Origin of the sequence: Streptomyces sp. NPDC102270, assembly GCF_044766405.1 — a bacterium.
GTDB lineage: Bacteria > Actinomycetota > Actinomycetes > Streptomycetales > Streptomycetaceae > Streptomyces.
In genome coordinates this window covers 114,724-169,662 of record NZ_JBIWLX010000005.1, presented here as the reverse complement: position 1 = coordinate 169,662, position 54,939 = coordinate 114,724, and the positions used below count along the sequence as shown (strand labels likewise).

At 71.0% G+C, this 54,939-nt stretch carries 58 protein-coding genes and 1 riboswitch (1 of these 59 only partly in view); of the genes, 31 read left to right on the top strand and 27 right to left on the bottom strand.

Features of this window, described 5'->3' with window-relative positions; all coding sequences use genetic code 11:
- Positions 1-932, top strand: the 3' portion of a protein-coding gene (locus ACIRP7_RS11070) for an intradiol ring-cleavage dioxygenase (RefSeq protein ID WP_403657120.1). Its footprint begins 13 nt before the window's first position; only the last 932 of its 945 coding nucleotides appear in the window; the start codon falls outside the window, past its left edge; the stop codon is at positions 930-932.
- Positions 933-1,025: 93 nt separating this feature from the next.
- On the opposite strand, the gene ACIRP7_RS11065 is transcribed toward ACIRP7_RS11070, so the two are convergent.
- Both ACIRP7_RS11065 and ACIRP7_RS11060 read right to left on the bottom strand, forming a co-directional pair.
- Positions 1,026-1,223 (bottom strand): FG-GAP repeat domain-containing protein, encoded by a 198-nt coding sequence (locus ACIRP7_RS11065; protein ID WP_403656399.1) that lies wholly within the window; start codon positions 1,221-1,223, stop codon positions 1,026-1,028.
- The gene (locus ACIRP7_RS11060; protein WP_403656396.1) at positions 1,220-1,420 is read right to left on the bottom strand and encodes a hypothetical protein; all 201 of its coding nucleotides are present in this window, start codon (positions 1,418-1,420) and stop codon (positions 1,220-1,222) included. The genes ACIRP7_RS11065 and ACIRP7_RS11060 overlap by 4 nt, the downstream gene beginning before the upstream one ends.
- 172 nt (positions 1,421-1,592) lie before the next feature.
- Here ACIRP7_RS11060 and ACIRP7_RS11055 point away from each other — a divergent pair, with 172 nt between their 5' ends.
- A complete protein-coding gene (locus ACIRP7_RS11055) occupies positions 1,593-2,945 on the top strand; it encodes a polysaccharide lyase family 1 protein (protein WP_403656393.1) in 1,353 nt (450 codons plus the stop codon).
- 120 nt (positions 2,946-3,065) lie between these two features.
- Here ACIRP7_RS11055 and ACIRP7_RS11050 read toward each other — a convergent pair whose 3' ends face one another.
- The 5 genes from ACIRP7_RS11050 to ACIRP7_RS11030 form a co-directional block, all read right to left on the bottom strand.
- Positions 3,066-3,542, bottom strand: a complete 477-nt coding sequence (locus ACIRP7_RS11050) for a hypothetical protein (RefSeq protein ID WP_403656390.1) — start codon at positions 3,540-3,542, stop codon at positions 3,066-3,068.
- Positions 3,543-3,612: 70 nt separating this feature from the next.
- Positions 3,613-5,322: a methionine--tRNA ligase gene (gene metG / locus ACIRP7_RS11045; protein WP_403656387.1), complete on the bottom strand. Its 1,710-nt coding sequence runs from the start codon at positions 5,320-5,322 to the stop codon at positions 3,613-3,615.
- Between the two features lie 143 nt (positions 5,323-5,465).
- Positions 5,466-7,319 carry a VWA domain-containing protein gene (locus ACIRP7_RS11040; RefSeq protein WP_403656384.1) on the bottom strand — a complete coding sequence of 618 codons (1,854 nt, stop codon included), beginning with the start codon at positions 7,317-7,319 and terminating at the stop codon, positions 5,466-5,468.
- 176 nt (positions 7,320-7,495) lie between these two features.
- Positions 7,496-8,467 (bottom strand): endonuclease/exonuclease/phosphatase family protein, encoded by a 972-nt coding sequence (locus ACIRP7_RS11035; protein WP_403656381.1) that lies wholly within the window; start codon positions 8,465-8,467, stop codon positions 7,496-7,498.
- Between the two features lie 10 nt (positions 8,468-8,477).
- The gene (locus tag ACIRP7_RS11030; protein ID WP_403656378.1) at positions 8,478-9,224 is read right to left on the bottom strand and encodes an alpha/beta fold hydrolase; all 747 of its coding nucleotides are present in this window, start codon (positions 9,222-9,224) and stop codon (positions 8,478-8,480) included.
- Positions 9,225-9,297: 73 nt separating this feature from the next.
- Here ACIRP7_RS11030 and ACIRP7_RS11025 point away from each other — a divergent pair, with 73 nt between their 5' ends.
- Positions 9,298-10,626: a PLP-dependent aminotransferase family protein gene (locus ACIRP7_RS11025; RefSeq protein ID WP_403656376.1), complete on the top strand. Its 1,329-nt coding sequence runs from the start codon at positions 9,298-9,300 to the stop codon at positions 10,624-10,626.
- On the opposite strand, the gene ACIRP7_RS11020 is transcribed toward ACIRP7_RS11025, so the two are convergent.
- Both ACIRP7_RS11020 and ACIRP7_RS11015 read right to left on the bottom strand, forming a co-directional pair.
- Positions 10,535-11,365: a hypothetical protein gene (locus ACIRP7_RS11020; protein ID WP_403656373.1), complete on the bottom strand. Its 831-nt coding sequence runs from the start codon at positions 11,363-11,365 to the stop codon at positions 10,535-10,537. The two genes, ACIRP7_RS11025 and ACIRP7_RS11020, sit on opposite strands and share 92 nt — an antisense overlap.
- A 97-nt stretch (positions 11,366-11,462) precedes the next feature.
- The gene (locus ACIRP7_RS11015; RefSeq protein ID WP_352387368.1) at positions 11,463-11,891 is read right to left on the bottom strand and encodes a hypothetical protein; all 429 of its coding nucleotides are present in this window, start codon (positions 11,889-11,891) and stop codon (positions 11,463-11,465) included.
- Between the two features lie 113 nt (positions 11,892-12,004).
- On the opposite strand from ACIRP7_RS11015, the gene ACIRP7_RS11010 reads away from it, so the two are divergent.
- From ACIRP7_RS11010 to ACIRP7_RS11000, 3 genes are all read left to right on the top strand, one after another.
- A complete protein-coding gene (locus ACIRP7_RS11010; protein WP_403656370.1) occupies positions 12,005-13,150 on the top strand; it encodes a PP2C family protein-serine/threonine phosphatase in 1,146 nt (381 codons plus the stop codon).
- 70 nt (positions 13,151-13,220) lie between these two features.
- On the top strand, positions 13,221-14,438 hold the full coding sequence (locus ACIRP7_RS11005) for a hypothetical protein (RefSeq protein WP_403656367.1): 1,218 nt from the start codon (positions 13,221-13,223) through the stop codon (positions 14,436-14,438).
- Between the two features lie 400 nt (positions 14,439-14,838).
- Positions 14,839-15,402, top strand: a complete 564-nt coding sequence (locus ACIRP7_RS11000) for a tellurite resistance TerB family protein (RefSeq protein ID WP_403656365.1) — start codon at positions 14,839-14,841, stop codon at positions 15,400-15,402.
- Positions 15,403-15,415: 13 nt separating this feature from the next.
- Here ACIRP7_RS11000 and ACIRP7_RS10995 read toward each other — a convergent pair whose 3' ends face one another.
- Entirely contained in the window at positions 15,416-15,589 is a 174-nt protein-coding gene (locus tag ACIRP7_RS10995; RefSeq protein ID WP_403656362.1) for a hypothetical protein, read from the bottom strand.
- Between the two features lie 123 nt (positions 15,590-15,712).
- Here ACIRP7_RS10995 and ACIRP7_RS10990 point away from each other — a divergent pair, with 123 nt between their 5' ends.
- Positions 15,713-17,059 carry a helix-turn-helix domain-containing protein gene (locus ACIRP7_RS10990; protein WP_403656359.1) on the top strand — a complete coding sequence of 449 codons (1,347 nt, stop codon included), beginning with the start codon at positions 15,713-15,715 and terminating at the stop codon, positions 17,057-17,059.
- Positions 17,060-17,768: 709 nt separating this feature from the next.
- Positions 17,769-18,602, top strand: a complete 834-nt coding sequence (locus ACIRP7_RS10985) for a GAF and ANTAR domain-containing protein (RefSeq protein WP_403656356.1) — start codon at positions 17,769-17,771, stop codon at positions 18,600-18,602.
- 10 nt (positions 18,603-18,612) lie between these two features.
- On the opposite strand, the gene ACIRP7_RS10980 is transcribed toward ACIRP7_RS10985, so the two are convergent.
- Positions 18,613-19,398: a hypothetical protein gene (locus tag ACIRP7_RS10980; protein WP_403656353.1), complete on the bottom strand. Its 786-nt coding sequence runs from the start codon at positions 19,396-19,398 to the stop codon at positions 18,613-18,615.
- Positions 19,399-19,475: 77 nt separating this feature from the next.
- Entirely contained in the window at positions 19,476-20,012 is a 537-nt protein-coding gene (locus ACIRP7_RS10975) for a TetR/AcrR family transcriptional regulator (protein WP_403657117.1), read from the bottom strand.
- A 117-nt stretch (positions 20,013-20,129) separates the two neighbouring features.
- Here ACIRP7_RS10975 and ACIRP7_RS10970 point away from each other — a divergent pair, with 117 nt between their 5' ends.
- Positions 20,130-21,050 carry a DMT family transporter gene (locus ACIRP7_RS10970; RefSeq protein WP_403656350.1) on the top strand — a complete coding sequence of 307 codons (921 nt, stop codon included), beginning with the start codon at positions 20,130-20,132 and terminating at the stop codon, positions 21,048-21,050.
- On the opposite strand, the gene ACIRP7_RS10965 is transcribed toward ACIRP7_RS10970, so the two are convergent.
- From ACIRP7_RS10965 to ACIRP7_RS10940, 6 genes are all read right to left on the bottom strand, one after another.
- A complete protein-coding gene (locus ACIRP7_RS10965) occupies positions 21,044-21,619 on the bottom strand; it encodes a dihydrofolate reductase family protein (RefSeq protein ID WP_403656347.1) in 576 nt (191 codons plus the stop codon). The genes ACIRP7_RS10970 and ACIRP7_RS10965 overlap by 7 nt on opposite strands.
- Positions 21,620-22,141: 522 nt before the next feature.
- Positions 22,142-23,011, bottom strand: a complete 870-nt coding sequence (locus ACIRP7_RS10960; protein ID WP_403656344.1) for a helix-turn-helix domain-containing protein — start codon at positions 23,009-23,011, stop codon at positions 22,142-22,144.
- A gap of 462 nt (positions 23,012-23,473) precedes the next feature.
- Positions 23,474-24,658, bottom strand: coding sequence for an HTTM domain-containing protein (locus ACIRP7_RS10955; protein ID WP_403656341.1), 1,185 nt, complete (start codon positions 24,656-24,658; stop codon positions 23,474-23,476).
- Complete coding sequence (locus tag ACIRP7_RS10950; protein WP_403656338.1) at positions 24,648-25,211, bottom strand: DUF5819 family protein; 564 nt, start codon at positions 25,209-25,211, stop codon at positions 24,648-24,650. The genes ACIRP7_RS10955 and ACIRP7_RS10950 overlap by 11 nt, the downstream gene beginning before the upstream one ends.
- Before the next feature lie 285 nt (positions 25,212-25,496).
- Entirely contained in the window at positions 25,497-26,915 is a 1,419-nt protein-coding gene (locus tag ACIRP7_RS10945) for an ice-binding family protein (RefSeq protein WP_403656335.1), read from the bottom strand.
- Between the two features lie 615 nt (positions 26,916-27,530).
- Positions 27,531-27,965 (bottom strand): ATP-binding protein, encoded by a 435-nt coding sequence (locus tag ACIRP7_RS10940; RefSeq protein WP_403656332.1) that lies wholly within the window; start codon positions 27,963-27,965, stop codon positions 27,531-27,533.
- 224 nt (positions 27,966-28,189) lie between these two features.
- Between ACIRP7_RS10940 and ACIRP7_RS10935 the strand changes: the two genes are divergently transcribed.
- The 4 genes from ACIRP7_RS10935 (at position 28,190) to ACIRP7_RS10920 (ending at position 31,734) form a co-directional block, all read left to right on the top strand.
- Positions 28,190-29,071: a helix-turn-helix domain-containing protein gene (locus ACIRP7_RS10935; protein WP_403656329.1), complete on the top strand. Its 882-nt coding sequence runs from the start codon at positions 28,190-28,192 to the stop codon at positions 29,069-29,071.
- 2 nt (positions 29,072-29,073) lie between these two features.
- The gene (locus ACIRP7_RS10930) at positions 29,074-29,259 is read left to right on the top strand and encodes a DUF397 domain-containing protein (protein WP_403656326.1); all 186 of its coding nucleotides are present in this window, start codon (positions 29,074-29,076) and stop codon (positions 29,257-29,259) included.
- Positions 29,260-29,501: 242 nt separating this feature from the next.
- Complete coding sequence (gene thrS, locus ACIRP7_RS10925) at positions 29,502-30,734, top strand: threonine--tRNA ligase (RefSeq protein ID WP_403657114.1); 1,233 nt, start codon at positions 29,502-29,504, stop codon at positions 30,732-30,734.
- Positions 30,735-30,771: 37 nt separating this feature from the next.
- Positions 30,772-31,734 (top strand): nucleoside hydrolase, encoded by a 963-nt coding sequence (locus ACIRP7_RS10920; protein ID WP_403656323.1) that lies wholly within the window; start codon positions 30,772-30,774, stop codon positions 31,732-31,734.
- Positions 31,735-31,764: 30 nt separating this feature from the next.
- On the opposite strand, the gene ACIRP7_RS10915 is transcribed toward ACIRP7_RS10920, so the two are convergent.
- Positions 31,765-32,880 carry a HoxN/HupN/NixA family nickel/cobalt transporter gene (locus ACIRP7_RS10915; RefSeq protein ID WP_403656320.1) on the bottom strand — a complete coding sequence of 372 codons (1,116 nt, stop codon included), beginning with the start codon at positions 32,878-32,880 and terminating at the stop codon, positions 31,765-31,767.
- A 28-nt stretch (positions 32,881-32,908) separates the two neighbouring features.
- Positions 32,909-33,115, bottom strand: a riboswitch (cobalamin riboswitch).
- A gap of 81 nt (positions 33,116-33,196) precedes the next feature.
- On the opposite strand from ACIRP7_RS10915, the gene ACIRP7_RS10910 reads away from it, so the two are divergent.
- The 6 genes from ACIRP7_RS10910 to ACIRP7_RS10885 all read left to right on the top strand — a co-directional run bounded on the left by ACIRP7_RS10910 (position 33,197) and on the right by ACIRP7_RS10885 (position 36,852).
- Positions 33,197-33,544: an ArsR/SmtB family transcription factor gene (locus ACIRP7_RS10910; protein ID WP_390003127.1), complete on the top strand. Its 348-nt coding sequence runs from the start codon at positions 33,197-33,199 to the stop codon at positions 33,542-33,544.
- Between the two features lie 188 nt (positions 33,545-33,732).
- A complete protein-coding gene (locus tag ACIRP7_RS10905; RefSeq protein WP_403656316.1) occupies positions 33,733-34,101 on the top strand; it encodes a hypothetical protein in 369 nt (122 codons plus the stop codon).
- Positions 34,102-34,198: 97 nt separating this feature from the next.
- On the top strand, positions 34,199-34,489 hold the full coding sequence (locus ACIRP7_RS10900) for a hypothetical protein (RefSeq protein ID WP_403656314.1): 291 nt from the start codon (positions 34,199-34,201) through the stop codon (positions 34,487-34,489).
- Between the two features lie 59 nt (positions 34,490-34,548).
- Positions 34,549-34,851, top strand: coding sequence for a hypothetical protein (locus ACIRP7_RS10895; protein WP_403656311.1), 303 nt, complete (start codon positions 34,549-34,551; stop codon positions 34,849-34,851).
- 360 nt (positions 34,852-35,211) lie between these two features.
- Complete coding sequence (locus tag ACIRP7_RS10890; RefSeq protein ID WP_403656308.1) at positions 35,212-36,048, top strand: DUF2182 domain-containing protein; 837 nt, start codon at positions 35,212-35,214, stop codon at positions 36,046-36,048.
- A 147-nt stretch (positions 36,049-36,195) separates the two neighbouring features.
- A complete protein-coding gene (locus tag ACIRP7_RS10885; protein ID WP_403656305.1) occupies positions 36,196-36,852 on the top strand; it encodes a DUF1326 domain-containing protein in 657 nt (218 codons plus the stop codon).
- A gap of 83 nt (positions 36,853-36,935) precedes the next feature.
- Here ACIRP7_RS10885 and ACIRP7_RS10880 read toward each other — a convergent pair whose 3' ends face one another.
- The 3 genes from ACIRP7_RS10880 to ACIRP7_RS10870 form a co-directional block, all read right to left on the bottom strand.
- On the bottom strand, positions 36,936-37,154 hold the full coding sequence (locus ACIRP7_RS10880) for a hypothetical protein (RefSeq protein WP_352387409.1): 219 nt from the start codon (positions 37,152-37,154) through the stop codon (positions 36,936-36,938).
- 44 nt (positions 37,155-37,198) lie between these two features.
- Positions 37,199-37,435: a hypothetical protein gene (locus ACIRP7_RS10875; RefSeq protein ID WP_403656302.1), complete on the bottom strand. Its 237-nt coding sequence runs from the start codon at positions 37,433-37,435 to the stop codon at positions 37,199-37,201.
- Positions 37,436-37,574: 139 nt separating this feature from the next.
- Positions 37,575-38,519 (bottom strand): LAETG motif-containing sortase-dependent surface protein, encoded by a 945-nt coding sequence (locus tag ACIRP7_RS10870; RefSeq protein ID WP_403656299.1) that lies wholly within the window; start codon positions 38,517-38,519, stop codon positions 37,575-37,577.
- Between the two features lie 273 nt (positions 38,520-38,792).
- On the opposite strand from ACIRP7_RS10870, the gene ACIRP7_RS10865 reads away from it, so the two are divergent.
- Complete coding sequence (locus tag ACIRP7_RS10865; protein ID WP_403656296.1) at positions 38,793-40,454, top strand: glycoside hydrolase family 13 protein; 1,662 nt, start codon at positions 38,793-38,795, stop codon at positions 40,452-40,454.
- A 20-nt stretch (positions 40,455-40,474) separates the two neighbouring features.
- On the opposite strand, the gene ACIRP7_RS10860 is transcribed toward ACIRP7_RS10865, so the two are convergent.
- Positions 40,475-41,242 (bottom strand): DUF4142 domain-containing protein, encoded by a 768-nt coding sequence (locus ACIRP7_RS10860; RefSeq protein WP_403657111.1) that lies wholly within the window; start codon positions 41,240-41,242, stop codon positions 40,475-40,477.
- 251 nt (positions 41,243-41,493) lie between these two features.
- Between ACIRP7_RS10860 and ACIRP7_RS10855 the strand changes: the two genes are divergently transcribed.
- Positions 41,494-42,183 carry a DUF6445 family protein gene (locus tag ACIRP7_RS10855; protein WP_403656293.1) on the top strand — a complete coding sequence of 230 codons (690 nt, stop codon included), beginning with the start codon at positions 41,494-41,496 and terminating at the stop codon, positions 42,181-42,183.
- A 9-nt stretch (positions 42,184-42,192) separates the two neighbouring features.
- Here ACIRP7_RS10855 and ACIRP7_RS10850 read toward each other — a convergent pair whose 3' ends face one another.
- Positions 42,193-42,687: a hypothetical protein gene (locus tag ACIRP7_RS10850; protein ID WP_403656290.1), complete on the bottom strand. Its 495-nt coding sequence runs from the start codon at positions 42,685-42,687 to the stop codon at positions 42,193-42,195.
- A gap of 151 nt (positions 42,688-42,838) precedes the next feature.
- Here ACIRP7_RS10850 and ACIRP7_RS10845 point away from each other — a divergent pair, with 151 nt between their 5' ends.
- The gene (locus tag ACIRP7_RS10845) at positions 42,839-43,324 is read left to right on the top strand and encodes a hypothetical protein (protein ID WP_403656287.1); all 486 of its coding nucleotides are present in this window, start codon (positions 42,839-42,841) and stop codon (positions 43,322-43,324) included.
- A 25-nt stretch (positions 43,325-43,349) separates the two neighbouring features.
- Here ACIRP7_RS10845 and ACIRP7_RS10840 read toward each other — a convergent pair whose 3' ends face one another.
- A complete protein-coding gene (locus tag ACIRP7_RS10840; protein WP_403656284.1) occupies positions 43,350-43,721 on the bottom strand; it encodes a DUF6479 family protein in 372 nt (123 codons plus the stop codon).
- Positions 43,722-44,836: 1,115 nt separating this feature from the next.
- Here ACIRP7_RS10840 and ACIRP7_RS10835 point away from each other — a divergent pair.
- From ACIRP7_RS10835 to ACIRP7_RS10815, 5 genes are all read left to right on the top strand, one after another.
- On the top strand, positions 44,837-45,547 hold the full coding sequence (locus ACIRP7_RS10835; RefSeq protein WP_403656281.1) for a DUF4328 domain-containing protein: 711 nt from the start codon (positions 44,837-44,839) through the stop codon (positions 45,545-45,547).
- Between the two features lie 50 nt (positions 45,548-45,597).
- Positions 45,598-46,692, top strand: a complete 1,095-nt coding sequence (locus tag ACIRP7_RS10830) for a sugar ABC transporter substrate-binding protein (RefSeq protein WP_403656278.1) — start codon at positions 45,598-45,600, stop codon at positions 46,690-46,692.
- A 128-nt stretch (positions 46,693-46,820) separates the two neighbouring features.
- Entirely contained in the window at positions 46,821-48,026 is a 1,206-nt protein-coding gene (locus tag ACIRP7_RS10825; RefSeq protein WP_403656275.1) for a sensor histidine kinase, read from the top strand.
- A gap of 85 nt (positions 48,027-48,111) precedes the next feature.
- Positions 48,112-48,771, top strand: coding sequence for a response regulator transcription factor (locus tag ACIRP7_RS10820; protein ID WP_403656272.1), 660 nt, complete (start codon positions 48,112-48,114; stop codon positions 48,769-48,771).
- Between the two features lie 104 nt (positions 48,772-48,875).
- Entirely contained in the window at positions 48,876-49,778 is a 903-nt protein-coding gene (locus ACIRP7_RS10815) for a CPBP family intramembrane glutamic endopeptidase (RefSeq protein ID WP_403656269.1), read from the top strand.
- Between the two features lie 22 nt (positions 49,779-49,800).
- Here ACIRP7_RS10815 and ACIRP7_RS10810 read toward each other — a convergent pair whose 3' ends face one another.
- Positions 49,801-50,148, bottom strand: coding sequence for a hypothetical protein (locus tag ACIRP7_RS10810; protein ID WP_352387432.1), 348 nt, complete (start codon positions 50,146-50,148; stop codon positions 49,801-49,803).
- A gap of 71 nt (positions 50,149-50,219) precedes the next feature.
- Here ACIRP7_RS10810 and ACIRP7_RS10805 point away from each other — a divergent pair, with 71 nt between their 5' ends.
- From ACIRP7_RS10805 to ACIRP7_RS10795, 3 genes are read left to right on the top strand one after another with little or no spacing between them, the layout of a single operon-like run.
- The gene (locus ACIRP7_RS10805) at positions 50,220-50,849 is read left to right on the top strand and encodes an RNA polymerase sigma factor (protein WP_403656266.1); all 630 of its coding nucleotides are present in this window, start codon (positions 50,220-50,222) and stop codon (positions 50,847-50,849) included.
- A complete protein-coding gene (locus ACIRP7_RS10800; RefSeq protein WP_403656263.1) occupies positions 50,846-51,889 on the top strand; it encodes a CU044_5270 family protein in 1,044 nt (347 codons plus the stop codon). The genes ACIRP7_RS10805 and ACIRP7_RS10800 overlap by 4 nt, the downstream gene beginning before the upstream one ends.
- Before the next feature lie 47 nt (positions 51,890-51,936).
- Positions 51,937-52,272 (top strand): antibiotic biosynthesis monooxygenase family protein, encoded by a 336-nt coding sequence (locus tag ACIRP7_RS10795; RefSeq protein ID WP_403656260.1) that lies wholly within the window; start codon positions 51,937-51,939, stop codon positions 52,270-52,272.
- 58 nt (positions 52,273-52,330) lie between these two features.
- Here ACIRP7_RS10795 and ACIRP7_RS10790 read toward each other — a convergent pair whose 3' ends face one another.
- Entirely contained in the window at positions 52,331-53,911 is a 1,581-nt protein-coding gene (locus tag ACIRP7_RS10790) for a carbohydrate-binding protein (protein WP_403656257.1), read from the bottom strand.
- Positions 53,912-54,037: 126 nt separating this feature from the next.
- On the opposite strand from ACIRP7_RS10790, the gene ACIRP7_RS10785 reads away from it, so the two are divergent.
- Positions 54,038-54,655 carry a phosphoribosylanthranilate isomerase gene (locus tag ACIRP7_RS10785; RefSeq protein WP_403656254.1) on the top strand — a complete coding sequence of 206 codons (618 nt, stop codon included), beginning with the start codon at positions 54,038-54,040 and terminating at the stop codon, positions 54,653-54,655.
- The last annotated feature ends 284 nt before the right edge of the window (positions 54,656-54,939 follow it).

Here is a 54,939-nt window from a genome sequence, read left to right as displayed (position 1 = left end):
AGACGGACCATCAGCAGCCGGTCCACGAGCCGAAGCACAAGAAGGACCTGACACGGCGCAAGGTCGTCGTCGCCGGAGCGGGCGCGGCCGTGGCGGTGGGCGCGGCGGGCACCCTCGCCGCCTCGGGTGCCTTCGCCGGCGAGATGAGCGCGAGTGCCGCCGCGAGCAGCAGCTCCAGTGCGTCGGAGGCCTGCTACAAGCTCACCTCGGAGACCACCGAGGGGCCCTACTACATCGACGCGGACAAACTCCGCCGGGACATCACCGAGGACAAGGAGGGCATCCCGCTCACCCTCGCCCTCAAGGTGATCGACTCCGAGACCTGCAAACCGATCGCCGACGCCGCCGTCGACATCTGGCACTGCGACGCGCTCGGCATCTACTCGGGCTACGAGGCATCGTCGACCGGTGGTGGCGGCACCGCCCCGACCGGCGCGCCCTCGGGCACGCCGAGCGGTACCCCGACCGGTGAACCGCCGTCGGGCGGGCCGACCGGGGGCACCGGTGGCGGTGTCCACCAGGAGCCCACCGACGACGAGCGCTATCTGCGCGGCACCTGGAAGACCGACAGGCACGGCCAGGTCACGTTCAAGACGATCTTCCCGGGCTGGTACCGGGGCCGTTGCGTGCACATCCACACCAAGGTGCATGTCAACGGCGAGTGGACGGACGCCGGTTACGAGGGCGGTAACACCTGCCACACGGGCCAGTTCTTCTTCGACGAGGAGTCCGTGCTGGCCTCCGCCGAGGTCGAGCCGTATTCCACCAGCACCACCGAGCGCACCACGCTCACCGAGGACACGATCTACGACCAGAGCGGTACCACCGGCGGTCTGCTCAAGCTGAAGTACAACAAGAAGAACATCGCCAAGGGCGTCATCGGCTCCCTCACGATGGGCGTCGACCCGGACGCGACGAACGACAACAACTGAGCCAACCCTGCGACCACGTAGGAGAGCGCCCGGAACCCTTGCGGTCCCGGGCGCCCTCATTCGCGCTTCCCCTGTCCAGGAAAGCAACTCCGTCTAGGAAAGGAACCTGTAGCCCTGCCAGCCGGTCGAGATCTTCGCCCGTGCCCCGAACGACCCCTTCCCGTCACCGCTGTTGCGCCACAGCGTGCCGCCGGTGTCGCGGGAGACGAGGTCCGCCCTGCCGTCGTCGGTGATGTCGCCGACGCCGACGACGACGTTGTAGGAGCCGCCCCAGTTGGTGAAGAGCTTCACGCGGGCAGGAGGCCCGCGACCCCTGACCTGCGGTGCAGGAAGCCGGTCGCGCCCGCGGCGAGCAGGCGGTCGGTGCGGGGGGTGTCGCTGCGGGGATCGTCCAGGACGATCTCGGTGGTGCCTGCCACGGCGGCTGTCGCCGCCTGCGCGCCGGTGTCCTCGGTGCTGGAGAACAGGGTGATCGAACCGGCCGCCACCGTAGTGAAGGACGGGTAAAGGGGTGCGGGTGGGGCGGTGGTGACTCGTGTTGCAAGAAATTCCGTGCGCTGCGGCAACCTCCCCGATTCCAGCGGCTACTTGAGGACGGAAGCGCCTTCACCGGTGCTCCACGAAACGCACATGTCCCACCACCGCTCGTAAGGAATCCCCGTGGCCTCTGCCTCCCACCGCCGGTCTCTCCGCAAGCGCCGTACCCTCCTCGTCTCCGCCGCCGTGGTGGCCGCGGGCGTCGGCGCCGGTGCCGTCGTGATGAACGCGAACGCCCAGGCCGTGGACCTGTACCACCAGACGCTCGCCGCGAAGGACGGCTGGGCGTCCTCCGGCACGGGCACGACCGGTGGCACCAAGGCCGACTCCGCGCACACGTTCACCGTCTCCACCCGGGCACAGCTGGTGAAGGCGCTGGGGTCCGCGTCCGACACCACCCCGCGGATCATCAAGGTCAAGGGCACCATCGACGCCAACACGGACGACGCCGGCAAGAAGCTGACCTGCGCGAACTACGCGTCCGGTACGGGCTACTCGCTCTCCTCCTACCTGAAGGCCTTCGACCCGGCCACCTACGGCCGCTCGAAGCTGCCGTCGGGCACGCAGGAGACCGCCCGCGCGGCCGCGCAGAAGAAGCAGGCCGCGAACATCGTCTTCAAGGTGCCCGCCAACACCACGATCGTCGGGGAGCCGGGCACGAAGGCCGGGATCTCCGGCGGCATGCTCCAGATCCAGAACGTGGACAACGTGATCGTCCGCAACCTCACCTTCGCCGGCACCGAGGACTGCTTCCCGCAGTGGGACCCGACGGACGGCGACGACGGCAACTGGAACTCGAACTACGACTCGGTGACCCTGCGGGGCGCCACCCACGTCTGGGCGGACCACAACACGTTCACCGACGCGCCGCACCTGGACTCCGCCAACCCGAAGTACTTCGGCCGTGAGTACCAGATCCACGACGGCGCGCTGGACATCACCAAGAGCTCGGACCTGGTGACCGTCTCCCGCAACCAGTTCACCAACCACGACAAGACGATGCTGATCGGCAGCAGCGACAGCGAGCCGAGCGGCAAGCTGCGGGTCTCGATCCACCACAACGTGTGGAAGGGCATCGTCCAGCGGGCGCCCCTGTCGCGCGTCGGCCAGATCCACATCTACAACAACTACTACGACGTGACGGCCCTGAACGGCTACGCGCTGCAGTACAGCATCAACTCCCGCGCCAAGGCCCAGGTCGTCGCCGCGAACAACTTCTGGACGGTCCCGTCGAGCGTGAAGGTCTCCAAGCTGCTGTCCGGCGACGGCACCGGCGCGATCGCGGGCTCCGGCAACCAGGTCAACGGCACGGTGACCGACCTGGTCGCCGCCTACAACGCCGCGTCCTCGAAGGACCTGAAGACGACCGTGAACTGGACCCCGACCCTGACGACGGGCCTGGAGTCCTCGGCCACCGCGGTGAAGAACCTGCCTGCGTCGCTGGCGACGACGACCGGCGCGGGCGTGCTCAAGTAGCACAGGAGACACGCGAGGGCCGGGTGACCACGAGCTCCCCGGCCCTCGCGTACCGAGGCACCGCAAGGACCGGTGACGCCGTCGATGACGGGCTTCGGAGCGCTCTGCCGGCCGCACCGCTCAGGTGTCGTAGGTCCCGTCCCAGGGTTCCGCGAAGGCGAGGCGGTCCGGGTAGAGCTCCGCCCACTGCTCGCCCTCGTCCTCCCGGATCACCAGGCCGAAGCGGACGCCGTCGTGGGTGACGCTGAAGGGACGGATCGCGATGTCCGTGTAGGAACGGCGGGGGAGGCTGCGGAGCAGCGTCGCCCGGTGCACCTGGGCGCGGGTGAGGGGCGAGGCGTCGCCGCGCGGGTCGCGCTGCTGCTCGCCCCACGTGCCGGCGCACCAGATGTCCGAGTCGCGGTAATTGCCCTCGGAATCGAAGGTGTGCAGAACCGCGTACAGGCGCTTCTGCTCTTCCCAGCCTTCCTCGAGGTGGAATCCCTCAGGGAAGGCATATGTGATCGACGCCAGGAACTGACCCTCCGCATACCGCCCGATCGTCTCGGTGCGGTGCTTCGGCTCGTACGCGACAGGAATGACCCCGGGCACTGCCATGGCGCAAACCATACGGCTTGGCGCGGACACGGCAGTAGCGGGGTCCTTCCGATCGGTGTCCTCGGGCGATCTATTCGCCGCCGAAGCGCTCCTTGTACGTCTCCAGGTCCTCGTCCGTCAGCTTGGCGAAGAGGACCGGGGGGACGGTGAAGGGGACGCCGGGGGTGAGGGCGGTGAGGGTGCGGGCCTCTTCGGCGGTGATCCAGGTCGCGGTGTCGTCCTTCAGGGCGAACGCCTGGCGCATGGCGGAGGACGTCGCCGGGATGAACGGCTCCGAGACCACCGCGTACAGGTGGATCAGGTTCATCGCGGTGCGCAGGGTCAGGGCAGCGCCGTCCTGGTCCGTCTTGATCTGCAGCCAGGGGGCCTTCTCCTCCAGGTAGGAGTTGCCCGCCGACCACAGGGCACGCAGCGCCGCCGCCGCCTTGCGGAACTGGAGCGCCTCCATCTGGGACTCGTATTCGGCCAGCAGCCGCGCGATCTCCTCGCCCAGCCTGGTCTCCGCCTCGCCCGGCTCTCCGCCCGCCGGGACCTCCTCGCCGAAGCGCTTCTTGGAGAAGGACAGGACGCGGTTGACGAAGTTGCCGAGGGTGTCGGCGAGGTCCTTGTTCACCGTCGCCGTGAAGTGCTCCCAGGTGAAGGACGAGTCGTCCGACTCGGGGGCGTTGGCGATGAGGAAGTAGCGCCAGTAGTCGGCGGGCAGGATGCCCAGGGCCTGGTCGGTGAAGACGCCCCGCTTCTGGGACGTGGAGAACTTCCCGCCGTAGTACGTCAGCCAGTTGAAGGCCTTGACGTAGTCGACCTTCTTCCATGGCTCGCGCACACCGAGCTCGGTGGCCGGGAACATCACCGTGTGGAAGGGGACGTTGTCCTTCGCCATGAACTCGGTGTAGCGGACCTCGGTGTCGACGTCGTACCACCACGACTTCCAGTCGCGGTTGGCCGGGTCGAGGTCGGCCCACTCCTTCGTCGCGCCGATGTACTCGATCGGGGCGTCGAACCAGACGTAGAAGACCTTGCCCTCCGCCGCCAGCTCGGGCCAGGTGTCGGACGGGACCGGCACGCCCCAGTCCAGGTCACGGGTGATCGCACGGTCGTGCAGGCCCTCGGTCAGCCACTTGCGGGCGATGGAGGCGGCGAGCTGCGGCCACTCCTCCTCGTGCGCGGCGACCCACTCCTCGACCTCGTGCTGGAGCTTGGACTGCAGGAGGAAGAGGTGCTTGGTCTCGCGGACCTCGAGGTCGGTGGAGCCGGAGATCGCCGAGCGCGGGTTGATCAGGTCGGTCGGGTCCAGGACGCGCGTGCAGTTCTCGCACTGGTCGCCGCGGGCCTTGTCGTAGCCGCAGTGCGGGCAGGTGCCCTCGACATAGCGGTCCGGGAGGAAACGGCCGTCGGTGGGCGAGTAGACCTGGCGGATCGCCCGCTCTTCGATGAACCCGTTCTCGTTCAGGCGGCGGGCGAAGTGCTGGGTGATCTCGACGTTCTGCTCGCTGGAGCTGCGGCCGAAGTAGTCGAAGGCCAGCGCGAAGCCGTCGTAGACCGCCTTCTGCGCGTCGTGTGCCTGCGCGCAGAACTCGGCCACCGGCAGGCCCTGCTCCTTCGCGGCCAGCTCCGCCGGGGTGCCGTGCTCGTCCGTCGCGCAGATGTAGAGGACCTCGTGGCCGCGCTGCCGCAGGTAACGGGAGTAGACGTCCGCCGGGAGCATGGACCCCACCATGTTGCCCAGGTGCTTGATCCCGTTGATGTACGGAAGGGCGCTGGTGATGAGGTGTCGAGCCATCGGGGGCTGCTCCCAGGTTGGTCGTGCGGGTGAGTCGCTTCGCGAGTCTTGAAATCGTATCCGACATGGGTGGGCCGCCCGCTTCCCGTTTTACGGGGTGGGAAGCGGGCGGCCCGGTGGTGCGCTGTGGTGATCTTCGGGGGTTACGGGCGCCAGTTCGCCAGGATGCCCTCGTAGATCTCCGCGTCCGTGAGCTCCTTCGGGGTCTCGCCCGCGAGGAAGTGGGAGGTGTTGGCGAGCTTGAGCTTGCGGAGGTAGTCGAAGGCCTTGTTCTCCGGGTCACCGAAGGCGACGAACGAGAAGAAGACGGCAGGGTGGGACTTCGCCGCCTCCGTGAGGGCCTGGGTGGCGGGGGTCTTCGCGTCCGGGGCGCCGTCGGTCTGGAAGACGACCAGGGCCGGGGTGTCCGGAGACTCCTTGGTGTGGTGCGCGAGGACTTCCTCGACAGCCGCGTGGTAGCTGGTACGGCCCATGCGGCCCAGCCCGGCGTGGAGGTCGTCGATCTTGTTCTCGTGCTCGGCGAGGGTGAGTTCGCCGGTGCCGTCGAGTTCGGTGGAGAAGAAGACGACGTGGACCGTGGACTCGGGGTCCAGGTGCGCGGCGAGAGCGAGGGTCTGCTCACCGAGGGCCTGCGCGGAGCCGTCCTTGTAGTACGGGCGCATGCTCGCGGAGCGGTCCAGGACGAGGTACGTCTTCGCGGTGGTGCCGGTGAGGTCGTGGGCGGCGAGGGTGGAGGCGGCGGCGTCGTAGGCGGTGCGGAGGGTGGGAGGTACAGCGAGGGCGTCCCCGGCGGGACCGTCAGCGGGGGTCGCTTCCGGTTCTACGACGGTCTCGGGCTCCGGGGCGGCGGCGACCTCGGCGACCGGCTCCGGCTCGGGTGCGGACTCGGTGGCCTGCGGCTCCGCTGCCTCCGCCGCCACGACGGCGGGCTCCTCCCCGGCCGTGTCCTGAGCCACCGGTTCATCGGCGGCGGGCTCCTCGGCAACGGCCTCTTCCGCGACGGCTTCCTCGAGCGCGGTCTCAGCGACCGGCTCCTCGGCCGCGGGCTCGGCGGAAGGGGCCTCCTCGGAGGTGGTTCCCTCAGCGACCTGCTCCTCGGCGGGCGCCTCGGGCACAGCCGTCGGCTCCTCTACGGCCGCGTCCTGCGCGGCGACGGGCTCCTCGGCAACAGGTTCGGCGGAAGGGGCCTCCTCGGAGGTGGTTCCCTCAGCGACCTGCTCCTCGGCGGGCGCCTCGGGCACAGCCGTCGGTTCCTCTACGGCCGTGTCCTGCGCGGCGACGGGCTCCTCGGCAACGGGTTCGCCGGACGTGGCCTCCTCGGTGAGTTGCTCCTCGGCGGGCGCCTCGGGCACAGCCGTCGGCTCTTCTACGGCCGCGTCCTGTGCCACCGGTTCATCGGCGGCAGGCTTGTCAGCCGCCGCTTCCTCAGCAGCCGGCTCCTCAGCGGTCGGCTCCTCGGCGGTCGGCTCCTCGGCGGAAGCCTCGGACTCTGGCGCCGACCCCTCCTCGGACTGCCCGGTCTCTGCCGCCGGCTCATCCGTGGGCTGCCCCGTCTCGGCCACCGGTTCCTCGGCCGCGGGTGCCTCGACCACCGGTGCGTCGACTACCGGTGCCTCGGCGGCCGGCTCCTCAGCCGCGGGTGCCTCAGACGCCGTTGCCTCGGCCTCGGGCGTCTCGACCTTCGGCGTCTCGACCGCCGCCGTCTCGACCCCCGCCGGAGGCGCCTGCTTCGGGACCGCTACGTGGTCGAAGGCGGCCGAGACCAGTTCGTGCTCGGAGTCGGTGGAGAGTGTGGCGGTGCGCGGCTCGGGGACCGTGGCCGCCGCCGGTGGGGTCGGTTCGGGGACCGTGGCCGCCGGTGAGGTCGGTTCGGTCGCCGGGGACGGGAGCTTCGGCTCCGTCGCCTCCTGCGAAGGAACCGCACCCTCTGCCTCGGTGGCAGCGCCCTTGCGTGATCGGCCGCCGAACGCGTTCCGCAGGAGAGTGAGAATGCCCATGTGCGCAACCCTTCGCATGAGTTGTAGCCCGTCAATCCCTGGCCAGGACGGACACGTAAGGTTAGCGGCCCCGGAACGCGATCTTGGGCAGGGGCAGGTGCCCGGGACCCCGGGCGTCAAGACCTACTTCCGGACTTCACTCGCGCGGGACGTCAACTGTGTGGACAAACCCACGCCTACCGTGCCGGAACAGCCGGGGACTCGTGCAGCGTGACCTCCACCAGCAAGGCGCGGTGGTCGGTGTCCGCCAGGTCCAGGAAGCGGGCGTCGCTCGCGGAGAAGTCCCCCGAGACCAGCACGTGGTCGATCTGCGCACCGATCGCCGGGGCGGTGCGGGCCGGCCAGGTGGGCGTGCGGCCGGAGCCGGCGAGGCGGGCCGCGTCGCGCAGTCCGGTGTCGAGGATCGCGCGGAAGGCCGCGTGGTCCTGGGAGGCGTTGAAGTCGCCGGCCAGGACGGTCGGGGTGCCATCGACCGAGGCGGCGAAGTCTTTCAGGCGGCCCAACTCCCGCCGCCACACCTCCAGTTGCCCGGGCAGTGGCGGCATCGGATGCGCGAGTTGCAGGCGTACGGCGTGCCCGCGTACGTCGGCGACGGCCCCCGGCATGCCCATGGTGCTGTCCTGGATCCCGGCGGCGGGCCTCAGCGGGAAGCGGCTGAGGACGACGGACCCCGTCGAGCCGGCGCCCTCCACGGACCGGCGGTACGGATAGCGCTCTTCCAGGGACCGCCGCAGCGTCGCCGAGCAGCCGTACTCGCACTCTTGTACGAACACGACGTCCGGCCTCTCCTCGCGGACGGCGGTGACCAGGGCATCGGTGGCCCGCCCGAACTCGACGTTCGAGGTGAGGACCTTCAGTGAGGCGATCACCCGTCCGTCCGGTTCGGTGCCCTTGCCGTAGGGCGCGGGCGCGAGGAACCACGCCAGCAGCCCGAGGACGACCGCCGCCCAGATCGTCCCGGGCCACCAGCGGGTGAGCAGGGCGAGCGCCAGGCCCGCTGCGGCGGGGGCGAGCAGCCACGGGAGGAAGGCGAGGAGCTGGGGGACGGGCGTGACGCCGTCCGTGTCGGCGAGCCGGCATCCGACGACCGGGCTCACGGCGGCGAAGAGCAGGGCTGCGGTCCAGATGCCGAGGCGCCGTCGGGTCACCGTCCCGAGCCTACGAGCGGGCGTCGACCTTCGCCAGGAACTCCCCGAGCACCGCGTTGAACTCGGCCGCCCGCTCCAGGTTCGGCAGGTGCGCCGCCCCCTCGAAGACGTGCAGCTGCGATTCGGGGAGCGCCGCGTGCATCGCCTCGGCGTCGGCGACCGGTGTGTAGGTGTCGTCGGCGCCCACGGCCACCAGCGCCGGGACCGTGACCCGGGTGAGCAGCTCCCGGTAGTCGGGGCGGGCGGCGCGGGCACGCAGGGCCGCCGCCGCGGAGGCGGGACGGGTTGCCGTCATCATGCGGTGGACGTGTGCCTTGACCTCGGGGGAGGCGTACGGCGCGACCATTTTCTCCAGCACCTCGTCGGCGTACCCGCGCATGCCCTCGCGCAGCAGCCGGTCCGCCATGGCGTGCCGGACCCGCACGCCCTCGGGGGGCTCCGCGGCCGGGAAGGTGTCGGCGAGGACCAGGCCCCGGATCCGCTCGGGGAAGAGCCGGTAGCAGTCCATGACGATCTGGCCGCCCATGGACAGGCCGGCGAGCACGCAGGTCCGTACGTCGAGTTCGTCCAGCAGTGCCTCGATGTCCTGCGCGAACCGCTCGAAGCGGTCGACCTCCGCGGTCGCCGGCGAGGCGCCGTACCCTCGCAGGTCTGGGGCGAGCACGCGGCGGGAGGCGGTCAACGCCTCGATCTGCGGGCGCCACATCGTGTGGTCGAAGGGGTGGCCGTGGACCAGGACCAGGGGGATCGCCGTCATGACGCCGACCCTAGGTGGGCCCGACTTCTCGGTGCAATAAAATCTTTGCCCTCAGTGCAATCAGGGGGTTCTCGTGCACGACTACCGGCGTATCGCCGACCGCATCGCCGCCGACATCACCACCGGACGGCTCCGGCCCGGCGAACGCCTGCCCCCGCAGCGGAAGTTCGCGCGCCGGCACGGGATCGCCGCGTCGACGGCGGAGCGGGCGTACGGCGAACTCGTCCGGCGGGGGCTGGTCGTCGGGGAGGTCGGACGCGGCACCTTCGTGAAGGCCACCGCGCCCAGCCGGCCCGGCAGGGGGCTCATCGAGGACGCGGGCACGCCTGTCAACCTGGAGCTCAACTACCCCTCCGTCGAAGGCCAGTCGGAGCTGCTCGGCGACGGTCTCGCGCCGCTGCTGCGCCCCGACGTCCTGACCGAGGCCCTCCGCCCGGCCGCCGCCACCGGCACGCCGGCCGCGCGTGAGGCCGTCGCCGCTCTCCTCGCCACCCCCGGCTGGCGGCCCGACCCGTCCCGGATCCTCTTCACCGGCAACGCCCGCCAGTCGGTCGCCGCCGCCCTCGCCTCCCTGGTGCGGCCGGGCGGCCGGGTCGGCGTCGAGGAGCTGACGTATCCCGTGGTCAAGGAGATCGCGGCCCGGCTCGGCATCACCCTGGTGCCGCTGGCCACGGACGAGGACGGCCCGCTCCCCGAGTCGGTGGCCGCCGCCCACCGCACGGCTGCTCTGTCGGCCCTCTATGTGCAGCCCACCCTGCACAACCCGACGTCCGTCACCATGAGCGCCGGGCGTAGGCGCCAACTGGCAGCCGTGGTGAGCGACTTGGACATTCCCGTCGTGGAGGACCGCATCTGGTCGTTCCTGGCGGAGGCCGACGATCCCTTCGCCGCGCACGCCCCCGCCCTCACCCACGTCGTCGACGGTCTGTCCAAGCGGGTCGCGCCCGGGCTCACCGTCGGCTTTCTCGTCGTACCGCAGCAGCGGGTGGACGCGGTGGCGGACGCCGTCCGGTCCGGGGGGTGGAGTGCGGGGCGGTTCGCGCTGGAGGCGGGGACGCGGTGGACGGTGGACGGGACCGTGGCGCGGCTGGTCGAGGCGAAGCGGGCCGACGCGGCGCGCAGGCAGCGGGTGCTGGCCGATTGCCTGGACGGGTTCGCCGTACGGTCCGATCCGCGCGCCTACTACGCCTGGTGGGAACTCCCGGTCCCCTGGCGGGCGGACACCTTCACGGCCGCCGCCGCGGCGCTCGGTATCGCGCTGACGCCCGGGCCCTCCTTCGCCGTCGACCCGAGCCGTACCCCGGACGCGGTCAGGCTCGGGCTCGCGTCGGTCGCTGTGCCGGATCTGGAACGGGCCCTGCGGAGCCTCGCCGGCCTCGCGGCCCGCCGTACCGGCCGGTGAGCCAGCAGGTCAGGGCCACCGCCAGGCCGACGGCCACGAGCAGCCATGAGACCGTGCGCAAGGTGCCCGTCAGGGCGTCGTAGACGGCGCCCGCGGCGGGGCGGCGCACCGGGTCGGGCAGGTCGGTCAGGGTGAGACGGCGGCCGACGGCGACGGCGAGGGCCAGCAGCGCGCCGCCGAGTGCCGTGCCGAGGGCGGTCGCGGTGAGGGCGCGGCGGCGGCAGGCGGCGACCGCGATACCGGCGACGGCGAGAAAGGCGGCCGAGACGGGCAGCCAGAAACCGGCGACTTCGAGCACGGCGTAGCCCTTCCGGAGACGATCGAGTTCGGGCGCCGGGAGCACGGCGACCTCGGTGCGGGGCAAGACGACCCGGTGCTCCACCCGGGCGGCGATCGGGGCGATGTCGACGGTCACGTCCTGGTGGCCGCCCTCCCGGACGGCCCTCAGCACGGCCTGGTGGATCGCCCTGTTGCCGGCGTTCCACGCGGTGCCGAAGGCCCGGGTCCGGGTGAGGGAGCGGACCAGGGGCCGGACCGGCTCGCCGACCTCGTCCCCCACCGCGTCGGCGACGCTGTCCCGCACGGCGGGGTCGGCGGCCAGCGGCGCCAGCGCCGTGACGTACCGGTCCGTGTCGGCCAGGCCGTACGCCGCCCAGGCCGCCAACGCGCCGAAGGGCACGAGCAGACAGGCCAGGGCGATCAGGGCGGCCGACAGGGCGCCACGGACACGGGAGGTCACCCTTCCAGGCAAAACGGTCGCGGGCCGCCGCGCGAGTCGTGGAGCCGGGGATTGCGCCCTCTGGGGGAGGGCTGACCCCGACGGACGTCCCGTGCTCCTAGCGGATCCGGTTCCCCTCGGCGTCCTCGTGCGTGTAGTAGCGGTAGAAGAACACGACGAAGATCCCCGCCGCGACCACCAGTCCCAGGGCCGTCGAGCGCAGCACGCTCTCCCCCGTCTGGCTGTACAGGAACCCGACGGCCGCCCCGGCGAAGCCGGACTTCACGGCGGAGTGGAGTTCCCGCTTCAGCAGCGGGGCGAACGTCGCCACGGCGATGCACAGCACGATGAACGCGATCGCCGTGACACAGCCGAACAGCACGTTCCAGCCGGTGATCGGCCCGCCGTCCCGGCGGTTCGCCGCGGCCCAGTAGCCGTAGACAAGACCGAGCACGACCGGGACGCCGTACCTGGCCGCCTTGTGCACCGTGGCGCCGAAGACATCGGGTGTCCGGGCGAATCCGCCCGCGGGTGCCGTGTGAGCCATGAGAGCACTCCTCTCTGTCCACCCCGATCCGCCCCCGACTACCAGAGCACACCTGGGACGGGACGCGGGCAAGTCGAATGGCGCCGCAAAGTTCCCCGTGCTTCGCTGACCCCATGAGCGGTGTCGGCCGGGGACAGGTGCTCCGCGTCCGCGGCCGCAGTGTCGCCTGGGTGTCGCCCCTCCTGCTGCTCGCCGCGATCACCGTGATCGACTTCAACACGGGCGCCGAGTTCCGGATGCTCTCCTGGGTCGTGCTGGCGCCCGGCATCGCGGCCGCGATCTGCGGCGTCCTCGGAACGGCAGCCTTCGCCGCGCTCGCCCTCGTCACCTACGTGGTCGCCGACAGCTTCTGGCCGCACCAGTACCGGTCGGGCCTGCCGGACTTCATCCTGGTCGCCGTCGGCGGTGTCCTCGCCGTGCTGGCCTGCGCGGTACGGCTGCGCGGCGAGCGCAGCATGCTGCACATGCGGGACGTCGCCGCCACCACCCGCCGTACCGTGCTGCGCCCGCTCCCGCCGGTGTGGGGCGGCCTGGAGCACGCGGAGGTGTATCTCGCCGCCGACAGCGAGGCCCGCGTCGGCGGCGACTTCTACGACATCCAGCCCGGCCCGCACGGCACCCGCGTGCTCGTCGGAGACGTCCAGGGCAAGGGCCTGGGCGCGGTCGAGGCGGCGGCCGCGCTGCTCGGCACGTTCCGTGAGGCGGCGTACCACGAACCCGACCTCGCGACGGTCGCCGAGCGGCTGGAGATCCGGGTGAACCGGCACGGCGCCCATGTCACCGCGCTCGGCCGTGACGACGGCGACCGCTTCGCCACCGCCGTCCTGCTCGGCTTCCCCGAGGCCGACACCGGGGTGGTGGAGGCCATGGTCTTCGGCCACGAACCGCCGCTGGTGGTCGGCCCGTCGGGGGTACGGCCGCTGCTGGCCGCCGACGGACTCCCGCTGGGCCTTTCCGCCCTGTCCGCCGACGGCCCGCCCCCGGTCCACCGCGTGCCCCTCGATCCCGCCGAGACGCTCCTGCTGACCAGCGACGGCGTCACCGAGGCCCGCGACGGCACCGGGGAGTTCTACGCCCTCGCCGACGACGTGGCCCGCGCCCTCGCCGCCGACCCGCGTGCCGTCGAACCGAGCCGCCTGGTGGCCCTCGTCCGCGACGGCACTCTCGGGCACTGCGGTGGGCGGCTGCTCGACGACACCACGGTGTTCGCGGTGCGCCGGGCCGACGAGCGGGCAGGAAAGGGACGTTTGCCGTCCTGAGAACTCCCCTTCGCAGCCGCACCGGTTACCGTGCTGCCGTAAGTGATCGACGGGGGATGGGGAGGGACCGATGCCCGGAACCGTGCTGCTGCTCGCCGCCTCACCGGTGGGCAAGAGCCGTCTGGTGGACGCGGCGTCCGTGCTTCCCGTCCTCGCGGCCGTGCCGCCGGCCGTGCTCTCGGGCACCGACACCGCCAACGTCGTCGAGCTCGCCGACCCCCTGGAACCGCAGGCCGTCCTGACCCGCCTGCGTGCCGTCGCGGCCACCCCGGGCCCGCTCACCGTGTTCGTCACGGGCCAGCTGGCCCTGGACCGCCGCCAGCACCTGCCCCATCTCGCGCTGGCCCGCACCACACCGGCCACCGTGCGCTACACGGCACTGCCCTGGCAGTGGATCCGGGAGGAGTTCCGGCTGCGGTCCCCGGGGTCGACGACGCTCTTCGTCGACCTGCACGCCGACGCGGAGGCCTGGGGGTGGCTGCACACGCACGCGCTCGACTCCGGCCGCAACAACGCGGTGTTCGGGCGGATCGCGCCGCCGCCGTCCCGGCGTACGGTGGCCGGGCCGGCGTACATGAAGACGATCGCGACGATTCTGCGCAGCGGGTGGCGTCCGCCGGTCGAGCAGCTGCATCAGCAGGCGTTCACCAGGTTGGGCCCGGAGGCGTACGGGGACGTCGTGCTGACGGTGCCGCCGGCTCCGGTGGCCGTCCCTGGGAGCTTCGCCGCGAGGCCCGCGTACCGGCCCGAACTGCCTCGCCCACAAGGATCACAGGGATCACAAGCACCACAAGCACCACAAGCACCACAAGGACCCCGAGTACCGGACGGGCCGGTGGCCCCCGCACAGCCTCCTCAGGCCCCTCAGGACCCGCACGCCTATATCGCCGCCGCTGTCCAGAACGGTCGGCACCAGGACGCCGAAGTCGTCGCCACCGCGCACGGGGAGGCCGCCGCCCGTGTGCACGGCCCGGCCTCCGAGCAGGCCCTGCACTGGTCCGAGGTCCGCGCGGATCTCGCCATGTTCGCCGGGGACCCCGTGCGCAGTTGCCGGATCTGGCTGACCGTGGCCGAGGCGCGGCTCAGCGCCGGGCAGACCGTGGACTCCAGGCCGGTGGAGACGGCCGTCGACCGGGCCCATCACCAGTGGGCCCAGGTCCGTGACGTGGAGCAGGTCCGGCAACTGGGCATCGTGCTCGCGGGGTTGCGCATGCGGGTGCCGGGCCGCCGCCAGGGCGCCCTGGAGAACGTGCAGACACAGCTGCGCAGACTCCAGACGCAGAGCTAGCCGGACCTCACGAGCGCCCCGCACGAGGAAGTGGCCGCCGACGCCACGGGGTGGTTCGCGCAGCCGCAGCCGCAGCCGCAGCCGCAGCCGCAGCCGCCGCAACCGCGGCCGCAGCAGCCATGGGACACCTCGGCCGACCGCGTGCTGCCCGGCCCGACGGCGCGTTCCTGGCCACCGCCGGCCCCGAGACGGTGCGCGTGTGGCGGCTCACCGCCCCGGGCCCCCGTCTTCCGGCACACCCTCAGCAACCAGCACCTCTATGGCGGCCTCCGCTGGGACCGCGACGGCCGCACCGGTCGGGCCGGTCGGGCCGGTCGGGTCGGTCGGTTTGGGGGAACCTTTACCCGGGGCCGGGCGTTGCCGGGGTGAGATCACTCAGACAAGTACCGAGGTGACGGCAATGGCACTGTTCGACCGGCTCACGGACCAGGCCAAGAGCCTCCAGCAGCAGGCGCAGGGCGGGCGCGGCACGACGACCGCCGGGCACGGACACGGGCAGGGCCAGGGCAGCTCGCGCGGCGGTTCGCGCGCCCAGCTCGTCGGCGTGCTGAAGACCCAGCTGGGCTCCCTCAAGACCGAGTTGAAGAGCGGCGCATACCGGGACGCGAGCATGGCGATGTGCGCCCTGGTCGCGGCGGCGGACGGCCATGTGGACGCGGCCGAGATCCAGCAGACGGAGTCGCTGATCCTCAGCAACGAGGTGTTGCAGAACTTCCCGCCGGAGCAGCTGCGCACGCGCTTCCACAAGCATGTGGACCAGCTCACCCGCACCTTCCCGCAGGGCAAGGCGGACGCCCTCCAGGAGATCGCCAAGGCCGCCAAGAAGCCCACCGAGGCGCGCGCGGTCATCCAGACCGGCATCGTCATCGCCGGCGCGGACGGTCACTTCTCCCAGGCGGAGCAGGCGATCCTGCGGGAGGCCTGCGCGACCCTCGGCGTCTCGCCGGCGGAGTTCCAGCTCTGAGAGGGGGCCGGTCTCATTCCGATGGGTGCGCGGTGATCCGCTGGACCTGGTCCGCGCGCTCCGCCGGTCTCTCCCCTGTCGCCTTCGCCGGTCCCGCGTTGGCCGCCAGGACCAGTGTGGCCACGGCCACGACGGCGGCGGCGAAACCCCTCGTGTAGCGCGCGGTGGTGCTGGTGCGTTCGAGCACGGCGACCTCGCAGCGGTGGCGGTGAGTACCCAGGGTGGTGACGGTGTATTAAGCACGGTTAATACGCCGTTTAACCTAGGGGCTGCGGGAGCCGAACGGCAAGAGGGGCTTGGGGAGTTGGCCATGTCGGAGCGGGACGACCCGGGCGTCATCGGGCGACGGGTGCAGCAGCTGCGGGTCCAACGCGGGCTGACACAGAAACAGCTGGCCGAACCGGCCTACACACCGGCCTACATCTCCACCCTGGAGTCCGGGCGGGTGCGGCCCTCCGACGACGCGCTGCGGCATCTCGCCGACCGCCTCGGCGTCGACTTCGAGGAACTGGCCACCGGCCGTCCGGCCCGTCTCGTCACCGATCTGCGCCTGCGCCTCACCGAGGCCCAGCGCACCCTCGCCACCGGGGAGGCCGAGGAGTCCGCCGCCCAGTACGGCCGTCTGCTCACCGAGGCCGACGCGCTCGACCTCGACGAGATGCGGGCCGCCGCCCTGCTCGGGCTCGGCGAGTGCGCGGTGGAGACCGGTGAACTCGCCGCCGCACGCGCGTACTTCGAGCGGGCGGAGAAGGCTCTCGGCGACGACGTACCCCTGCCCGCCCGCGTTCCCGCCCTGCGCGGACGCGCCCTCGCCCACTACCTCACCGGTGAACTCCGCTACTCCGTCTACCTGCTGGAATCCACCATCGACGAGCTCAACCGCGGTGGCCTGCACGACCCGGACGCCCTGCTCCTCCTCTACGCGAGCGTCATCGGCCCCTACATGGACATGGGCGCCCACGCCCGCGCCGCCCAGGCCGCCGAACTCGCCCTGGCGCTCGCCCCGCAGGTCGGCGATCCCGCCCTCGTCGCCCGGATGCACCGCTCCGTCGCCCGTACCCTGCTCGCCGAGGGCCGCCTCGCCGAGGCCGACGCCTCCCTCGCCAAGGCCGCCGAACTGTACCGGCAGCTCCAGATCCGCACCGAACTCGCCAACTGCCACTGGATGCGGGGCTACGTCTACGCCCAGAACGGCGAACTGGAGCGCGCCGAAGCCGAGTTGAGGCAGGCCCTCGCCATGCTCTCCGCCAAGCGGGCCGCCCTCTACTCCAGCCAGGCCGCCGTCGAACTCGCCGACGTGCTGCACCGGCGCGGCAAGTCCGACGAGGCCGCCGCCCTGCTCCACGGCGTGCTCAGCGACCTGAGCTCCGAGCGCGGCGCGCTGCACTCCGCCGCCGCCCACCGCCTCCTCGGGATCATCGCCGAGGACGCCCGGGACACCGAGGCCGCCGAGGAGCACTACGTCCGTGCCCTGAGCCTCCTGGAGCGGGCCGGCGCCGCCGGTGACCTGGCCGACCTGTGCCGCCTCCTCGGCGATCTGCTCCGCCGTACGGGAAGGGTCGAGGCGGCACTGGACGCGTACCGGACCGGCCTCGGACACCGCACGGCCCCCGGCACCACCACCCTCGGACCCGCACCCGCACAGCCCCCTCTATGAAAACGGCGGCGGGCGGAGCGTGGCCGACGGGCTGCGGCTCCTCGCGTTCGGCCTGCGGGTGCTCGTGCACGTCGTTCTCGGCGGCGCGCAGATCGCCGTCGCCTCGGTCCTCGGACCCACCCTCGCCCTCCGTCACCGGCACCTGGCACCCGACGCGAGCGCGGTGCGGCACGTGCGGCAGCCGGCGGATCCGTACGAGAAGCGCTTAACGGGGTGCCGGGCCGGCCGCCGTCCTGCTTCGGTGGACGGCGGCCGCCCGGTGGGACTCGCGCCTCGCCGCGCGGTCCGCCTGGAAGGTCCCCGGCCCGCTCGGGGCGGCGGGAGACGCCCCGGTCGGCATCGCGGAAGGGGGACGAAGAGCATGGCACGGCCCAGGTCGCCGGGGAGAGGGAGGACGAGCAGGGCACGCGGGCGGCTCCGGCACGGTTCGACGCCGTGCGGCCGCTCCCTGACCCTCACCGAAGACCGTAGTGAACCGGTGTGCGGTCTGTGAAGGACACCCGGGGACCCGGCGTCGAGTCGGGCCGGGCGGGTCGGCGCAGGAGTGCTGGTCCGCGGTACAGGGCACGGGGCACGGGCGTTTCGCCCAGGGGACGAGGGGTAGCCGGGCGGTGCCCCCGGGCGGGTACGCCACGAGCGGCGCCCCCCACTCCCGGTGCGCCCTGCCCGGGGGCGACGACGGACAGCTCCGCGTCGACCGAAGGAGGCGGTGACCGTGGAGCCCAGGGACGCGCACGGTGATGCCCACGGTGACGAGCCCCGCTCGTACGGGCTACCGGGGCAGGGGCGGGACCGCGGAGCCGGCCACGACTCCGAAGCCGGACCCCAGCCGCTGCGGGAGCAGGTGCGGGCCGCCGAGGTGATCGCGGCGGGGGTGCGGGGCGCTGAACCCGGGGAGATCCCGGGCAAGTTGTGCGTGGCCGCCGTCGAGTTGCTGCCGGTGACCGGCGCGAGTGTGTCGCTGCGCAGCGACGGCATGCCCGTCCAGCTCAGCGCCAGCGATGACCGGGCCGCTCGCATGTCGGACATCCAGGCCACTCTGGGGGACGGGCCCTGCACGTCCGCCGGGGCGACCGGCACCACCGTGTACGCCACCGATCTGGCGTCCGAGCGGGACGCGGGCCGCTGGCCGGTCTTCGCCCAGCAGGCCACCGCCGCCGGGATACGGGCGGTGTACTCGATGCCCCTCGGCAACGACACCGTGTGCGTGGGCACCCTCGACCTCTACCGCGACGTCCCCGGTGAACTCACCCGGCGCGAGGTGCGCCTCGCCGAGCTCGTGGCCGGCGTCATGACGGTGGCCCTGACGGCCCTGCCCCGGGACGAGGAGGACGGCCCCGAGGGAGGCGCCCTCTGGCTCAGCGGCCTGGCCCCCGCGCACGACGAGGTGTACCAGGCCATCGGCGTGATCATGGTGCAGCTCGGCGTCGACTCGGACGAGGCGCTGGCCCGGCTGCGCGCGCACTCCTTCGCGCGCAACCGCACCGCGCTGGAGGTGGCGCACGACGTGGTCCGGCACCACGAGCGGTTCGACCGGGACTGACCGGACCCGCTCACACCTCCACCCGCCCCTGCCTCCTCACCTCCGTCAGTCGCTCGGCGCCCAGTTGCACGGCCGTCTGCGTGGCCTGCGTCTGCACCTCGCCGAAGCCGCCGTTCGTCACACTGATCGCGCCCTCCCCCACGCGGAGGGCGGCGACGTCCAGCGTGAGCGTCGTCGGCCGGCCGTCCGGGGACTGTCCGGTCAGCAGCACCCGCAGGCCCTGCCGGGCGTCCCCCACCTCCGGCAACGGCATCTCGCTGACCTGCACCCCCAGGACGGCTTTCGTGGTCGTGGTGGCCGCGAACTGCGCGCACGTCCGCGGCAGGCCTTTGAGCCAGGCCAGGGTCTTGTCGATCTCCGCGGGCGGACGCGCGAGCACCTGATACCGCATCTGGGCCTGATTCCACTCGTCGTCCATCCCGACGACCGCACGGGGCTGGGCATCGGCCCCGAACAGTTCGTCCGCGTACAGCGCGTCGAGCAGCCGCTGGCAGTCCGGCCGGTCGGCCTTCGCCTTCAGCACCCCGTCGTGCCAGGTGGCCACCCCCTGGCTCGGCGTCCAGGGCTCGCCGAGGTCCGCGTCGGTGACGAGCGCGGCCTGCGTCATGGCCTCGGTGAGAGCCGACGACGGGGCGGGGGACGCCTTCGGAGACGGTGGCGGCGCGCTGCTGGGCGGCGTGATCGGCGGCTTGGCAGCAGTGGGCGGCGTGGAGAGCGCGGAACAGGCGGTGGCGGCGAGGAGCCCGGAGAGGGCGAGAGTGCAGGCGGCGGCGCGGGCGGCGCGGGGCGGGGTCATGCTTCAAGTGATCACCGGGTTCGCCGAGGTCACCAGCGGTCCGGGCCGTACGGGTTACGGGGTGCGCCGAGCCGCGCCTACGCCCCCTGCCCGCCGACCAGTGCGGTCGCCTCCTCGCGGGCGTACCCGATCGGGTCGGCGAAGACGCGCAGCCCGTGGGCGACCATCGCGCCCTCGTGCAGCAGCATGAGCGTGCGGGCGTGCTCGGGGGCCAGGTCGGTGAAGAGACGGAGCATCCACTGCTTCTGGCCGGTGATGACGGCGTACGCCGGGTGGGCGGGGTCGCTGATCTCGGCGTGGGCGTTGACCATGGCGCACCCCTTGGGGCTGCTGTCGTCCATCCATTCCCGGGAGGCGTCGAAGACCGCGCGGACCCGCTCGCCGGCCTCCGGTCCCGCCGCCTCCAGCCGCTCCAAGACATACGTCCGCCAGCGCTCGTCCCGGGCGGCGAGGTACTCCACGACGATCTGCTCCTTGGAGCCGAACCGGTCGTAGAGCGTCTTCTTGGTCACCCCGGCCTCGGCGGCGATCAGGTCCACACCGACCGCGTGGATGCCGCGCTCGTAGAACAGCCGGGACGCCGCCGCGAGGGCGCGCCGCGCACCCGGGGTCATGCCGATCCGCCGTACCTGCCGCTCACCGTTGTCTCCCACCCTCCCGACTATACCGATCTGTATAGTGGTCGAGGCAAGGAGGTATACAGATCGGTCTAGTCACGGGTGGTGACCTCCATGAACGTCCTCCTCTCCGCAGCCTTCGTCGTGTGCTGGAGCTCGGGATTCGTCGGCGCCAAGCTGGGCACGCAGGACGCCGGAGCGACGACGCTCCTGATGTGGCGGTTCCTGCCGCTGGCGGCGGTCCTGGTCGCGTTCGCCGTCCACCGGGGCGGGCCTTCATGGCGCGCACTGGCGCCCCGCGACCTCGCCCGCCAGGCCCTGATCGGACTGCTCTCCCAGAGCGGCTATCTGCTCACCGTCTACTACGCCATCCAGCTCGGCGTCTCCAGCGGTACGACGGCACTGATCGACGGCACCCAGCCGCTGGTCGCGGGAGCGCTCGCCGGCCCGCTGCTGCGCGAGTACGTCTCGCCCCGGCAGTGGCTGGGCCTGTGCCTGGGTCTCGGCGGAGTCGCCCTGGTCACCACGGCCGACGCGGCGGCGACGACGGGGGTGGCCTGGTGGACCTACCTGGTCCCGTTCGCCGGGATGCTCTCGCTGGTCGCGGCCACCTTCCTCGAACGGCGCTCCCGCACCCGGGTGACCCCGGCCGTGTCGATGACCGTCCACTGCGCCACCAGCGCCGTCGTCTTCACGGCCGCCGCCCTCGCCACCGGCACCGCGACCCCGCCCAGCAGCGGGTCCTTCTGGCTGGCGACGATCTGGCTCGTGATCCTGTCCACCTTCGGCGGCTACGGCCTGTACTGGCTCGTCCTCCAGCGCTCGGGAGTCACCGAGGTCAACACCCTCATGTTCCTCATGGCCCCGGTCACGGCCGTCTGGGGCGCGTTGATGTTCGGCGAGCCCTTCACCACGCAGACCGGGGCGGGTCTGGCGGTCGCTCTGGGGGCGGTGGGGGTGGTGCGCGGGGCGGGTTCCCGCAGGGCGGAGGCGGAGGCGGGGGCGGAGGCGGAGGCCGAGGTCGCCGGTCAGTGAAGGGTGGGCCGGTAGATGAGCTCCTGGATGTGCCCGTCGAGCGTCCGGCTCTCCAGCAGCTCCAGGTCGAAGTCGGCCGCGTCCTGGAAGATCGGGGCCAGCCCGGTCCGTCCCGTGATGACGGGGAAGAGCGTCACGTGCAGGCGGTCGACCAGTCCCGCGGCCATCAGCGCCCGGTTCATCGCCAGACTGCCGTGCGAGCGCAACGGCACCTCGGACTCCTCCTTGAGCCGGGCGACGACGTCCACGGCGTCCCCGCTCACGACGGCCGCGTCCGGCCAGCCGAGAGAGTCCTCCAGGGTCGTCGACACCACGGTCGTCGGCAGGTTCCGCATCCTGGTGACCCACGGGTCCCGCACGTCGGCACCTTCGCTGCTCTCGGCCAGCATCTGCGCGAAGTCCCGAAAGGTGTGCGCCCCGAAGACCATCCGCTGCTCCGCGCCGTACACATCGAGACGACGGTCGAGCAACTCGGGCCCCTGCTTGCCCCAGTAGCCGGTCCAGTCCCCACCGGCGGCACCGTAGCCGTCGAGGCTGCAGAAGAAGTCGAAGGTGTAGGTGGCGGTCATGGGGCCCTCCTGGAGGACGGTCGATCGAGACGGGTATGTCCGGGCGACCACTGCGAACGAACTCCGGCGACCGCCATATACGTAGACCCGGGCTGTACCTGAAACTCATCGGGCCTTGCCGCCATGTGCATGATTCCGTGCCGGGGGCCGAGCGAGGATCATTCACGCTGTGGACGAGGTGCGGGATGACGTCATCGGCGTCTGGCGGGTCAGCCGGTCAGGACGGGCAGGCGGCTACGTGATGGCCGCCGTTCCCGCGTGCGGGGCGTTGTCGGCCTGGCTGCACGTTGTCTCCCACCCGGACGTGCAGAATCTGGACTCCGCGGGGGTGGCGACTGCCGTCGCTTCACCTTTACCGTGATCGTCCTGGTGAACTCCTGGAGCACCCAACGGGGGCGCAGTTCCACACCACGGACGGGTTCACGACCACGGCTTTCGCCCTGGGTGGCCTGGCCGGCGGGACTCGTCAGGACAAGCGGTGGACGTCGCGACTGCGAGACGCCCGGCATTCACCAACCGCACTCAGGGGCGGCACGCCGTGTCGATGTACATCTTGGTGACGTCGGTGATGAAGCCGCGGCTGCTGTCGGGGCTGAGGGCCAGGGCCTGGAGGTGCTCGTACATCACGCCGTAGTGCTGCACGTCGGATGGCTTCTCCAGGTAGAGATCGCTGGTGAACCGTTCCAGATACACCACTCCGCCGGGGTTCTCGACGAACGTCAGGATGGAGAACTGCCCCGACAGACCCGGATGGGCGCCCACGGTGTGCGGGAGGACCTGCACCGTGATGTGCGGTTCCGTGCCGAGCGCCTTCAGGTGCTCCAGTTGTTCACGCATGACATCAGGACTGCCGACGACGCGGCGCAGTGCCGATTCGTCCAGAACGACCCACAGACGCAACGGGCGGGTCAAGTCGTAGATCCGGTGCTGCCGGCGAAGCCGCACCTTGAGGCGCCTGGCGGCCTGTTCGGCAGTGGGCTGAGGGATCGTTTCCCTGATGACGGCGTGGGCGTAGGCGGGAGTCTGCAGCACGGCGGGGATCGTCATGGGCTCGTAGGTGTGGAGGACGGCGGCGTCGGTCTCCAGTGCGATGTAGACGCTCTGGGGGATGTCGCCGTAGGCCTGCCACCAGCCCTGCTGTCCGGATTCCTTGGCCATCTGGATCAGGGAGTCGATGACCTGCTGGTCCGTCACTCCGTAGATCGTGCACAGGTCGCGAACGTCGCGGGGGCTGATGGCGCGGTTGCCGTTCTCCAGATGGCTGATCTTGGGCTGGGAGACCATGAGCCGCTCGGCCACTTCCGTGCTCTTCAGCCCACTGGCCAGGCGGAGCCGGCGGAGCTCGGCTCCCAGACGGCGTCTCCTGAGGGTGGGATTGGTTGTCGCCGCCATGAGCGGTGTACCTCCGGCTCCAAGTCATCGTGCTGGTGCGCAGATTGCCAGGGAGCGAAAGTTGTCGATCAAGCGCCATGCCGTGTTGTTCGACGGGCAACCAAATCGGACCGTGACTGCGTCATTTGCCCAGATGCCGATGGGCCTGCGGACCGCTCACCTTCCGGGCGCGGCGTCCAGCTCCGGCGGTCGTCAGGAAGGCGTTCACGCGGCCGCCTTGCCTACCGGTGGTCGGACGACTGGCCCGACTGGGCCGTCCGGTCTGTTCCGGAACGGCTGCAGTCACCGCGGCGGCGGCATCTTCGTACTCCCATGCCTCGTCCGGGCCCATGGGCCCACCGGTCGCACCGGCGCGCGCTCGCGGTCGGTGGCGGGCCGTCGTGACCCCTGGAGGTGGAGCACCGACCAGGCCGTCTCCCGGCACGGGGAGCAGATGCCGGCTCAGCGGGTGTACGGCGGCTGCTACTGCGTCACCGTCGGGCCGGACGGCGGCCGGCCATCACGATCGCCTGCCGGGCGGGGCACCGGCCTGGATTCCTTTCGGCTGTCCGGGTGGCCGCCCTGCGGCGGGACGGATCCGAGCCCTGTTGCCTGACCGGGTGCCGGTGCCGGCACGCCGCATCGCCGGGTACCGCGCCGATGGAGCTGAGGCAGCAGCGTGTAGAAGCGGTCGGGAAGGAACACGGCGTCCGCGACGATCATCGTGCCCGAGAAGAGAGGCAGTCCCAGGACCACCGCGATGGCGACGTGCATGCCCAGAAGCAGGGCCAGGACGGGGTACTTGAGCCGGCCGAAGAGCACGAACGGAAAGGCGACCTGGGTGAGAACGGTCAGGTAGCCGACGGCCGCCATCGCGAGCGGGTACTGGTCCATGGCGTGGGAGAGCGCGGGCCACGGCTGGAAGAGCTCCAGGTTCAGCACGTAGTGGAGCGCGGTGCCGTCGTCCCAGAAAGAGCCCTGGACCTTGTAGAGACCGGCCGATCCGTACAGGAAGCAGACCTGTGCCGCGATCACGAAGACACCGCAGTTGTGCACCACGGTGACCAACGCGGTGCGGGCCGCTCGCAGGTCCTGCGCGGCAGCGTTGCGCGCCCGCGGCGGTGCGCCGTCCGCACGGGCCGCCTTGATCCGTGCTCTGCGCGCGTCCAGGGACCAGCGCCGGCCGCACGCGGTGAGCATGAGGTAAAGGGCCATCAGCAGGAGGAGATTGTCGCCTCCGTCCGTCATGAAGACCGCCCTGGCATGGAAGGAGGTCACCACGGCGGCGAAGAGCACGGAGGTGGCCCGGGTCCGCCAGCCCAGCATGAACAGCGCGGACGTCACGAGGGCCAGCACATAGCAGAGCTCGAAGTAGGCACGGCTGTCCGACAGGATCAGGAAGCTGTACCAGCCCGTCTGGTCGAAGAGCTGTGCCGCCAGTGCAGGTGTCCACGGGGAGCCGGGACCCCAGATCTCGGACCGGTGCGGGAACTCCCGCAGGAGGAAGGCCAGGTAGAGCAGCCCGTAGCCGATACGCAGAACCGACGTGGCGTACAAGGACACCGGCCGGCCGGTGAGAACGTCCCAGAAGGCATCGGTTCGGGCGAGAAGCAGACGGCGGACTGCGCCCGAGGCCGCGGGAAGTTCGTGGATCTGCTCATTTCCCATGGGGGGTCACCTTCCACCAGGGCAGGAGCCGGTTGTCCACCGGCGTCGGCGGCCGACGCCCGGCCGCGGTGCCGGGCGCGGCGACGGGCAGCGTGACGACCCGGAGCTGGATGAACTCGAACGTGCCTGCGCGGTGACCGGCGACGCGCTCTGCGGCGATGTTGCTCAGGTACTTCTGCATCATCACGGCCCGCGGCGAACGTGACGTGTCGTCCGTGCCGTGGGTGTCGGCGTAGGAGGCCCAGGCGCGGCGCAGGAGGTTCTGTGCCGTGTGGCTGGGAAATGGATCGTGTGCGACGGCGGCGCGGTCCAGTGCGGTCAGATCGATCCAGGGGCTGACTCTCGTCGATCCGCCGGGCGCGGTGTGCGCGGTCCTCGCCATGACCCGCCGGTTGACGGAGTCGGGGTTGGGGGCGAAGAGCCGCCAGTTCTGTTCGAAAAGGGGGTACACCCACGCGTCGACCTGGCGGCTGTACCGCTGCGAGACGGGGTTGGCCGGCGCCACATGGAGAAAGACGGCACCGACATGGACCAGGGTCGCCACCAGACACATGAGGACGACTGTGTGCAGCCCCGCTCTCAGGGCCCTGGCACCCCCGGTCCGCTCGCCGGGTGGGTCCGCGTCGTCACGCCGCTTCCCCGGCAGCGGGCCGGCATCGGACCGTCGGCTCTCCTCCACGTGTGTTGAACCGATTCCGCTCGACACCGCCCACCTTGCTTTCTCGTGTCCGCTGCCCGGTGTCCGGGGCTTTGGTGGACCGGCACCGGCGGCGCGCGGCGGAATCGAGATCCCGTCGCGCGCCGTCACCCGGTGGTCGGACCTTTCTCGACCTGCCGACTAGCTCTTGTCGTGGACTTCTTGGCCGTCGAACTTCGGTGCGTCGTCGTAGCCGTAGTTGTCGGAGCCGTAGTTGTCGGAGCCGGCGTGGTCGCCGTTGCCGTGGTCGTGGTTCTCATCGGGCTGATCGCCCTTGCCGTGGTCAGGCTTCCCGGGCGTGCCCTGGTGTTCGTCGCCCGGCTTGCCGTTGTGGTCGGGCCCACCACCGTGGTCCGGCCCGCCACCGTGGTCCGGTCCGCCGTGCTCACCCGGTCCGCCGTGCTCACCCGGTCCGCCGTGCTCACCGGGGTGGTCTGCGGGCTGTCCCGCGGTGGTTCCGGTTGTGTTGCCAGCGGTGTTCCCGGCCGTGTTGCCAGACGTGTTCCCGGAGGTGACGTTGTTCCCCGCGGTGTTGCCCGACGTGCTCCCGGCACCGGTGCCGCCCGTGACGCTGACGATGGGCCCGCCCAGGAGACCACCGCTGACCAGCCCGCCGCCGATCAGACCGGCGGTGGTGCCGGTCGTGGATCCGGTCGTGGATCCGGTCGTGGTGCCCGTGGTGGTGCCGGTCGTCGTGCCGGTGGTGGTACCGGTCGTCGTGGTGCCGCTGGTCGTTCCGCTGGTGGTACCGGTCGTCGTGGTGCCGCTGGTCGTTCCGCTGGTGGTACCGGTCGTCGTGGTGCCGCTGGTCGTGCCGGTGGAGCACGAGTTGAGGAAGATCCGGTTGGTGTCGAGCGTCACGGCGCCGTTGCGGGCCAGCGCCCGGCCCTCGATGTTCGTCCCCGTGGTCACGTGAATGTCCGTCAGCGCCATGATGGTGCCCACGAAAGTGGAATTCGTCCCGAGGGTGGCCGAACTGCCGATCTGCCAGTACACATTGCACGGCGAAGCGCCGTTGGTGAGGAGCACCCGGCTGGAGGACGCCGTCGTCAGGGCTTCCGGAATCTGGAATACCCAGACGGAATTCGGATTGCCACCTGCGTCCAGGATCAGGTCGCCGGTGAGGCCGACACCGGAGGAAGCGGTGTAAACGCCCGGAATCAGCGTGGTGCCATTTCCGATTCCCGCCGCGAGTGCGAAGTCTTCGGCCTGCCCTGCCGCATTGTTGTACGCCGTGACCAGGTCGGACTGGGCCTGCTGCGCCACAGCGTCGGCGGCGTGCACCGCGCCGAGCACCTCGCCGGGCGGGAAACCGGTGATGGCCGGGTTCGGAAAGGTGCCGAGGTCGTGGCTGATCACGGTGGGGCCGGTGTTGGTGACTCCCGCGCCCGCGAGCACGGAGAAGCTCGCCGCCGTGGCCAGCGGTACCGGAGTGGCGATGGCGACTGCCTGCGCGGGTGACAGGACGACCAGCGCGGCGGCGACCGTTGCGGCGAGGGCCGAGGCCAGCACGCCGGGCAAAGTACGGCGGCGAGCCATTTCAGGGATCTTCAGCTTCATCAAGATGCCATTTCCTGTGGGAGGCGCGGCGTGCCGGGCCCTAACCAAACGCCCGGGGGAGCCTTGATCTGACGGGTGCATATTACGGAGGAATCTTCGAGAGGCGGCACAGAGCAAGGGAGAGTTGCTCTGCCAAACGTAAATCCCTCGAATGCGGAGCATCTATTGGGGAATTCGTATTTCCGATTATCCGGAGTATGCAATGCGGACACGCGGTGGGGCCCGTTTCTCTCGATCGCGAGGGGTTCGGGAGCGAGGCAGGTGGTCCGGAGAGTCGGGGATCAGGGGCCGCAGGTGTAGGTGAGGCCCACTGCCTGGTCGAGCATGCGCGTCGCTGGTGAGCAGCCGGTGGTGGGCGCGCTGCAGAACAGTGGTGACCGTGGTCGGGTAGGGCGGTGGCGGCGACGGCTGGGGTGTCGGGGTCAGCGGTGCAGACGAGGACGGTCGCGCCATCCAGCACCCGATAGCGTCGGGAGAGCGAAGAACTCCGCGGTGACTATGCCCATGCCCGGGCCCTGGCTGTGCTCCGTCTCGTGGCCCGGTGCCGTTCCCGTGCCGGTGTCGTCGGTTACCGGCAACGCGGTCACGTGTGCAGAGAAGGCGCGCCTGATGTAGCTACTCATCGTGCTTCGGGTGGTCCAGTTCCGCCCACACCGTCTTGCCGACCGTGAGTCTCTCCACCGCCCAACGTCCCGCCAGTACGCGGACGATGAGCAGCCCTCGGCCGAACTGGTCGTCGGGTTGGGAGGGGCGGGTGCCGGGGAGGCGTTCGCCCCTCGGGTCGGTCACCGCGATGCGGAGGGCGGTGGTGGTGAGGGTCGTCTCGACGCGGAAGAGGCGGTCTCGTAGGCAGCCGTGGAGCAGGGCGTTGGTACACAACTCGCTTGCCACCAGGGACGCGTCGCCGGCGAGGGCGGGGTGGCCCCAGTCGACGGCGAGTGCGGCGACGCGTCTGCGGGCGAGGGGGATGCTGTGCGGGTACGGGGTGTAACTGACCTGGTCGTGGCGGTCGTAGGACTTGGGTGGGCCGGGAGGGCAGGCGTCGGTCACGGGTTCCTTCGGGAGTGGGGGAGCGGGTGAGTTGGGGTGGCTCCGCCGTGCGGGCAGCACGGTGCGCTTCCGCCAACTGGTTTCACTGTGTGTGCGATCGAGTACTGACGGTAGTGATGCGTTGTCCGGTCCCGCAAGCAGTCTCTGGGAAATATGTCTCCAGTTTCGCTTGTGCTGTGACTCCGGTGAACCGCACACTGGCCACGATCAGGAGGTGACCCGAGGTGTCCACAGGCCAGTTCACGCGCGGTACCCGTGTATCCACCGTCCTCGCGCGCAAGTTGGGTGGTGAACTGCTGAGGCTGCGGGACCGGGCCGGCCTGACCCAGCCGCAGGCTGCGGAGGCGCTCTCGGCGACGGCCGCCAAGGTGGCCAAGATGGAGCGTGGGTGGGTGCCGTTCCGCGATCCCGACATCAAGATCCTGTGCGAGCTGTACGGCGTGGCCGAGCCGAAGGCCGTGGAGAGGTTGTTGAGCCTCGCCAGGACGGACCGGGAGCGGCGCAAGGCCAAGGGGTGGTGGAACCAATACCCCGAGTTGCGATCCCTCGTGGAGTACGTCGCCCTGGAGGACATCGCGACCGGCGTCCGGACCTGGCAAGGGGCCTTCGTCCCCGGCCTCCTGCAAACGCCGGACTACGCCAGGGCGCTGGCGATCGGCAACGCCGACTGGGACGAGCCGGGTGAGATCGAGCGGTTCGTGGAGGCGAAGGTCGCCCGGCAGGGGCGGCTGACGGACAGCAGCCCGCTCGATCTATGGGCCGTGGTCGGCGAAGGAGCTCTGCGTCAACTGGTCGGCGGCCGTGAGGTCATGCGTGCCCAACTGGCCCACCTCGTCGAGGTGTCCCGGCTCCCCAACGTAAAGCTTCAGGTGGTCCCGTTCCTCGCGGGCTCCCACCCCGGCATGACCAGCGCCTTCAGCGTCGTCTCCTTCGCCGAACCCGGCGCGATGGACGTGGTCTACATGGATACGACCTCGTCTACGCTGTGGCTGGAGAGCGAGGCGGACGCCGCACGGCACAACACCAAGTTCGAGCGGATCGCAAGGAACGGACTCGCCCTTCACGATTCCGTCGAGTTGATCGAACGCATCCGCAAGGAGCTGTGACCGTGCCGCACTTCGAGTTCGCCAAGTCCAGCCACAGCAGCGGCAACGGCGAGTGCGTCGAAGTCGCCCGCAACCACCCCCACACCGTCGCCGTCCGCGACTCCAAAACCCCCCACGGACCGATACTCCAGGTCGTCCCCGACACCTGGACCACCTTCATACGGTCCCTGCATCACGAACACCCCTGACCAGCCCCGCCATACCGCGGACCGGCGCACAAAAACCCCTCGCCCCACCCCCACCCCTCCCCCTACCCTCACCCCATGCAGCGCGCCCAAGCCAGAGCCATCCCCTCCATCACGACGACGCCGGAGCAGGTCCCGGCGCGCTGACAGCTGACGCAGTCCGAAGCCCCGGGGCGAGTGCCCTGGGGCTTTGTCGTTCCCGTCGGTTCCTCGCCCCCATCGCGAGGGAGAACTCCATGAACCCGATGAACCCCGTGCACGACCACCGACGGCTCGGCCGTGAGCTGGAGCTGTTCGACACCGATCCCCTGATGGGCGCGGGGCTGCCGTACTGGCTGCCCGACGGGGCCGTCGTACGGCATGTTCTGGAGGAGTACGTCAGGGAGGTGGAGCGGGCCGCCGGGTACCGGCATGTGTACTCGCCGGTGCTCGGGAAGCGGGAGCTGTACGAGATCTCCGGGCACTGGTCGCACTACGGCGACGACATGTTCCCGCCGATGCGGCTGGGCGGCGAGGAGGTCGTGCTGCGGCCCAGCCTCTGCCCGCACCACGCCCTCATCTATCGGTCACGGTCCCACAGCTACCGTGAACTGCCTCTCCGTATCGCCGAGTTGGGTGGCATATACCGCTCGGAACTGTCCGGCGTCCTCGGCGGTCTCACCCGCGTCCGCTCCATTCAGCTCAACGACGCCCACATCTTCTGCACCCCGGAGCAGGCCGTGGCCGAGGCCCGCGCCGCCCTCGACCTCATCCGACGCGCCTACGACGACCTCGGCATCCGAGCGTCCAGGTACCGGCTGTCGCTCCCCGGCAACGGCGACGGCGACGGAAAGTACGTCCCCGATCCGGAACTCTGGCGCCGCGCCACCGCCCTCCTCGAAGAGGTCCTCGACGGCGTCGACCACGAGTCCGTCGAGGGCGAGGCCGCCTTCTACGGCCCCAAGATCGACGTGCAGATCACCGACCCCGCCGGCCGGGAGTCCACCCTCTCCACCGTTCAGATCGACTTCCACCAGCCCGAACGCTTCGACCTCCACTACATCGGCCCCGACGGCGCTAAACACCGCCCCGTGATGGTCCACCGCAGCATCATCGGCAGTGTGGAGCGGGCTGTCGCCCATCTCATCGAGGCGCACGGCGGCGCCTTCCCGGTGTGGCTCGCCCCCGTGCAGCTGGTGGTCCTGCCGGTGGCGGAGGCACAGGAGGAACGGGCCCATGAGCTCGTACGGCGGGCCGAAGCGCGCGGCATCCGGGCCGAACTGTCCGGTCCCGGTCACGGCACCCTCGGCGCCCGCGTCCGCGCCGCGCGCCTCGTGCCGTACCAGGCGGTGATCGGGGAGCGGGAGGCCGACGCGGGCTGTGCGGCCGTACGGCTGCGGGACGGGCGTAGGCCGGGAGCCGTGCCGGTCGGCGAGCTGCTGGAACGGATCGCTGCCCGTAGCGGTGATCGCGGGGCCGAACTCTGGGCGGCTGCGTAAGGTCGATCCGTACCGCCAGTGACGAAAGGACCCCGCCGTGACCGGTCAGCCCATTCCGGTGATCATCGACTGCGACACCGGTGTCGACGACGCCCTGGCCCTGCTGTTCGCCGTACGGCACCCGGGCATCGATCTGCGCGCGGTCACCTGTGTCGCCGGGAACACCGATGTCGACGGTGTCGTGCGCAACACGCTGACCGTTCTTGAGCAGGCCGGGGCCGGGGACATCCCCGTCGCCCGGGGTGCCGCGCGGCCGCTGATCGAGCCCGTGCGCGCCGCGCACCACGTGCACGGGCTGGACGGCATGGGGGACCTGGGGCTGCCCGCGCCTACCCGGGTCGCGGTGGACGTGGACGCGGTGACCCTGCTCAGGCGGGAGATCCTCGCCTCCCCGACGCCGGTCACCCTCATCCCCACCGCGCCGCTGACGAACATCGCCCTGTTGCTCCGCACCCACCCCGACGTGGTGCGGAACATCGAGCGGATCGTGTTCATGGGCGGCGCGGTGGCGACCGGGAACGCCACTCCCGTCGCGGAGTTCAACGTCTGGCACGACCCCGAGGCGGCCGCCGTGCTGCTCACCGCCGGAGTGCCGATGACCATGTACGGCCTGGACGTGTTCGAGCGGGTCATCGTCCCCGCCGCCGACGTCGAGCGGCTGCGGGCGAGTTCGGAGCCCAGCCTGCGCATGGCCGGGGACCTCCTCGCCCACCGCGACCCGGCCACCTCCGGCGACCCCACTCCCACCGGTGGCCTCGGCGACGCGGGCGCGGTGTGCGCGGTCGTCGACCCGGAGGGGCTGACCACCGAGCTGCTGCCGGTGGAGGTGAGCCTCGCCCCCGGCCCCACGCGCGGCCAGACCGTCATCGACCGCCGCCGCCGTCCCGGTGAGTCCGAGATCCACGAGGGCGAGCGTGAAGTGACCCTCGTGGACGTGGCGTTGGGCGTCGACGTCGAGCGGTACGTGAAGCTGTGGCTGACCGCGGTGGAGGGGGCCTAGTCCAGGCATGATCCCTTGAGGCGCGGTCCCTCAGGAACTGCTGACGCTCCACCGCTGCTCCACCTTCGCGAGCCGCCAGTAGGCGATCGCCGCCGCCCACACCACCACGAACAGGCCGACGATGATGTAGCCGACGTTGTCGAGGTCGATGTCGGCGATCCAGGTGGTGAGGGCGTCGGTGAGGTCGAGCTTGTCGTGCAGGACGCCGACCAGCTCGATCGTGCCGATGAAGAAGGCGACCGCGATGGACAGCCCGGTGATGGCGAGGTTGTAGAAGACCTTGCGGACGGGGTTGGAGAAGGCCCACTGGTAGGCGAAGTTCATGAAGGTGCCGTCGAGGGTGTCGAACAGGCTCATGCCGGCGGCGAAGAGCAGCGGCAGGCAGAGGATGGCGTACCAGGGAAGGCCCGCGGCCGCGCCCGACCCGGCCATCACCATCAGGGTCACTTCCGTGGCCGTGTCGAAGCCGAGCCCGAACAGGAAGCCCAGCGGGAACATCTGCCCCGGCCGGGTGATGGACTTGGTGAGCCGCCCGAGGATCCGGTTCATGAACCCGCGCGAGTCGAGATGCTGCTCCAGCTCCTTCTCGTCGTACGTCCCCGCCCGCATCGCCCGGAAGACCTTCAGGATGCCCAGCAGGGCGACCAGGTTGAGGGCGGCGATGAGATAGAGGAACGACCCGGAGACCGTCGTACCGAGAAATCCGAGCACCTGGTGGGTACTTGAGCCCTCGTTCATGACCTTGCCGGCCAGCTGGGTGCCGCCGGCGATGAGGGCGGCGAGCAGGACCACGACACTGGAGTGCCCGAGCGCGAACCAGAACCCCCCGGACACCGGCCGTTTGCCGTCCGCCATCAGCTTGCGCGTGGTGTTGTCGATCGCGGCGATGTGGTCGGCGTCGAAGGCGTGGCGCATACCGAGGGTGTAGGCGGTGATGCCGAGCCCGATGCCGAAGGCCTTGTCGCCCACCTCGTAGTGCTCCGGGACGACGAGCAGGAAGAGGATGCCGAAGGCGACGACGTGCAGGGCGGCTATCGCGGCCATCAGACCGACCGTCTTGACGGTGTCCTCGCGCCGCCAGCGGAGGGAAGCGGGGGCGGCGGCGGTCTCGGGCCGCGCAGTCTCGGGCAGCGCAGGATCAGTCATACGGTGGTCACTCCAGCACCTCGTGGATGAACGCGTGAGCTGCCGTGGCCGGTCTCCTGGCTTACGGGTCGTGCGTTTCCCTGCCCGCCTTCCCGGCCTGATGGTGACGGCCAGTGGCTGTCCCGCGAGGGACGTGGGAGGGAAACTCCCCGATCACAGTGGCGAGGGCCGCACCGGAATGGACCTTTGAGGGGTCGTCACCGGCTTCCCGAGCACCACGGCCCGCCCACCGTAGGCGGGGGCGGGGGCTCCTGCATAGCTGCACACCTGCGCAGGTATGGAAGATCACACAGAGCCGCCTGCGAGGATGTGCGCCATGCACCTCGTCCCGGCCGACCGAGCCGACCGCCGCACCATCGACGGACACCGGGTGTGCGACGCCATCGCCGCGATCGGCGACCCGGGACACGTCCGCACCTGGTCCGACCGTTTCGCCCTCCTGGCCGACCCGAACCGGCTCGCCCTGCTGCTCGCCCTGCACCGGACCGGCCCCCTGGCCGTCTCCGACCTCGCGATCGCGACCGGTATGAACGACCCGGCCGTGTCCCAGGCGCTACGGCTGCTGCGGGCGGCCGGGGTCGTGGCGGGCGAGAAGGAGGGGCGGGTGGTGCGGTACCGGGTGGTGGACGAGGCGGTACGGGGGCTGCTGCAGCAGGTGTCGTGAGGGGGCGGGGCAGACCGGGCCCTGGCGGACGACTCCGGATTTCTGTGGGGCAGGGGCAGTTCAGCGGCACTGAAAGGCCGGGACATCCGTCACTGTGCCTGTGTACCGTGCCCGTATGACCGACAACCGAAAGGGCCGTGCCGCGTAGGCGCCCCTCAGCCCTGCGGGCTGAACTGCCGATCCGTCGCGTGAGGCCGCGACGGTACCCGGCCATCGACGGCCTCTCCGCACGCTGCATGGCCGATCTGCGCCGACTCGAACGATCCCGCTCCTTCCTCGAGGACACGGCCGAAGCGTTCCGGCGCTGGAAAGCTCTTGCCCATGGACCGCTCAGGCTGATCGCGGACCCGGCGACAGCGCAGCGATGCGGCATCCCCGGCTGTTGCGACGTGGGCTACTTCCGCGATCACCTCGAAGCCGTTCTGCACGCCCTGCCCAAGAAGAGCGGACGAGAGTTGCGCGCTGTCCTTACCCCCCTCGACGACGAGATTCTGAGGCGGGCGAAGGTCATCCAGGTCGACAACCTCGGCGTGCCGTGGTGGCGGGACCAGCTCTAGGTCCAGGAGGCGTGAGCGGTGCCCAACTCGCTTGACACGGTGGTGGCGTCGTGAGGTGATCCATGCACCGTGATCCTTTGGGGGGACCTTGTCGTACGTGGCCGTGACGCTCGCAGGCGCCGACACACCGGGTGAGCATCTCCAACTGGCGGCCTTCACGGCCATGGCCGCGATCGTCTTCATCTGGTTGGGGCGACGGCAGCGCAGCACGGGGCGCAGCGTGCTCGCCCCGAGCGAGACGATGAGGGCCGGCGACCGGCTCATCCCGGCACCACCCCCGAGCCGCGGGCACCGCAGAGCCGGGTGGGTGTGGATCGCCTTCGGCTGCGTCTTCCTCCTGCCGGCTGCGTTCAACCTCCTGGCGGCGATCCATGAACTCATCGTCTGACAACTCGCCGCCGTGGGGATGGCATCGACAGGAGGACCCGCGTCGCTGAGGATGCCGGGGTGACCGATGGCCAACTGGTCCTGGCGGTCCGTACGCATGTGGCCGGCAGGGAGCTGCCCGGCCCCTCAGCTGCCGAGGACGTCACCGCCTTCGAGCGGGTGGCGGGCCATCCGATGCCTGAGCTGCTGAAGCGGATGTATCTCGAAGTCGCCAACGGTGGCTTCGGGCCAAAGCGGGCGGTGTCGCTGACCGAGACCGACGACTGGTTCAGCGACTGCGCGGACATCACCGAGGCTTACCACGCGTTCGTCGCTCCGGATGATGTCCTCCCGTCGGGGCTCGTCCCGCTGGGGTCCGCGTAGAGCAGCCACCATTGGGCGATGTCCGTGTCCTGCTCGGAGCGCGCGCCCCCAGAGTCCGTGTATCCGGGTACCGAGGCGCCGCCCCGCGCTAACCGGGCGCCCTGGCGTCGCCCCAGAAACAACCGCGCACCTCGATTCCGGGCCGCAGCTCACACAGCTCGTCCCGGACCTTCTCTAAGGTCGAGACATACGACTTCGCCCGTACTCCCGTACCGTGCACGAACACGACTGAACTCCCGGCGCCCGGGGGAAATGACCCGTCCGTCGGAGTGCCGCAAAAGGCGCGGAGACCGCCCGGGCCAGGTCGCGTCGAGGGCGGGGACATGCTCTCCTTGGAATGAGCCGCAGGAGAACACGCCGATGCGTCACAGCCGGAGTTCCGCTCTCGAAGCCGGCCGGTCGGTCGCCCCGACCGGAACGGGTGGGGGGTTGCTGCCCACGCGGGATCTCGCGGCCGCGTGGTTGCTCGTTGTCCTGATCGCGGTGCCCGCCTGGGTACTGACCATCGGCCAGGCGCGGGACATGGGGGTCGAGCCCGGCACGATGGGGATGGCGCTGCCGCTGTTCCTGCTGCTCTGGGTGACGATGATGGCGGCCATGATGCTGCCGTCCATGGCGCCGGTGGCCATCACCTGGGTCCGGGGCATCGGCCGGCAGTCCTCCGGCTGGGCGCGGACCGCCCGCACCGTCGAGTTCGTCGCCGGATACCTGCTGGTGTGGACGGCGTTCGGGCTGCTCACCTACGCAGCACTGGCCTTCACCGGCAGCCTCCTGGACGACCACCCCGCGGCCGGTCGCTGGATCGGCTCGGCCGCCTTCCTGCTCGCGGGCCTGTACCAGCTGGGCCCCCTGAAGTCCGTCTGCCTGCGGCACTGCCGCGACCCCCTGGGCCACCTGGTGCGCTACTCCGGCTTCCGCGGGCCGGCGCGCGACCTGCGGGTGGGCCTCCACCACGGCGCCTACTGTGTCGGCTGCTGCGCCGGATTGATGGTCGTGCTCGTTCCGCTGGGCGTGATGAACGTGGCGGCGATGGCTGGGCTGGCCGTGGTGATCTTCGTGGAGAAGCTGTGGTCCCGGGGCCCCCTGCTCGCCCGCGCCGTGGGCGTCGTATTCCTCGTCCTGGCCGTGCTCGCACCCTTCCAGGACTGGCTGCTTCCCGGGCTGCGGGACTCGATGCCGTCGACGGACGACATGTGATCCCTTGCCGGTGAACGGGTTCCCCATCAGGGAAGGCAGGTGCAAGCTGGAAGGGAGACCGTCTCCCGATCCCGGGGCCTCGGGCTCGGCACACGCGGTCTCGCCACTCCGAGTGAGCCTCCTGGGGCTCGGCAGGAGGGAAGCGAGATGACAGAACAGGCCACCACCGCGACGCGCTGGCATCTGGCCGGCGACTGGTTCGATGTGTGCAACTGCGCCATCCCCTGTCCGTGCACGTTCGCCCAGCCCCCGACCTACGGCGACTGCGAAGGCGTCCTGGTCTGGCACATCCGGGAGGGCAGCTACGGCGACGTCCGTCTCGACGGCCTCAACGTCCTGATGCTCGGCTCCTTCACGGGCAACGTCTGGGCCGGCGAGCACAGCGACCCCTACGCCGCCGTCTTCCTCGACGAACGCGCCGATGAACAGCAACGCAGTGCTCTCGGAGCCGTCTTCGGCGGCGAGGCGGGCGGCTGGCCGGCCCGGTTCGGGGAGATGTTCCACCCCGAGATGCGCGGCATGGACGTCGCACCCATCCGCGTCGAGATAGACGATGACCTCGCCACCTGGCGGGCCGAGGTCCCCGGCCGTGTCACGGCAGCCGCCGAGGCGCTCACCGGCCCGACCACCGCAGACGGCGCGCGTGTCCAGGTCCACAATGCCCCGGGTGCCGAAGTCGGACCGGGCCAGGTCGCCACCTGGGGCCGGGCCACCGTCGACCGCGCGGATGCGTTCGGCTTCTCCTGGGACCGCTCCGGGAAGTCGAGCAAGCACTTCCCCTTCGACTGGAGCGGCCCCGACTGACCCACCCGGCGGCACGGACCGGCTCAGGCACGGCCCTGAACGTCTCCGCCGGTCACGGCGTCCCCCCTCCACCCCTCCACCCCTCACCCCTCCACCCCCCACCACTCCGGCCCGCCCCCCTTCCATTCGATCCACGACGACTGCGCCACCTCCGCCGCGTCGATCTCCAGGCCTGCCCTGCGGAGGAACTCGGCGACGTCGGTCAGGTTGTGGGCCAGGCCGAGGATCTCGCCGTCCACGCGGACGCGGCGGCCGCCGGTGGGGGACGGGGGGTGCACGATCACGCGGATCGGTCCGGACATGTCTTCAGGATCGTCCGGGACGTACGGTCCCGCATGTCGGTCCGTCATCGGTCGAGCCGTTCGCCGATGTCCGCGACGGACGAGCGCCCCAGATCGCGCAGTTCCCGCCACTCGGCCGGGCGTGGGCGCCCTCGCTGCCAGTGGGGGTGGAAGAACACCTGGGCCGACAGCCGGTACAGGCGTCGGCGCAGCTCCGTGCGGCCGGGGCGCTCGGCGAGCTGCCGGTAGGTGGCACTCCAGTCCCGCTGTGCCCGGGCGAGGTCGTCGGGGAACGATCGCATGCCCGGATTCAATCATGTGTTCGATTTATTGGGCCATGGCGGGTCCATGGCGGGTTCATGGCGGGTCTGCGGACGAGTCCCGGTACGCCGAAGGGCCGCCCACACCGCGAACGGTGGGACGGCCCCGGTCGGACAGGGGTCAGGCGCGCGAAGCCTTGCGGCGACGCGTGGCCAGGACGATGCCCGCGCCGCCCGCGAGCAGCACCGCCGCGCCGCCCGCGATCAGCGGGGTGTTGCTGCTGGCGCCGGTCTCGGCGAGGTTGTCACCGCCGCCGCCGTTCGGGGTGGGGGCGGCCGGAGTCGTGGTGGACTCGGAGGCCGACGGGGTCGGGGTGCTCGTACCCGGGGTCTCGGACGCCGGGGGCGTGCTCTCGGACGCCGGCGGGGTGGACTCGGAGGCCGGCGGGGTCGACTCCGAGGCCGGCGGAGTGGACTCCGAGGCCGGCGGGGTCGCCGGAGGCGTGGTCTGCGTGGTCGTGCAGTCCTTCGTGCCGCCGTTCCAGGCCGCGATCAGCTTGTCCTTGATGACCGGGTGGTCCGGGCCCTTGGGGAGGTCGCCGTGCGGAAGGCCGTCCTTGGCGTCGAGCTGGCCGTCGAACTTCGTGTTGCCCCGGTAGAGGTCGATCTGCGCGTAGCAGCCGACGTCCGGGATCGAGATGTCGAGGGAGTCGACGGAGCCGGCCTTGACGGTCACGGTGTCGAAGTCGTGGAAGACCTGCTCGCCGGAGGTGGCGAACGTCGGGCCGTGCGCGCGGTAGGACGCGAGAGAGGCGGTGCAGGTGGACGCGTCGCCCGCCGCACGGACCTTGACGTGGACCTTGCCGTCCTCGGTCGGCTTCAGGTTCAGGTCGTCGACCTTGACCGAGGCGAAGAAGTTCTTGCCGTCGAGGGAGAACTCGCAGCGGTCGGTCTCGGTCTTGGAGCCGGCGCCCGTACCCGGCTTGTAGCTTCCGCCGTCCTGCCAGCCCTTGCCGCCGGGGCAGTCGGAGGCCGAGGCGACGGAGGCGAGGGCAGCGGAGAAGGCGAGCGTCGCGGCGCCCGTCCCCAACAGGCGCCGCATGGTGACACGTCTCGCTATGGACATACGTATCCCGTCAGGATGAGAGTGAGTGGTAACAGCAAGCATCAGAAACACTGGGCTCATTGGTCACATGCGCCACGGTGTTCGCACATCGTGGATCTCCTTGCGGAATGCTGTCAACCTGCGGCGATACAACGAGGGTTCTGGGGTCGTCACAATTTCGACACACAGGGAACGATCTACTCCGCAAAACCCCAGGTTCACTTTTTCGGCGAGGTGGACAGATATCCCCTTTGTCGTCTTCATGGACCGCACCCGCATTCCAGAGGAGCCCGCGTGATCGCCCGCACCACCACGCCCGACCTCTCCAGCAGTGACCCCAACTGGTGGCGGCAGGCCGTCGTCTACCAGGTCTATCCCCGCAGCTTCGCCGACGCCGACGGTGACGGCCTCGGGGACCTCAGGGGCGTCACCGAGCGCCTCACGCACCTGGCCGCCCTCGGCGCCGACGCCCTGTGGCTGAGTCCCTTCTACCCTTCCGAGCTCGCCGACGGCGGGTACGACGTCGCCGACTACCGGGACGTCGACCCGCGCCTCGGGACGCTCGACGACTTCGACGCGATGGTCGCCGAGGCCCACCGGCTCGGCCTGAAGGTCATCGTCGACCTCGTCCCCAACCACACCTCCCACCAGCACGTGTGGTTCCAGGAGGCCCTTGCCGCAGGACCCGGGTCCGCGGCGCGCGAGCGGTACGTCTTCCGTGACGGCCGCGGCGCGCACGGTGAACTCCCGCCCACCGACTGGCAGTCCGTCTTCGGCGGCAGCGCGTGGCGGCGGGTCGCCGACGGGCAGTGGTACCTGCACCTGTTCGCCCCCGAGCAGCCCGACCTCAACTGGTCGCACGACGAGGTCCGCGAGGACTTCCGCACCACCCTGCGCTTCTGGTCCGACCGCGGGGTCGACGGCTTCCGCGTGGACGTGGCGCACGCCCTGGCCAAGGACCTCACCGAGCCGTTGCGCGACCTCGGCGGCCTGCCCGGCGTCGCGGAGGAGGCCCTGCACCACCTGCCGCCGGGCGGCCATCCCTACTGGGACCGCGACGAGGTCCACGAGATCTACCGTGACTGGCGCACGATCCTCGACTCCTACACCCCGCCCCGCACGGCCGTCGCCGAGGCCTGGGTCCCGGACGCCCGCCGCGCGCTGTACGCCCGCGCGGACGAACTCGGCCAGGCATTCAACTTCGAGTACCTCCAGACGGGATGGGACGCCGGCGAGCTGCGCCAGGTCATCACCGACTCCCTCGCCACCGCCCGCGCGGCCCACGCCTCGGCCACCTGGGTGCTCTCCAACCACGACGTCGTACGCCACGCCTCCCGCCTCGTGCTGCCGCCGGGCACCGACGAGAACGCCTGGCTGCTGTCGGGCGGCCACGCGCCCGGGATCGACCTCGTGCAGGGCCTGCGACGCGCTCGCGCGGCCACGCTGCTCATGCTCGCGCTGCCGGGATCGTCGTACGTCTACCAGGGCGAGGAACTCGGGCTGCCCGAGGTCGCCGACCTGCCCGTCGAGGTGCTCCAGGACCCGATCTGGGAGCAGACGGGACGGGTCCGCAAGGGGCGCGACGGGTGCCGGGTGCCGCTGCCGTGGACGCGGAGCGGTCCGTCGTACGGCTTCGGCGCGGGCGGTGCCTGGCTGCCGCAGCCGGAGTGGTTCGCGGAGCACGCCGTGGAGGCCCAGGACGGTGTCGAGGGTTCCACGCTGGAGCTGTACCGCACCGCCCTGCGCCTGCGCCGCAAGCTCCTGCAGGGTGAGGAGCTCACCTGGACGGAGGCGGGCCCGGCCGGCGTGCTGGACTTCGTCCGCCACGAGGGCTGGCGGTGTGTCACCAACCTCTCGGACACCGCCGTCCCGCTCCCGGCCGGGGAGGTGCTCCTGACCAGCAGCCCGTTGCAGGACGGGCTGCTGGCACCGGACACGACGGCCTGGCTGGGCTAGGAACGGGCCGCTGGTCAGGGCTAGCCGATGGTCGGCGTCGGGGACGCGCCCGCGCCCGTCGCCGGGGTGGCGCCGTTCGCGTTCTCGCCCGGGACCGCGAGCGGCGTCGACGTCGGGTTCGGCGGCGGGGTGAGCACGACCATCGGCGCGCCGGGCTGCGGGGCCGGCGGAGTCAGGTCGGTGCTGGGCAGCTTCGGCGGAGTGGTCTGCATGAAGAGGGCCTGGTCGAAGTTGACGAAGCCGGTCTTCTCCATGACCGTCATGTGGTCGAGCACCGTGTCGTTGGCCATGTCGGCCAGCGACCGCACCAGCGAGTTCTTGGTGGTGGAGCGGATCTTCGCGATCGCGTTGAAGATCGAGCCGTGCGTCACCCGCAGGATGTTGGCGAAGTTCGTGTCGAACTGCTGGCCGCTGCTCGAATCGATCGTGTTCACGAAGCCGACCTGCTGCGGGCTCGCCACGTTCGGGATGGTGATGTTGAGCATCGGGGCGATCCTGCGGCAGGCGGCGTCCAGGGCCGCGTGTCCGTCGATGAGATGCTTTCCGGCCTCCTTCACCTCCGGGGTCGTCCCCTTCTGCTGGGCGATCTGCCCCAGCGGGTACTCCCACAGACCGGCCGCCCGCACCTTGACGACGAAGTCGCGGTCCTGCTCGGTCAGCGGGCCCCACTGCGTCTGGGCGATGATTCTGTCCTGAGCGGTCGCAGCCTGACTGACACCCAGCATCGACGGGTACGCGAGCGCGCCCAGCGTCAGTGTGAGGGCTCCGCCCACGAACAGCGTTCCCATCGCGTTGCGCGAGAGTGGCACCGTGCCTCCTGCCCGGTAGGGGTTTCCCGCCAGGAGGCGGGTCGGACGCACAGGAGTACGCACGCGGGGCCGGAGTTGTTCATCACCTCTTCCGGAGGACGACCGGGCTCACGGACGCCCCGTCAGGACAGCTGCCCGGCCGCCGGTTGACCGTTCGTTGACCGGTTCGCGGGGAACTCCGGGGGAAATCGCGGGAGAGACCTGACGGGCCCTGGACCTAGATTCGCCGCATGTCCATGCCACAGCGGTCGCAGCGGTCCCCGCGGCCCCTCCCCGTCCTCCCGTACCGCAAGCCCACCAAGGGCCGCGACTACTGGGTGATCGACGACGTGCTCCCGGACGCCGACGCCGTACGCGAACGCTGTCTCGCGAAGGACGACTGGGCCAGGGGATATCCGTACACCTCGGAGACCTGGCCGGGGCTGCGGACCATGCCGGGGCTCGAACCCGGCGAACTCGCGGGCGTGGAACGGCTGGTGAGGAAGGCGACGGGGGCCGGGAAGCTGTGGGTGCAGCGGGCGCCCGGCGGCGGCACCCTCAACCACAACTGCGTACAGGTCGTCGGCGAGGGCGAGAGCGAACCGAGGCCGCACACCGACTCCCGGGCGCTGTGCCGGTACGCCGCCGTCCTGTATCTGAACCCCGGCGTCCCCAAGGACTGCGGCACCAGCTTCTACCGCCAGTCCCTGCCCGGCGGGCGGCTCGGCGGCAACGTCGTGCAGGCCCCGCACAACAACCTCGTCGAGGCCCTCGGCACCCGGTTCGTCGCGCCCGACGCCTTCGAGGAGGACGTACGGGTACCGCACAAGTACAACCGGCTGCTCCTCTACAACGCCAACCTCGTGCACAGCGCGACCGGTTACTCCGGCGGCACGCTGGAGGAGAAGCGGATGACGGCCGTCTTCTTCTGGATGGCCTGAGCCCGCGGGTCAGTAGCGCACCGCGCGGGACACCTTCGCCCGCACGTCCCCCGCCTTCCCCGGCAGGTCGTGCGTACTGCGGGCGGTGCCCTTCCCGGTGCCGCCCGCCGGGACGTCCCGCACCGTCACCACGACCGTGTCCAGCAGCTTGCCCGCCCCGTCGGTGAAGTCGACCTGGACGGCGAAGGACTTCGCCGAGTCCGCGCTGTTGGCGGCGGTGACGGCGACCGTCGTACGGCCGTCGGAGGCGGGCGCGGGCGTGCCGAGCCGTACGTCGTCCTTGGCGTCGACGCCGTTCTTGATGTCCTCGAAGCGTTTTCCCGCCTCCGCCGTCGCCGACGCCACCGCGTCCCCGGCGCGGGAGGCGGCCGACGCGACCTTGCTCGCCACCGACGACGGGCTGTGGCCGTCGGAGCAGGCGGTCAGGCCGGTGAGACCGGTGAGACCGGTGAGACCGGTGAGGGCCAGGGCCGTCAGCAGCGCGGCCGTCGTCCAGCGGGTCATCTCGCCTCCCGGGTGCAGGTCCCTCCAGTGAAGGCCCCCCGCGGTACGGCCGCACGCCCCGTGTCACCCGAACGGCCCCCTCCCGTGGTGACCGGGCCCGCCACGCCCGATGGTCGAAGCACATCGACCATCCGAAAGGTGGGACACGGCCATGACGCAGCAACCGCACGCCACCCAGCCGACCGCCGGCACGACCCCGACGTCGCCGCAGTCGTCGACCCCGTCCTCGGCCCCGGGCTCCGGGCCCACGCCGACCGAAGGCTCGTGGGCCGCCGGCGGGGTGGTCTTCGCCGGTGTGCTGATGCTGATGAACGGCATCCTGGCGATCTTCCAGGGCATCTCGCTGCTCGCGAAGGACGACGTCTGGGCCCGCGTCGGCGACTACGTCTACAAGATCAACCTCACCGGCTGGGGCGTGATCCTGCTCTGCCTCGGGGTGCTCGCCGTCGTCACCGGCGCGTTCATCCTCAGGGGAGCCGCCTGGGCCCGGATGACCGGCATCTTCCTGGCCTCGCTGAGCATGCTCGCCCAGTTCCTCTTCCTGCCTTACGCGTCGCTGTGGTCGGTCATCATGATCGGCCTCGACTTCTTCGTCATCTGGGCGCTGGCGGCGTACCGGCCGGGCATGCGGGGCTGAGGACCCCGGTGGTGCCGGAGTCCGGTCACACGTGTCCGATGCCGCCACTGCCGAAGCCGCCGCTGGAGCCGGGCAGCCAGCGTTTGCGTTGCTGGTCCTTTCCTCGTCTGCTTCCCGAGTGGTGGAGCTGGTACGGCATCAGCCGTTCCCGCCCCACCGCCGGAGCCGGCAGCTCGTCCGGCTCCCGCATCTCCCGGATCTCACGGATCGGTCCGGTCTCCGGGAGATGCGGCTGCTCTTCACTGAGCGGCCGTGGAAGCTCCCGGTCCTGGACCCGCATGCCGAACTGCACGGCCCATACCAACGCGCCGGCGATGAACAGCCCACCGGCGAAGGCGGCGATCACGTTGAGTACATCGCTCGACGTGGCCGCCAGGACAAACGTCGCCGTACTCATGGTCTGATTATCGCCGATTACGACTGGATCGGCGCGAAAGAGGTTTTTCGGGTGCTGCCGTGCCCCGGCGACGCCACACACGACCGGACGGCCGGGCGGGGGCCCGCCAGGTTCCCCTGTGCCTCCCCACCGAACCCACCGCTCTCCGCCCCGCGAGGTTTCCGTGGGTCCACCGGGCTCGCCGGGAGAGCCACGCGGGGCCGGCCTGGGTTCTCGGCGGTTCCCTGCTCGGACCGGGGGGCCTTCCGCCGGGCCGGCCGGGCTCTCTGCTTTTCGCGGGGCTCGTCAGGGGGCCCCTTTCCCGTCAGGCCCGTCGCGGTTTTCTGCTTCGCTCGGGGGGTTGATAAGTGCTCGCCAGGGAGTGCGTACGAGGTCGAGTTAGCTCGATCGGGTGATCGCCTGCTGGCGGGCTTGCGGAGTCCTGGGCCGATCGGGCTAACGTGATCGTGCGACCTGGGACACCGGGTACGGCGTCAGCGTGTAGGGCCCCTGCTCCACCAGAGGATGGGTCAGGGCCTCCCAGGCGCCTCTGGCCGTACCCAACTGGCCAGGTCGTGAGGGCGGCGTCCATCAGCGGCCTCCGGCCGCGGGGGCCTCCCGGGCCCGGACCACGCACACGATGCGTGTCGCCACCCGGGGTCGAGTACGCCGGGGACCAGCTCGCCCAAGACCGTTCGGGGCGCGCGGCTGAACGGGCTCACTCCCGCTCAGTCCACAGGAACGGTTTCCCGCCGGGGTGGCCGGCTGCTGTCCTCGTACGGGGGCTCCCCGGTTCCTGTCGGGTCTGTGGTGGTGTCTTGTTGCCGCCGGGGGCTCGCCGCCGGGTTGGCCGGGCAGCTTTTCGCGGGGTTCGTCAGGGGTCCCCCTTTCCTGTTGGGCCCGTCGCGGGTTTCTGCATCGGCCGGGGGTTTCCCGCCGCCCTGGCCGGGCTGCCGTCCGCGTACGGGGCTCCCCGCTTCCCGCCACGCCCACGCCCTCCATGGCCCCCTGCCCCGCCAGGACTCACCCGCGCCCGCCCACCCCCCGTCTCTCCATCCGGACCCCATCCCGCGTGAACCGATCGCCCCGCTCGTGACGATGAGAGGGTGAACCGATCTTTTTGAAGGGGGACCTCCGTGAGGGAGAACGCCGTTCGGCCCGCTCTGTGCAGCGTGCGTGGATCCGCCCGGCTCCTTGAGGTCGGGCTCGGGCTCGCCGGGGGTGCCTGGGCGTTGCGGGGCGTGTGGCACGTTCGGCTCGCCGTGGCCGGGGAGCCGGCCTCGGGCCCGCCGGACCAGGGCGTGGGGCGGCACCGGCCGCTGACCGCCCTGGAGGACTCGTACCACCTGGTCAGCACGGCCGGAAGCATCCTCACCCTGCTGTGCGCGGCCCTGTTCATCGGCTGGCTGGGGCGGATGCGGGACAACGCGCGGGCCCTGTCCGGCGAGCCCCCGCGCTACGCCGGCATCTGGGTCTACGTCTCCTGGTTCGTGCCGCTCGCCAACCTCTGGATCCCGCGCGGCATCGTCGCCGACATCCACCACAAGAGCGCCCCGGACCGGAAACTGCCCGCCGTCGTGAACGTGTGGTGGGCGCTGTGGCTGATCGGCATGGTCACCGGGGTGGGGCTGATGTACGACGGCGACACGGACGACGTCATCGCCCGCGCCTATCACGGCGTGACCACACTCCTGGTCGCCGATCTCGCCGTCGTCGGCGCGGCCGTGGCCGGGATCCTCATGGTGCGCGCCCTGACCGCCGTACAACTGGTGCACATCACCACCCAGTTGCGTACACCGGGTGGTGATCCCTTGAAGGAAACCGTCAGGGCGTTTGATCGGGATTGAGGGCACTTACTGTTGCGCCTACGTGACAGCCCCCCACCCACAGGATCGCCATGCGTACCGTCCCCTCCGTCATGGCCGTCTGCGCGTCGGCCCTTCTGCTCACCTCCTGCTCAGTGGGCAGCAGCAACACCTCGGTGAGCCCCAAGAAGGGCGACGACATCAACCTGGGCCTGCTGCTGCCCGACCGGGACACCAGCCGCTTCGACCGGTTCGACTTCCCCCTCATCAAGAAGCAGGTGGCGGCCCTCACCCACGGCAAGGGCAGGGTCACGTACTCCAACGCCGGGGCGAGCGCGAAGCGGCAGAGCCAGCAGTTCGAGCAGATGGTCGCCGACAAGGTGGACGTGATCCTGGTGGACGCGGTCGACGCCAAGGCGATCGGGCCGGACGTCCGGAAGGCCAAGGACGCGGGCATCCCCGTCATCGCCTACGACCGGCTCGCCCAGGGTCCGATCGACGCCTATGTCTCGCACGACAACGAACTCGTCGGCGAGGTGCAGGGCCGGGCCATCGTCGAGGCGCTCGGCGACAAGGCCGAGACCAGCAAGATCGTGATGATGAACGGCTCGCTCGCCGACCCCAACACCGCGCTCTTCAAGAAGGGCGCCCTGGACGAGCTCAACGGCAAGGTCGTCATAGCCAAGCAGTACGACACCCGGGAGTGGCTGCCGTCGGTCGCCAAGGCCAACATGACGGCGGCGATCGCCTCCTTCGGGCTGAAGAACATCGCCGCTGTGTACTCGGCCAACGACGACATGGCGGGCGCGGTCATCGACGAACTCAAGGAGGCGGGAGCCACCAAGATCCCGCCGGTCACCGGGCAGGACGCGACCCTCGCCGCCGTGCAGCGGGTGGTGTCGGGCGAGCAGTACATGACCGTGTACAAGTCGTTCCTGCTGGAGGCGACGAACGCGGCGCAGATCGCGGTCTACAAGATCCAGGGCCGCGACCTCCAGTTCGACGCGCTGATCCGCGACAAGGTCGACAGCCCCGACCAGAAGGACATCCCGTCGCTGCTGGTGCCGGTGGTCGCGCTGACCAAGGACAACATCGAGCAGACGGTGATCAAGGACGACGTCTACACCGTGCAGCAGATCTGCACCGCCGAGTACGCGGCGGACTGCGCGGCGATCGGCCTCAAGTAGGCGTCCTTGAGGCCTGGGGCCGGAGAAGCGGTTCACGGGGTACAGCAGGCTGTACTTTCCGCCTCCCGGCCTGTCGGCGAACTCGCCCTCCGCCTAGGGTCGTTCTCCTCAAGCCCGAGGGAGTTCACATGGCCACCGCCGACGTCAAGGGCCTTGTCGTGGGCACCGCGACCACCGCGGCCGCCGCGCTCGGCCAGCTGGTCTCCGGACTCGGTACGGCGGTCCTCACCCCGTTCGTGCTGCTGTGGCTGTTGCTGGCGCCCGGCGGGGTGCGCGTGCTGCACGCGCTGGCCGGCATGGAGCGCGTCCGGCTCGCCCGCTGGGGCCCCGAGGTCATCGCCCCCGCGCCGCCCCCGACGCGGCTGCGGGCCGCCCTCGGCGATCCCACGACCCGGCGCGAACTGCTGTGGCTGGTCCGGCATCTGGCCGTGGGACTGCCGCTGGGCCTGGTCGGCTTCGTCCTGCCGGTGCTCGCGCTGCGGGACACCGCGTTCCCGCTGTACTGGCGGCTCGCCCCGAAGGACTCGACCGCCACGTCCATCGGGATCGGCGTCGCGCACTCCTGGCCGGACGCCCTCGCGGTGTGCCTGCTCGGCGTGGGCTGGATCGCCATCCTCCTGGGGCTGACGCCCGGCATGGCACGGCTCCAGGCGAAGCCGGGGCGCCGGCTCCTGTCGGCCGGTCCCGACGCCGACCTCTCCCTGCGTGTCGCCGAGCTGACCGCGACCCGGGCCGCCGCGCTGGACGCCCACGCCACCGAACTGCGGCGCATCGAGCGCTCCCTGCACGACGGCACCCAGAACCGGATCGTCACGGTGACCGTGCTGCTCGGGGCCGCCCGCCGGATGGTCGCCCGGGACCCGGCCGGCGCCGACGAACTCCTGGAGCGGGCCCAGTCCGCGGCCGAACAGGCGCTGGCCGAGCTGCGCACCGTCTCCCGCAGCATCCTGCCGCCGGTGCTCGCCGACCGGGGCCTCGCGGGGGCGCTGACCGGGCTCGCGGCTCAGAGCGCGGTGCCGTGCGCGGTCGACGTGGAGGTGGCCCGGCGCTGTGCCGCGTCCGTCGAGGCGACCGCGTACTTCGTCGTCGCCGAGGCGCTCACCAACATCGCCAAGCACAGCGGGGCGTCCCGGGCCACGGTCACCGTCCGCGCCCAGGGCCCCCGGCTCCTGCTGCGGGTCACGGACGACGGCCGGGGCGGCGCCGACGAACACACCGGCTCCGGCCTCACCGGCATGCGCCGCCGCGTCGCCGCCCACGACGGCACCCTCAGCCTGACGAGCCCACCGGGCGGCCCCACGACCCTGGAGGCGGAGCTGCCGTGCGGGCTGTGACCCCCGGTAGCACGGGCTGCGGTGCGCCCGGGCGGGACAGCGCCCCTCGCCCGACCTGTCGAACGACCCCGGAGGTGGACCTGCCATGCGGATCGTGATCGCCGAGGACGACCCCCTGCTGCGGGAGGGGCTCGCGCTGCTGCTGCGTGCCGAGGGCCTGGACGTGGTCGGCACGGCCGGCACCGCCGAGGGGGCGCTCGACGCCATCGAGACGCACCGGCCCGACGTGGCCATCCTCGACGTACGGATGCCGCCCACGCACACCGACGAGGGAGTCCGCGCGGCCGTCGAGGCCCGGCGGCGCAGGCCCGGCCTCGCCGTCCTCGTGCTGTCCGCCTACGTCGAGCAGAGCTTCGCGACCGAGCTGCTGACCGGCGGGGTCGGCGGACTGGGCTATCTCCTCAAGGAACGGGTCGGCCGGGTCGAGGAGTTCCTCGACGCGCTGCGCCGGGTGGCGTCCGGCGGCACCGCCATCGACCCCGAGGTCGTCGCCCAGCTGTTCACGCGCTCCCACCAGGACGTACGGCTGGAGCGGCTCAGCCCACGCGAGAAGGAGGTGCTCGCCCTGATGGCCGAGGGGCTCGGCAACAGCGCCGTGGCGGAAAGGCTGTTCGTCACCGACGGGGCCGTGCACAAGCACATCCGGAGCATCTTCGCGAAGCTCGATCTGGCGCCCACGGACCAGGTCGACCGGCGCGTGGCGGCCGTACTGCACTATCTGGAGGACGCGCGGCGACGGTCGTAGTACAGCCTGCTTCACCGGAGTCGGGCCCTTGGCGGCAATGACCCGCGGGCCCGGAGCCGGTGTGCTGGACGCATCACAGAAGCCCCCTTCGAAGGGACCCCGCGGTGAGCGTCCACACCCCCGTCGACATCGAGACCCGACCGCTCGCGCACGAGGCCGGCGGCCTGCGCGGAAGCATCCGGCGCAACCCCCTGACCTGGTTCTTCACCCTGGCCTTCGGGCTGAGCTGGGCCGCCTGGACACCGTACGTCCTGTCCGCGAACGGCCTCGGCGTCTGGCACTTCGCCTTCCCCGGCGGCCGCGCGGGCAGCCAGCTCGCCGGCGTCCTGCCCGGCGCCTACCTCGGCCCGATCACCTCGGCCCTGCTGGTCACCGGCATCACGGAGGGACGCGCGGGCCTGCGGGCCTGGCGGGCCAGGATGACGAAGTTCAGGGTGAGCGCGCGCTGGTACCTGGCCGTCCTGCTCGCGGTGCCCGCCGCGCTGACCCTCGCCTCGGCCGCGCTGGCCGGCCGCGGACCCGAACTGCCGTCCGCGATGATCCTCGCCGCGTACCTCCCCGGACTGCTCGTCCAGATGATCACCACCGGTCTCGCGGAGGAGCCCGGCTGGCGGGAGTTCGCGATGCCGCGGATGCAGCGCCGCCACGGCCCCCTGACCGCGACCCTCGTCGTCGGCGCGCTGTGGGGCTGCTGGCACCTGCCGCTGTTCCTGACGGAGTGGGGCGGCGGACCGCACCTCGCGTGGACCGTGCCGATGGAGTTCATCGCGATGACCATCACCTTCAGCTGCGTGATGACCTGGGTGTTCAACAGGTCCGGCGAGAGCATGCCGCTGGTCATGCTGCTGCACACCGGCGTCAACAACTTCTTCTCGCTGGCCTGGACGGACATGTTCCCCTCGCTGTCCGAGGGCGAGGTCGCCCACGCCCTCGTCCTCAGCACGACGGCGGCGGCCCTGTTCCTGCTGGCCGCGACCCGGGGACGGCTGGGCCTGCCCCGGCGGTGACCCGTCCGGCCACGGCTCGCGGCTACTTCTGCGCTCCGCCCGCGAGCTGGAGGGAGATGCGCCGCAGCACCTCCGCGGAGGTGTCGGTGCGGCCCTCGTCGTGGGCCTCGGCCAGCTGGACGAAGGCGAACGCGAAACAGTGGGCGATGCTCGCGATGGCGGGCCCCAGCTCCTCGACCACCGCGTCCGCCGCCGCCTGGCCACTGGCGTCCGCCGGGAGGTGGATCCGTGGCAGGGTCTCCACCAGCAGCGCGGACACGGCCCCGGTCAGCGAGACCTGCTGGTCGGGGTGTTCGCGGACCTGCCGCCGCATCTCCAGTGCCTCGGTGAGAATGCCGACGACGTTCTGCATGATCTCGCGCTGTTCCATGGCCGCAGAGTAAGCGCTGCATGTGGTGCAGGACACAGGAACCCGGGACCAGGGTGCGGAGCGTTACGGGTGTGAGGGAAACAGAAGTGGCGGAACCGGAGCGGGCGCGGATACGAGCCGGTGACCGGGCGGCGTTCGGCGAGCTGTACGACCGGTACGCGCGGGCGGTCTACAACCACGCCCTGCGGCTGACCGGGAACTGGGCGGACGCCGAGGAGGCGATGTCCGAGACGTTCCTCGCCGCCTGGCGGACCAGGGAGAGCGTGGAGCCGGAGGGCGGCTCGCTCAAACCCTGGCTGCTCGGCATCGCCACCCACAAGGCACACAACGCCAACCGGGGTCTGCGGCGCAGGCTCGCCTTCCTGGCACGCACTCCCGAGCCGCGCCCGGTCGAGGACTTCGCCGAGGAGACCGCGGGCCGGATCGACGACGCACGGCGGCTCGCGGTGGTACACCGCGCCCTGGCCGGGCTCAGGCGGCAGGACCGTGAGGTGTTCGCGCTGTGCGTGTCGGCCGGCCTCGACTACCGGCAGGCCGCCGAGGCTCTGGGCGTCCCCGTCGGCACCGTGCGCTCCCGGCTGTCGCGGGCCCGCGCCCGGCTCGCCCGGCTGAGTGCGGAGGCGGAACCGCCCCCGGCCCACGGAGAGATGGAGAGTGAGGCCGCGCTCGCGGCCCTGTTCCTGAAGGAGGAGACCCGATGAGCGAGGCCGAGGAACTGCTGAAGGCCACGGCGGAATGGGACCTCCCGCCGGAGCGCCACCGTCACTTCAAGGACGTACTGATGCAGCAGATCGATCAGGACCGGAATCAGGACCTGAACCAGAACCTGAACCAGGACCGGGGCCCTTCCGTACGGCCCTCCGCCCGGCGCCGGTTGACCCGCCCCGCCGTTCTGGTGCCCCTCGCCTCCGCGGCCCTGGCGGGTGCGCTGCTGGTGACCCTGCCCGTGGACGGCCGCGCCCCGGCGGCCCGGGCCACCCCGTCGGCGACCGCCGCGGGGGCCTTGGTCACCCTGAACCGGATCGCCACGGCCGCCATGGCGAGCGACACGATCCGGGTGCGGGACGACCAGTTCGTGTACGTCAGGACGCTGGAGCGCTCGAACACGGGCAGCTTCTCCGGTCCCGTGCGGCTCGGCGCCCTGCACACCGAGGAGAGGTGGACCTCCCAGGACCCCGGGCCCGTGCGGGTCACCGGATGGCTCCGGTCCAGCGGCAAGGACGCGATCATGCCCGGCCGACTGGGTCCGATCGAGACCACGGATCCGGTCCCGGTGGGCGTCTTCCACCCCACCTACCGGTGGCTGGCCTCGCTGCCCACCGACCCCGACGCCCTGCTCGCCCGGCTCTACAAGGAGGCCAGGCCGGTCGAGGGCGAGTCGCGGGACCAGGCGGTCTTCTCGCTGATCGGCGACCTGATCGGCGGCGCCGTCATGCCGCCCGCCAACGCCGCCGCCTTCTACCGGGCGGCCGCGAAACTGCCCGGAGTGCGGGAGATCCCGGACGCTGTGGACGCGGCCGGCCGGCACGGCATCGCCATCACCCTCGACGACACCGGATTCGCGACCCGCGACGAGTGGATCTTCGACAGGGAGACCCTCGCCCTCCTCGGCTCCCGCTTCTACATCACCGACCCGGACCGGGGCATCACCACCGAGGCCCTCGCCGGCACCAGCGCCGTGATGAAGACCGCCGTCGTGGACAAGGAGGGTGAGGTGCCCGCCCGGGCCGCGGCCCGCTGACGTCCCGTTGACGTCCTGTTGATGCCTGTTGGCGCACAATGGCCGTCATGAGCATCGTCAAGATCAACGTACTCACGGTTCCCGAGGAGCAGCGCGAGACGCTGGAGAAGCGGTTCGCCTCACGGGCGGGGACCGTGGACAGCGCGGACGGCTTCGAGTGGTTCGAGCTGCTGCGCCCCGTCGAGGGCACCGACACCTACCTCGTCTACACGCGCTGGCGGGACGAGGAGTCGTTCAAGGCGTGGATGGAGGGGTCGATGAAGGCGGCCCACCAGGGCGGCGGCGAGGGCGGCGGTGAGGGCGGGGGCGAGCGTCCCCGGCCCGCCGCGAGCGGGTCGACGCTGTGGAGCTTCGAGGTCGTCCAGCAGGCCGCGCCCAAGTAGGGGGACGGCGGGGCCCCGGACCGTGTCCGGGGCCCCTTTCGTGCTCTGCCGGCGTCCTCTACAGCGTGACCTGGCGGCCGCCGAGGGTCACCACGAGGCTGCCGTTCGAGGCGAACGACCAGCCAAGGGCCCCGGAGTACGCGGAGCAGCGGGACCCGTTGGTGCCGGACCAGAACTGGTTCGAGCTGTCGGAGTCGCCGATGATCCGGTCGTTGGTGCCACTGCTGAAGCGGCACGAGGTGTTGTTCCGGAACACCGAGGTGCCGCCGTCGAAGTTGAAGTTGCGCTGGGCGTTGTCGATGCTCAGGTTGTTGGAGATCGTCATCGTGCCCGGGTTGCTGTTGAAGGTGAACCCGTGCTTGCCGTTGCCGAAGGCGATGCTGCGCCGGACGACATGGTTGACGGGTATGTCCTCGCCGCCGAGCTTGTAGCCGTTGCGGTCGCCGGCGCCGGCCTGTGAGCCGTCGCTGAGGGTGCCGTTGTTGTAGGAGAGGGAGTCCTCGATGGTCACCGGGCCGATCGCGCCGGTGTCGGTCTTGGTGTAGAGGTCCCAGCCGTCGTCGATGTTGTTGTGCGAGACGGCGTACCGGAAGACGTTCCCGGTGCCGGTGGTCAGCTTGGCGGCGAAGCCGTCGGCGTCCTCGCCGTCGGAGTCGGCGTTGTCGTGCGACTCGGCGCTGAGGATCAGGTTGTTGGCCGGCCAGGCGCTGCTCGGGGTGGTGGAGGCGATCCGGCCGAGCTGGAGGCCGGTGTCCCGGTTGAAGCGGGTCACCGTGCGCTCGACGACGTTGTTGCTGCCGCCGATGTAGATGCCGTTGTCACCGGCGTGCTCGACGATCAGGCCGTAGATCTTCCAGTAGTCGGCATTGAGCTGGATCCCGCGGTTGGAGGAACTCTCGGTCTGCGCCGAGAAGTTGAGCACCGGTGTCTCGCCCGGGTAGGCGGAGAGGGTGGTGCGGGCGGCGGAGCTGCCGTTGTTGCCGGCCGGGATGGTCACCGTCGAGGAGTAGGCGTACGTCCCTCCGCGCAGGTAGATCGTGCCGCCTGCGGAGATGCGGCTGATCGCCGAGGTGAGGGTGGTGGGCGCGGTCACCGTGCCGGCCGCGCTGTCGGTGCCGCTCGGCGACACGTACAGGGCGCTGCTCGACGGCGGCGGGGTCGTCGTGCCGGACGTCTCGGCGTCCAGGTAGTCGACGTTGGGCAGACCGGTCGCGGCGGTCGGGTTCAGCCGGACGGTGTTGCTGCCGGCGTTCACCGGGACGGTGAGCGTCTTCGTGGTCCAGCCGGTCCAGGTGCCGGTGGACTCGAAGGACGCCGAGGAGACCGTCGTGCCGTTCACGATGATGTTCGCGGGGCGGGCGGTGATGGTGCCGTTGGCGAAGCGGACGCTCAGGGTCGCCGTGCCCGATGCGGGTGCGGACACGGTGAACTGGGCGTACGCGCCGGTGGCGTTGGTGCCGTTGCAGAAACCGCTGCCGGAGTAGCCGGCGTACTCGGTCTCGACGGCTCCGGTGCAGATGGCGGGGGCTGTCTCCGCCTCGTAGCGGGTGGTTGCGGCATGTGCCGCGGTGGTGCCGGACAGTGCGACGAGCGTGCCGGCGATGAGGCCGACGGATGCGATGACTGGTCTCAGGTGCATCGTTCGTCTCCATGGTGTGCGGCGACGGGGGCACGTATCGTTCGGAAGGTAAGCGCTTGCCATGGTCGCGTCAACGGTTATGCATGTGATCGTTGTTCATGTACGCGAATTGGATACGGTGGCGGCATGACGCTCTTCGTGAAGATCTGCGGCCTGAGGACCGAGCAGGACGTCGACACGGCCGTCGAGGCCGGCGCCGATGCCATCGGGTTCGTCTTCTCCGACAGCCCGCGCCGGATCGACCCCGCCACGGCGGCACGGCTGGCCGCCAGGGTCCCCGAAAGCGTCCTCACCGTGGGCGTGTTCCGCCGCGAGCCCCTCGACCACGTTCGCTCCGTGGCCGTCGAGTCCGGCATCGGGGCGGTCCAGCTGCACGGTCCGGAGGACCGCGACTTCTACGCCGAACTCGCCAAGGGCGGCTGGACCCTGATCCGCGCGGCCGCCTTCGGCGACTCGGTGCCGCGCTGCGGCGAGCTGGGCGAGGACATGCTGCTCCTCGACGCCCCGGTGCCGGGCTCCGGCATCGCGTGGGACTGGTCGCGCAGGCAGCCGGCGGGCGCGGGCGAGAGGTGGCTGCTCGCCGGAGGCCTCACCCCGGAGAACGTACGCGAGGCCGTGGACGTCACCCGCCCCTGGGGCGTCGACGTCTCCAGCGGCGTGGAGGCAAGCCGGGGCGTCAAGGATCCTGCCCTGATCAAGGCGTTCGTGGAGGCGGCGCGCGCGGGGGCGGGCGGCGTGGGGTGAGCTCTCTTGGGGGACGGAGCCGTCCGGGCCACCGCTGCCGTTGGGTGCGCGCCCGTCGTTTCTCGTCGCGCCCGCGAGCCCGGCGTCAAGGACCCTGCCCTGATCAAGGCGTTCGTGGAGGCGGCGCGCGCGGGGGCGGGCGGCGTGGGGGCGGCCGGGGCGGTGCGGTCCGGGCCACCGCTGCCGTGGGGTGCGCGCCCGTCGTTTCTCGTCGCGCCCGCGAGCCCGGCGTCAAGGACCCTGCCCTGATCAAGGCGTTCGTGGAGGCGGCGCGCGCGGGGGCG

Bases quoted from the DNA above. Each gene is read 5' to 3' on its own strand.
- ACIRP7_RS11050 (WP_403656390.1), bottom strand. From the start codon at position 3,542: ATGGCAGTGCCCGGGGTCATTCCTGTCGCGTACGAGCCGAAGCACCGC.
- metG (WP_403656387.1), bottom strand. From the start codon at position 5,322: ATGGCTCGACACCTCATCACCAGCGCCCTTCCGTACATCAACGGGATC.
- ACIRP7_RS11040 (WP_403656384.1), bottom strand. From the start codon at position 7,319: ATGGGCATTCTCACTCTCCTGCGGAACGCGTTCGGCGGCCGATCACGC.
- ACIRP7_RS11030 (WP_403656378.1), bottom strand. From the start codon at position 9,224: ATGACGGCGATCCCCCTGGTCCTGGTCCACGGCCACCCCTTCGACCAC.
- ACIRP7_RS11015 (WP_352387368.1), bottom strand. From the start codon at position 11,891: ATGGCTCACACGGCACCCGCGGGCGGATTCGCCCGGACACCCGATGTC.
- ACIRP7_RS11010 (WP_403656370.1), top strand. From the start codon at position 12,005: ATGAGCGGTGTCGGCCGGGGACAGGTGCTCCGCGTCCGCGGCCGCAGT.
- ACIRP7_RS11005 (WP_403656367.1), top strand. From the start codon at position 13,221: ATGCCCGGAACCGTGCTGCTGCTCGCCGCCTCACCGGTGGGCAAGAGC.
- ACIRP7_RS11000 (WP_403656365.1), top strand. From the start codon at position 14,839: ATGGCACTGTTCGACCGGCTCACGGACCAGGCCAAGAGCCTCCAGCAG.
- ACIRP7_RS10990 (WP_403656359.1), top strand. From the start codon at position 15,713: ATGTCGGAGCGGGACGACCCGGGCGTCATCGGGCGACGGGTGCAGCAG.
- ACIRP7_RS10980 (WP_403656353.1), bottom strand. From the start codon at position 19,398: ATGACCCCGCCCCGCGCCGCCCGCGCCGCCGCCTGCACTCTCGCCCTC.
- ACIRP7_RS10975 (WP_403657117.1), bottom strand. From the start codon at position 20,012: ATGACCCCGGGTGCGCGGCGCGCCCTCGCGGCGGCGTCCCGGCTGTTC.
- ACIRP7_RS10970 (WP_403656350.1), top strand. From the start codon at position 20,130: ATGAACGTCCTCCTCTCCGCAGCCTTCGTCGTGTGCTGGAGCTCGGGA.
- ACIRP7_RS10965 (WP_403656347.1), bottom strand. From the start codon at position 21,619: ATGACCGCCACCTACACCTTCGACTTCTTCTGCAGCCTCGACGGCTAC.
- ACIRP7_RS10960 (WP_403656344.1), bottom strand. From the start codon at position 23,011: ATGGCGGCGACAACCAATCCCACCCTCAGGAGACGCCGTCTGGGAGCC.
- ACIRP7_RS10955 (WP_403656341.1), bottom strand. From the start codon at position 24,658: ATGGGAAATGAGCAGATCCACGAACTTCCCGCGGCCTCGGGCGCAGTC.
- ACIRP7_RS10950 (WP_403656338.1), bottom strand. From the start codon at position 25,211: ATGTGTCTGGTGGCGACCCTGGTCCATGTCGGTGCCGTCTTTCTCCAT.
- ACIRP7_RS10945 (WP_403656335.1), bottom strand. From the start codon at position 26,915: ATGAAGCTGAAGATCCCTGAAATGGCTCGCCGCCGTACTTTGCCCGGC.
- thrS (WP_403657114.1), top strand. From the start codon at position 29,502: ATGAACCCCGTGCACGACCACCGACGGCTCGGCCGTGAGCTGGAGCTG.
- ACIRP7_RS10915 (WP_403656320.1), bottom strand. From the start codon at position 32,880: ATGACTGATCCTGCGCTGCCCGAGACTGCGCGGCCCGAGACCGCCGCC.
- ACIRP7_RS10910 (WP_390003127.1), top strand. From the start codon at position 33,197: ATGCACCTCGTCCCGGCCGACCGAGCCGACCGCCGCACCATCGACGGA.
- ACIRP7_RS10890 (WP_403656308.1), top strand. From the start codon at position 35,212: ATGCGTCACAGCCGGAGTTCCGCTCTCGAAGCCGGCCGGTCGGTCGCC.
- ACIRP7_RS10885 (WP_403656305.1), top strand. From the start codon at position 36,196: ATGACAGAACAGGCCACCACCGCGACGCGCTGGCATCTGGCCGGCGAC.
- ACIRP7_RS10880 (WP_352387409.1), bottom strand. From the start codon at position 37,154: ATGTCCGGACCGATCCGCGTGATCGTGCACCCCCCGTCCCCCACCGGC.
- ACIRP7_RS10875 (WP_403656302.1), bottom strand. From the start codon at position 37,435: ATGCGATCGTTCCCCGACGACCTCGCCCGGGCACAGCGGGACTGGAGT.
- ACIRP7_RS10870 (WP_403656299.1), bottom strand. From the start codon at position 38,519: ATGTCCATAGCGAGACGTGTCACCATGCGGCGCCTGTTGGGGACGGGC.
- ACIRP7_RS10860 (WP_403657111.1), bottom strand. From the start codon at position 41,242: ATGGGAACGCTGTTCGTGGGCGGAGCCCTCACACTGACGCTGGGCGCG.
- ACIRP7_RS10855 (WP_403656293.1), top strand. From the start codon at position 41,494: ATGTCCATGCCACAGCGGTCGCAGCGGTCCCCGCGGCCCCTCCCCGTC.
- ACIRP7_RS10850 (WP_403656290.1), bottom strand. From the start codon at position 42,687: ATGACCCGCTGGACGACGGCCGCGCTGCTGACGGCCCTGGCCCTCACC.
- ACIRP7_RS10845 (WP_403656287.1), top strand. From the start codon at position 42,839: ATGACGCAGCAACCGCACGCCACCCAGCCGACCGCCGGCACGACCCCG.
- ACIRP7_RS10840 (WP_403656284.1), bottom strand. From the start codon at position 43,721: ATGAGTACGGCGACGTTTGTCCTGGCGGCCACGTCGAGCGATGTACTC.
- ACIRP7_RS10830 (WP_403656278.1), top strand. From the start codon at position 45,598: ATGCGTACCGTCCCCTCCGTCATGGCCGTCTGCGCGTCGGCCCTTCTG.
- ACIRP7_RS10825 (WP_403656275.1), top strand. From the start codon at position 46,821: ATGGCCACCGCCGACGTCAAGGGCCTTGTCGTGGGCACCGCGACCACC.
- ACIRP7_RS10820 (WP_403656272.1), top strand. From the start codon at position 48,112: ATGCGGATCGTGATCGCCGAGGACGACCCCCTGCTGCGGGAGGGGCTC.
- ACIRP7_RS10810 (WP_352387432.1), bottom strand. From the start codon at position 50,148: ATGGAACAGCGCGAGATCATGCAGAACGTCGTCGGCATTCTCACCGAG.
- ACIRP7_RS10800 (WP_403656263.1), top strand. From the start codon at position 50,846: ATGAGCGAGGCCGAGGAACTGCTGAAGGCCACGGCGGAATGGGACCTC.
- ACIRP7_RS10795 (WP_403656260.1), top strand. From the start codon at position 51,937: ATGAGCATCGTCAAGATCAACGTACTCACGGTTCCCGAGGAGCAGCGC.
- ACIRP7_RS10790 (WP_403656257.1), bottom strand. From the start codon at position 53,911: ATGCACCTGAGACCAGTCATCGCATCCGTCGGCCTCATCGCCGGCACG.
- ACIRP7_RS10785 (WP_403656254.1), top strand. From the start codon at position 54,038: ATGACGCTCTTCGTGAAGATCTGCGGCCTGAGGACCGAGCAGGACGTC.